The sequence below is a fragment of the Mesorhizobium sp. M6A.T.Cr.TU.014.01.1.1 genome (assembly GCF_004022765.1).
GTDB classification, from domain to species: domain Bacteria; phylum Pseudomonadota; class Alphaproteobacteria; order Rhizobiales; family Rhizobiaceae; genus Mesorhizobium; species Mesorhizobium mediterraneum.
Genome location: NZ_RZPG01000003.1, coordinates 54,782 through 111,288, shown reverse-complemented (window position 1 = coordinate 111,288; position 56,507 = coordinate 54,782). Strand labels below are relative to the sequence as shown.

The window sequence follows — 56,507 nt, the reverse complement described above, 5'->3', positions numbered from 1 at the left end:
GAGGACGAGAAGGCGGTGCCCATGCCGGCCAGCGGCGCGGAAAGCCCCTGCTTCAGCGATTCGAGCACGGCGGCGGCATCGCCGGTGCCGGGATCGAGCGACTCGATGGTTTCGCGGATCGAGCCGATCGTGTTGAGCAGGCCCCAGAAGGTGCCGAGCAGGCCAAGGAACACCAGCAGCCCGACGAGGTAGCGCGAGGTGTCACGGGTCTCGTCAAGGCGGGTGGCGATCGAATCGAGCATGGTGCGCATCGAGCTGGTCGAGAAGGCGATCGTCGACGAGCGGCCGATCATCGCCTTCATCGGCGCCAGCAGCACCGGTTCGGTGGTTTCGGAGCCGGCCCGAAATGAGTTGACCCAGCGCACTTCGCGAAACAGCCGGCCGACCTGCACGAAGGCCAGCAGGATGCCGACGACAAGCACGCCGATGATCAGGCCGTTGAGGCCGGGATTGGTGACGAAGGCGCTCGAGATCTGACGGGTCAGGATGGCGGCGATGAAGGCGACGATCATCAGGAAGATGACCATGGTCAGGAGAAAGACCTGCGGGCTCGACAATTTGTGCGGGTCGTACATCAGAACGTCGGAGCGTTTGCCCATGCCGAAAGATTTGAAAAAAGTCATCCGTGTGCCGTTTCCGATGCCGCCGATCACGTTGAGCGCGACTCTAAACGGAATTATGACGAAATTGAATGGCGTGTGGCAATATTGCCGACCGGATCATTGGCGTTAGAGTCGATTGATGACCAGGCAGTCGACCATGGCTGCCAGATGCAGGCCGGCGCCGGTGACGACAAAGCCGTGCCACAGCGCAGTGTGGAAGCGCAGGCCCTTCCAGGCGAAGAAGATGACGCCGCAGGAATAGACGATCCCGCCGGCAACGATCAGCGCGATCGATGTCGTCGGCAATGTCTGGACGAGCGGCTCGACAAGAACGATGCCGCTCCAGCCGATGGCGAGATAGAAGACGATCGCCAGCCGGTCGAAGCGGCCGGGAAGAAGCACTTTGATGGCGATGCCGATCGCTGCAGCAGCCCAGACCAGGACGATCATCGAGATGGTCAGCGGCGAGCCGTCGAGCTGCGCGAGGAAGGGCGTATAGGTCGCGGCGATCAGCAGGTAGATCGCGGCATGGTCGAAGCGCCGCAATATCCACTTGGCTGGCGACGACACCGGCCACAGATTGTAAGCCATCGACACCGACAGCACGGTGAGCAGCGAAACCACGTAGAAAGCGGCGGCAATGTATTCGCCCGGACCGGTATGGAAGGCGGCCAGCGCCAGCAGCGCCGAGCCGGCGGCAATGGCCAGCACGATGCCGACCGCATGGACGATGCCGTCGGCGATCATTTCGGCGCGCGAATAGTGCCAGCGTCCCATAAAGGGGATTTCGATCTGGGATTCTGGCCCGATGTCCGTCATGAACAATCCTGCATCACCTCTTATCTGGGCGGATGCAGGACAGTATTTCAAGCTTTGGTTGCGGTTTTGCGACTGCGGCGGTTCAGCGCGCCAAGTCCGCTAGAGCCCGATCCGATAGAATCGGGATGGGCTCTATCTTTTTGACCTAGCGCGGCGCCACCGGCTTCCGGACGGTCTTCAACAGCGCCCGCTGAATGATCTCGTTGCCGGCGACGACCGAGCCGCCATCCAGCATGTTCTGCCCGCCGGCGAAGTCGGAGATGAAGCCGCCCGCCTCGCGGATCAGCAGGATGCCGGCGGCAACGTCCCAGGCCGACAGGCCGGTTTCCCAGAACCCGTCCATGCGGCCGGCCGCGACGTAGGCGAGATCGAGCGAGGCGGAGCCGAGGCGTCGCACGCCCGAGACTTCGGCCATCACGTTGCGCAGCTCGACCAGGAAATTGCCGTGCTGGCCGCGGCCGAGATGCGGCACGCCGCAGCCGATCACAGTATCGATCAACTTGGTGCGGCCGGCGACCCGCAGGCGGCGATCATTCATGAAGGCGCCGCCGCCGCGCTCGGCGGTGTAGAGCTCGTCCATCGCCGGATTGTAGACGACACCGGCAACGATCTGGCCCTGGCGCTCCAGCGCGATCGAGATAGCGAACATCGGAATGCCGTGCAGGAAATTGGTGGTGCCGTCGAGCGGGTCGACGATCCAGCGGTGCTGGCCGTCATCGCCTTCGATCAGGCCGCGCTCTTCCATCAGGAAGGCGTAGCCCGGCCGCGCCTTCGACAGCTCGGTGAAGAGGATGTCTTCGGCCTTGCGGTCGGCCTGGCTGACATAGTCGCCTGGGCCCTTCATCGAGACCTGCAGGTTCTGCACTTCGCCGAAATCGCGCGACAGCGAGCGGCCGGCCTTCATGGCGGCCTGGACCATGACATTGAGGATCGCGGAACGCGCCATTGTGCTTCTTCCTGCTGCGCTTCTTCCTGCTGCCGGCGCCTTAGTCGGCGCGGCGCACGTAAGTGATTTCGTTGGTGTCGACGATGATGCGCTCGCCCGAACCGATGAAGGGCGGCACCAGCACGCGGATGCCGTTCTCAAGTATCGCCGGCTTGTAAGACGAGGCCGCGGTCTGGCCCTTCACCACCGGATCGGCCTCGGTGATGGTCAGCGTTACCTGGTCGGGGAGCGAAATGCCGATCGGCCTTTCGTCATAGAGCTGGACCGTCACCATCATGCCGTCCTGCAGGAAGGCGGCGCGGTCGCCGACAAAGTCCTTCTGCAATTCAAGCTGCTCGTAGCTTTCGGTATCCATGAATACCAGCGCTTCGCCCTGCTCGTAGAGGAAGGAAAAGTCCTTCATCTCCAGCCGGATCTGTTCGACGGTTTCGGCGGAGCGGAAACGCTCGTTGAGCTTGGTGCCGTTGATCAGGTTCTTCAGCTCGACCTGGTTATAGGCGCCGCCCTTGCCGGGCTTGACGTGATTGGTCCTGACCGCCACCCAAAGGCCGCCATCATGCTCGATGACGTTGCCGGGACGGATTTCGTTGCCATTGATCTTGGCCATGAGGATGTGATCCGGGATGAGATTTTCGCAATGAAAGCGATTTGGTGCCTCCAAGACCACAAATCTCCGGGAGAGGCAAGGGAGTGGCGGGCGCACAGCCATCCCGTGGCGCTCTACGGCAGGCGGTTGGCCTTCTGCAGTGCCTGCTTCGTCTGGTCGTCGGTCAGGCCCTGCAGAAAATCGTCCATCTGCGGGTCGATGAGCCCGGCACGGCGGGCGACGACGTACCAGGCGCCGGCAAGGATCGGATCCGGATCGGTGCCGATGCCGCCCATGTAAAGCTTGGCGAGGCGGTTCTGGGCGGCGACATTGCCGCCTTCGGCGGCCTGCTTCATCCAGCCGAAGCCGGACTTCAGGTCGCGGGCGCCACCACGTCCTTCGATCATCCAGGCGGCGAGATCGATCTGTGCCGTATCGTAGTTCTGCCGTGCTGCCTGTGCCAGCAGGCCTCGCGCCTGGACATCGTCGCGCGGCTTGCCGCCGACGCCATTGGCATAGACCTGCGCCATCGCATATTGCGCGTCGGCAAGGCCGGTAGCGGCGGCGCGCTGATAGTAGGACACGGCCTTTGCGATGCCGGCATCGCCGGGATCCTGCTGGACCAGCAGCTGCGCGAAATTGAACTGCGCCAGACGATTTCCGGCCTCGGCGGCGGCCTGCATCAGCGCGTAGGCCCCCTTTTCGTCCTTCTTGACGTAGCGGCCGTCGAGCAGCATCAGCGCATACTGGAACTGCGATTCCGGTACGCCCTGCTCGGCGGCAAGCGCGTACCACTTTGCCGCCTCCGCCGCGTTGACCGGCATGCCAAGACCGCGCGACAATATCTCGGCGACTAGCGTCTGCGCCGCCGGATCGCCGTTCTGGGCGCGGGCCAAGGCGAGGTTGTAGGCCGTCTTGTAAAGGCCGCGCTGGAAGGCGCCATAGGCAGAATCCGACGGCTTTGCACCAAAGCGATCCGGATTGATGGCGTCGGCCGACGGCAGCGGGGCCGTGGTGGCAGGCTGCGGCAGCGGCGTGGCGATCGGCTTGTCCGTCTTTGCACCGACGTTGGGCTTGGCTTGCGGCAATGGGACGGTTTCCGCCATGGCGGTCTGCACCGCGAGCGCCACAAGCAAAGCACCGAAAAGGATTGTCCGCGTGGGCACGTCAGTCCTCGAAACGCGGCGCGGCCTCGTCGAGCAGCGTATTGGCGCTGGCGACTGCCATCTTTGGATCGACGCCTTCGGCAAAGATGGCGCTGGACAGCGCCACGAATTCGGCGCCGGTGGCAGCCACCGCTTCCACCGAGGCGATGTCGGACCCGGCCATGACGATACAAGGAATCTGGATCACATCTGCCCACCATTGCCCCAGCGACAGGTTGCGTGGGTGCGGCTCCGGCTTGTTGTCGTAGCCGAAACGGCCGAAGAAGATGTAGTCGGGCCTGAGCTCACCGAGTTCCAGCGCATCGTCGCGGGTCTTGGCGCCGCCGGTGCCGACCATCATTTTTTCCTGAAAACGTTCGATCGTCTCGGCGAGTTCGGCCTTGCCGACCTCGATATGGATGCCGTCGGCCTGAACGCGGCCGGCGATGCGGGTGTCGCCGGCAATGACGACGGCAACGCCTGCCGCTTGCGCCGCCGGCACTATCTGTTCCGCGAAGGCCTGGAAGGAGGCCTCGTCCATGCCGTTCTCGGGCAGGATAAGCGAGGCGACGTCGCCGCCCTCGAACGCCGCAACGATGCGCTCAGCCGACACGCCCGGCGGCGCGATCAGCACGATGCGGCAGCGATTTGGAGGCGTTGCGTCGTTCATTGGTTTTCGATCCCGGTTTTCGCCTATGCCGGGCGAAGATGGTTGCATTGCGGCATAGAGCAAAGTGCCGGCCTTGAACAGGCGGGCGGGGCAGGATCATTGGCGCAGGATTGTCGTCCGGCGACGTTCTTGCCTCACTTGATTGCCTGAGTGCTCCCGGCTGGGTCTTCGATTTCCACAGCGTCCAGCCAAGATTCATGCCGGCGGCGGCGATCAGGATGGCGGCGGCGCCGACGATCTGGGCCGGATGCAGCCGGTGGCCGAAGGCGACGACATCGACCAGGATCGCGACCACGGGGTAGATGAAGGACAGCGACCCCTGCAGATGCGTCGGCAGTTTCTGAATGGCGCCGTACATCAGGATGTACATCAGACCGGTATGGACGACGCCAAGCGTCGCCAGCATGCTCCAGCTCCACGCATCGGCGGGAAGTTGGGGAAAATTGGCGAAGGGTGCCAGCATGACGACGCCGACGCAGACCTGGATCAGGGCGATCAGGTGCGGTGGCGTGCCTTTGAGCTTCTTGGTGACGATGGCGGCGACGGCCCAGAAGAAAGCCGCACCCAGCGCCATCGCGATACCGGTAAAATAATCGGTGCCGACATTACCTGTATTGGGGCCTGCATCGGAGCCGGCATCAGGCGAGCCTTGCACGATCAGCAGCATGCCGGCAAAGGCAATGCCAAGCCAGGCCAGCTTTGTCATGGTCAGCCGCTCTGAGAAGAAGAGCGCGCCAAAGCCGACCAGCATGAAGGGCTGCGTGTTGTAGACAGCCGTGGCGATCGAGATCGAGGCGCGGGAAAACGAGCTGAACAGGAGCAGCCAGTTGACGACGATGGCAGCACCCCCCAGAGCCGCGATCGCCACGATGCGCAGTGACAGCCTGCCGCGCAGCAGCCCCAAGGCAGCGCAGATGATCAGCAGCGTTATCGCGCCGAAGGCACAGCGCCAGAAGACGACGTCCATGATGGGCTGGCCCGACATGACGACGAACCATCCGATCGTGCCCAGGATCGTCATTGCGGCCGTCATTTCGATCGTGCCACGCACCGTGCTGTCCATGAAATACCCCTGAGATCTGTTGAGACTTGATGATCTCACATGGTTCCGGCGCTTTCCATGATTTGCAGAAGGTGTTATCCCTGCTTTGCCTAATTAAGTGAGGCAAATCTCGTTTTCGATTGAGGATCGTAAAATGCTGGACGACCTGGACAAAAAGCTTCTCGACATCCTGATCCGGGATTCACGAACCTCGCTGAAGGAGTTGGCCCAGCAGGTCGGGTTGTCGTCGCCAAGCGTTTCGGAGCGGCTCCGACGTCTCGAGGATCGCGGCGTTATCAGGGCTTTCACCGTCGAGATCGATCCCCAAGCGCTCGGCTACACCTTGCAGGCGATCGTTCGCATCCGGCCCTTGCCGGGCAAGCTGCATATCGTCCAGAAGCTGATCGAGGAGATCCCGGAGTTTGGCGAATGCGACAAGGTGACGGGCGACGATTGCTTTGTTGCCCGGCTGTTCGTGCGCTCGATCGGCGATCTCGACAAGCTCCTCGACCGTATCGCCGACAAGGCCGAAACCAGCACAGCCATCATCAAGGCGCAGCCGATCCGGAGGCGCCCGCCACCGCTCGACATGCCAAACATCTGACAGGCTCCGGTGGCATCGCGTACATATTTTGCGGTCGCGGCGTGACCATTTCTGGTCTATTCCAGAGCCCGACCTTCCCTCCAACTGCTCCCCTCCGATGTCAGGCCTGCTTCTCGATCCGTGGTTCTATGCCGCCGCCATTCCAGCCGTCATCCTGGTCGGTCTGTCCAAGGGCGGCTTTGGCGGTGCGGTCGGCTTCGTCGGCGTGCCGCTGATGGCGCTGGCCATGCCGCCGGTCCAGGCCGCCGCCATCCTGCTGCCCATACTGTGCCTGATGGACATCGTCTCGGTGTGGACATGGTGGCGTGTCTACGACCGCAAGATGCTTGCAGACATGATGCCGGGGGCGGTGATCGGCATCGGCCTCGGTTGGCTGACCGCGGCGCTGGTGACAGCGGAAATGGTGCGGCTGATCGTCGGCGCCGTGGCGATTATCTTCGTGCTTCGCTGGGTCTATCTACAGATGCGGCACGGTGCAAACCACTCAGCCGAGCCCAACCGCGCGGCTGCCGCCTTCTGGGGGACGGTCGCGGGCTTCACCAGCTTCGTCGCCCATGTCGGCGGCCCGCCCTTTCAGGTCTATGCGCTGCCGATCCGGCTCGATCCGAAAGTGCTGTCGGGCACCGCCGCCATCTTCTTTGCCGCCACCAACGCATTGAAGCTCATCCCCTATTTTGCGCTCGGGCAGTTCGACACCACCAACCTGACCGCGTCGGCGGTTCTGGTACCGCTGGCGCCGCTCTCGACCATCGCCGGCGCCTGGCTGGTGCGGCGGATGCGGCCGGAATTGTTCTATCCATTCACCTACGCGACCGTGGCGGTCGTCGCGGTCAAGCTTCTGTGGGACGGGATCACCGGCCTTCTATAGATCGCCGCCCATGGAAGCTGCCGCCGGCAGCTTCACCACAGATTTCAGGCGGCGCTCGGTATCAATCGGCACGTTCCGCCGGGGCGAGAGCAATCCCGGTGGTCAGGACCCAGCGCCATGCCCGCCCAGGATGGTGATATCGTTCAGCGTCGGCTTCAACACCATGTCTCACCGCGCTGTTTTCTGCTATTCTGACCAACGCCGGGGAAGGGTCGGGCGCGATGCGGCATCGTCCAGAAACATTGCCGATGCTAATGCGCCGATGCCGGGGACCCCGGTGGCGGGTCGACCGCCTGAATTCAACCCATTCCCATAACGGGAAAAGGCAAATCGGGGGATACTATGCAAAAGGTAGCACGAAATTTCTTCACGCTGGCCGTCATCTACGCGATGTTCGGGATGGCGCTTGGCCTTGAGATGGCGATCAGCAAAGACCATGCGCAGATGCCGACCCACGCCCACATCATGGTGGCCGGATGGCTGATGTCGGCGGTGTTCGCCTTCTTTTACCATCTGTTTCCGGCAGTCGGGCAAAAGACGCTCGCTACTGTCCATTTCTGGTTGACGGCAATCAGTGGCATCGGCCTGTTGATCGGCCTTTACATCATGCTTGGCGGAAACCCGGCGATCGAGCCACTGGTGGCAACGTCCTCGATGGGCTTTTACGCGGGATTGCTGCTGTTTGCCTACATCGCACTGCCGGTGGTTTGGAAAGCCGAGCGGCTTCCTGAGGCGCAAAAGGCCTGAGCCCAAAGGGTTGAGCCCGGGCCTGAGCATGTGCTGTTACGGCACAGGCGGGCGGCGCTAGATCAAAAAATATCCGCGCCGTTAAGGCTTCATTAAGCTTTACAGGCGTTTACTATGTGCATCCAGTGATCTGGATTCTTACCGAGTGGTTGGAGCCACTTTGTTTGACGCCTCCCTGTTAAACTCCTGAGAGCCGCCTTATCCGCGGCTCTTTTTTTGCCCGCAATCCGGATTGCCCGGGCGTCTGCGCCGCCGTTAACCGTTTGTTAAACATGTGCTTGCCTTCACCCGCTCCGAAGCGCATTTTCAAGCCTCGGTCATATAGGGTGCAGGACGTGACGGCGATGACGCCGATTCGGCCGGCTGTAAGGCAAGTGCAGGGCGTATCGATGAACGAGACTTCGAAGGGAAGCGCGAAAACCATCAAGCTGGCGGAGCGCCGGGTTTTCTCCCAATCCTTCAAGCCGCTCTACCAGGAAGGCATGGGCCTGGTCGAGCAGGCGGCCGAATATCTGGACGGCAAGGGCCGGGCCGAGGCGAAGAAATTGTCCAGGCTGGCGGCGACGCTCTATGCGGCCGAGTCGATGCGACTGACCACAAGGCTGATGCAGGTCGCTTCCTGGCTGCTCTTGCAGCGTGCGGCGAATTCCGGAGAGATGACCCGCGATCAGGTTGCTTCCGAAAAATCTAAGGTGCGTCTCGACACCGCTTCCGCCAACAACGATGCCGCAGGCTGGGTCGAATTGCCCAAGGATTTTCTTGACCTCATCAACCGTTCGCTGCGCCTGCAGGCGCTGGTGCGTCGCATGGACGAGGAAATCTACGGCGGCGCCGTGCCTGACGTGTCGCCATCCGGCCGCCGCGTCAATCCGGTTTCCGACCAGATCACGCTGCTCAACACGGCTTTCGCCCGCGGCTAAGAGACTGTTTGGAAACTCTACAGCGCCGCCCGTCCTTTGGACGCGACGCTGTAGCGCTTTTGATTTTGCGCATGATCCTTTCCGAAATCTTTCCGATTTTCGGGGTCATGCGCGGGCTCACGGACCCAAATGTCCGCTGCGCTCCGGTTCTCGAAACCGCCACCATATGACGCGCCGGAGCGACTTTCGAAACAGTCTCTTAGGGGCTCTCCTGGGGACGTAGCGGACCTGTTTCTGGTTTGTTCACATTTCGCTGGCATCGCTGTCCGCTAGGGGTAGACTTGGCGGATGGGGGAAGCGATTCGCATCATCGGCATCGATCCGGGGCTGAGGCGCACCGGCTGGGGCATCGTCGAGAGCCTCGGCAATTCGCTGCGCTTCGTCGCCTCCGGCACCGTGCGTTCCGACGACAAGGCGGCGCTGGCGACGCGTCTTTGCCAGTTGCATGATGGGCTCGCCGAGATCCTGCATACCGCCATGCCGCACGAGGCGGCGGTCGAGCAGACTTTCGTCAACAAGGATGCGGCAGCGACGCTGAAGCTCGGCCAGGCGCGCGGCATCGCCATGCTTGTGCCGGCGCGGGCAGGCCTGGTCGTTGCCGAATATGCGCCCAACGCCGTCAAGAAGGCGGTGATCGGCGTCGGTCATGGCGACAAGAAGCAGATCCACATGATGGTCAAGGTGCTGATGCCGAAGGCGACTTTCGACACCGACGATGCCGCCGACGCGCTGGCCATTGCCATCTGCCATGCGCATCACCGGCAGAGTGTTGCCTATAGGATGGCGCTCGCCTAGAGCGACGAGCGTCCATTTGGACGCACAAAGCACGTTCTAGCACTTTGAATCTACGCATCGTGCTTTCCGAAAATCGATTCCGATTTCGGAACGATACGATAAGTTTGTTCTTGACTTGTTCTCAGGGTTGGCAGTAAGTAATACCTGAGAGGTATTACCATGCGGGTGACAACCAAAGGACAGGTGACGATCCCGAAAGAGATACGGGATCGCCTGGGCATCGGCCCAGGCTCGGAGGTGGAGTTCTTGCCCACTGACGATGGAGTTCGTGTCGTTGCGGTCAAAAACATTTCCGAAGAGGAGGCTTCCCGTAGCTTCAGCCGGCTGCTCGATCAGATGGCCGGCACGCTGGATCTGGGAGGGATGACGGCAGACGAGTACATCGAGTGGCTGAGGGGTCCACGTGAAGATCTCGACATTGATTGACACAAATGTCCTGATCGACGTTTGGGGTCCTGCCGGACGGGAGACGAAGTGGTCGACGTCGGCGATCACCGCATGCCGGCGCGATGGCGCACTCGTTATCAACACAATCGTCTGGTCCGAACTCGCGCCGCTGATAGCGACGGAAGCCGCACTTCGTAAAGCAGTCGAGACGCTCAAGATGGATCGCGAACTCTTGCCATGGGAAGCGGCGTTCCTTGCCGGCGTCACGCATTCCCGCTATCGCCGCGCAGGGGGGCTCCGCGAACGAACGCTGCCGGATTTCTTTATTGGAGCCCACGCCGTCGTTGCGGGACATCGTCTGCTGACACGCGATGCCGCGCGCTATCGCAGCTACTTCCCGGACCTCGACATCATGTCTCCGGAAACCTATCCATGAGGGCCTTGTATCCATGAGAGCCTTGGCATGATCGGCAAGCTCAAAGGCACGCTCGACGAGATCGACGAGGATTTCTGCATCGTCGATGTGCACGGCGTCGGCTATGTCGCCCACTGCTCGGCGCGCACGCTTGCCGCTTTGCCGGCACCCGGCGAGGCGGTGGTGCTGTTCATCGAGACCTATGTGCGCGAGGACATGCTGCGGCTCTACGGTTTCCAGTCGGTGCTCGAGCGCGAGTGGTTCCGGCTGTTGATGAGCAATGTGCAGGGCGTCGGCGCCAAGGTGGCGCTGGCCATCCTGTCGACGCTGGCGCCGGCCGATCTCGCCAATGCCATCGCATTACGTGATATTGCCATGGTTAGCCGCGCGCCGGGCGTTGGCAAAAAGGTGGCCGAGCGCATCGTCACCGAACTGAAGAATAAGGCGCCGGCCTACGCGGGCACTGCCTCCGGCACCATCGGCCTGAAGCAGGAGCTCGGCGAAGGCGTCGCGCCGGCGCCGATCACCGACGCCGTCTCGGCGCTGGTCAATCTCGGCTATTCGCGCGATACCGCCGCCAATGCGGTGGCGGCAGCGCTGAAAAGCGCCGGTGGGGACGCGGATGCGTCGAAGCTGATCCGCTTCGGGCTGAAGGAACTGGCGCGGTGAGTCTACGCTTGTCCAGCTCCCTGCCCTGTGCAAGGAAGGCGGCATGAGCCTTTCGCCACGCCTCATTGCTCCCGACAAGCGCGGCGAGGATGCCGAGCAGACCTTGCGGCCGCAGACGCTCGGCGAGTTCGTCGGCCAGGCGGCGGTGCGGGCCAATCTCAAAGTGTTCATCGAGGCCGCCAAGGGCCGCAGCGAGGCGCTCGACCACGTGCTGTTCGTCGGCCCGCCCGGCCTCGGCAAGACGACGCTGGCGCAGATCATGGCGCGCGAGCTCGGCGTCAATTTCCGCTCGACCTCCGGTCCGGTCATCGCCAAGGCTGGGGATCTCGCAGCGCTGCTCACCAATCTCGAAGATCGCGACGTGCTGTTCATCGACGAGATCCATCGGCTCAATCCGGCGGTCGAGGAAATCCTCTATCCGGCGATGGAGGATTTCCAGCTCGACCTGATCATCGGCGAAGGGCCGGCGGCGCGCTCGGTCAAGATCGATCTTGCCCGCTTCACCTTGGTCGCCGCAACCACCCGGCTCGGTCTTTTGACCAATCCGCTGCGCGACCGTTTTGGCATTCCGGTTCGTCTCAATTTCTACTCGGTCGAGGAACTGGAGCAGATCGTGCGGCGCGGCGCCCGCATCCTTGCCATGCCGCTCGGCGACGATGGCGCGCTAGAGATCGCGCGGCGGGCGCGCGGCACGCCGCGCATCGCCGGCCGGCTGTTGCGCCGCGTGCGCGATTTTGCCTCCGTCGCCGGCGACGGTCATGTCGATCGCCAGATCGCCGACGAGGCGCTGACGCGGCTCGAGGTCGATGCACTCGGCCTCGACGCGCTCGACCGCCGCTATCTCTCGATGATCGCGCGGAATTTTGGCGGCGGGCCTGTCGGCATCGAGACCATCGCTGCAGGGCTCTCCGAGCCGCGCGATGCCATCGAGGACATCATAGAGCCCTATCTGATCCAGCAGGGTTTTATTCAGCGCACGCCGCGCGGCCGCGTGCTGACCGCCAATGCCTGGCGGCATCTCGGCCTCGACGCGCCGAAGGACCTTGCGCAGCAGCAGATCAGCCTGTTCCAGGAAGAGTAGCGTCCGCGCGGCCCTTCGTTCCTGCGCAAAATCTCCTAATCCCGGTCAGCTTGCCGGCGCATTTGCGGGCTCTAACGCCTCGCGCTGTGGGACCGTCGATCCCACGAACGACGGAGCTGAGCGATGATCACCAGACGTGGCTTCCTGCGCCTCATCGGCGGTTCGTTCTTATCCGCCGTGTCGCTCAGCGCTTATGCGGTTGGCCTGGAGCCGATGTTGCTGACGCATGTAAAGCGCTATTCATTGACGCCGCCAAACTGGCCTGCAGGATTGCGGCTTCGCGTTGTCGCTCTCGCCGATATTCATGCTTGCCGGCCATGGATGACGCCGGAGCGGATCAGGTCGCTTGCCGAACGGGCGAACACCCTGCAGCCGGATCTGATTGTCCTGCTTGGCGACTATGCATCCGGCACGCGCCTGGTGACGGACTGGGTGGATTCCTCTGAATGGGCGCCGGCCTTGTCCGATTTGAAGGCGCCGCTCGGCGTGTGGTCGATCCTCGGCAATCACGACTGGTGGGAGGACCTTTCCGCGCAAAAGGCCGGGTTCGGGCCGACGGTGGCGCGCAGGGCGCTCGAGAGCGCTGGCATCCCGGTCCTGGAAAACGATGCCGTCCGCCTTGAAAAGGACGGGCATGGCTTCTGGGTCGCCGGGCTTGCGGACCAACTTGCGCTGCGGCCGGGCAAAGCCTGGGGCCGCAGCAGATTCAAAGGGCTGGATGACCTGCATGGCACGCTGGCAAAGGTGAGCGACAAGGCTCCCGTTATTCTGCTCGCGCATGAGCCCGACATATTTCCGAAGGTCCCGTCACGGATATCGTTGACCCTTTCGGGCCATACCCATGGCGGACAGGTGCGGCTGCTCGGCTATTCTCCGGTCGTGCCATCCCGCTTCGGCAACCGTTTTGCCTATGGCCATGTCGTGGAGGAGAGCCGCAACCTGATCGTCTCCGGAGGGCTCGGCTTCAGCATCCTGCCGGTGCGTTTTGGGGTGCGCCCAGAGATTCTTTCGATCGAACTGGGTTCAGCTTGAACCGCTTCAATGAAGCGACTTGATCATCTCCATCACATCCGGCTCGGCTTTTTCTCTGTCAAAAGCGTCGACGATGCCGAAGGCGCCGCCATAGCTCCAGGCCGACCAAGAGAAGCCATGAGCTTCGGCGCGCGCGACCATGTCCCTGACATAAGCGGCGCGGTATTTGGCCGGCATCACATAGGCATTGCCGTATTCCTGGAGGATCATGCCGAACTCGCCGAGCGTGATGTTCTGCGGCTTGATGCCGTTGGCCTTTGCCCATGCCTCGACCTTGGTGAACGGCGCATCCATCATCTCGCGCAGCTTCTCATCCGTGTCCATGCTGGCGACCTGCTCGTCGAGATAGGCAAGCAGCCCGCTCTGCCGCGTCCATGGCGCCTCGGCCTTGATCCTTGCTCGGATCGTATCGAGCGTAACATCCAGCTGGGCGCGCGGGACGGCGGTGAGCGGATAGGGCAGGCCGGTCACGTAGGGGATGAAGTCGCCGGCCCAGGTCGCGCCCTGGTGGGTCAGCAGGAACGGCTCATAGGAGTGAAAGGTCCAGATGATGTTATCGTCGGGAATCGCCTTCGGATCGATCTTTGCCAGCGATGCCGCATGGGAATAGCAGGCGCCGGTCAGGATCAGGGTGAGCTTCGTAGCCGACGAGCGCGCCGCCGCGAACAGTTTCTGCTGGCGCTCCGGCCAGAGGCTGGTGCCGTCGGTGTCGCAGTCGACGACCGGCTCATTCATCGGCTCGAAGGCGACTTGGCGCGGATCCTCATCGGCCAGCGTGCGCGCCATCTTGCGCACCATTTCGACATAGGCTTCGAACACTTTCGGGTCGTCCATCACCTCGCCCATGCCGATCTTGCGGCTGCTGCCGCTGGGGATCAGGTGCATGTCGACGATCACTTTCAGTCCGGCGCGATTGATCATGCGCACCGAGTCCCGCACGCTGGCATAGAGCTCGTCGCGCAGCGCCAGCGTCTCGTCCGACAGGAACGGCGACGGATCGACCGGCATGCGCAGGAAATCGAAGCCGGCGCTCTTCAGCGCCTTGAGGTCATCATCGCCAAGGAACTTGCGCCATTCCGGATAGGGCAGGATTGCCTGCCGGTCGCCCCATTTGTCCTCGCTCGGCCAAGTCGTCCATTGGTCGAGATTGAGGCCGCGCTTCACCGAAAAGCTCGCCGCTTGGCCCGGCAGCGCCAGCGCGGTCAGCACAAGCAGCGCCGCCATCAAGGTCTTGATCATCGCCGTCAACAGTGCCATCGGGTTCATGCGCCAAGCTAATGAGTGTCGCCCAAAAGTGTGTAGCGGCTTTGGGACAACGACACGCACGGAAACAACTACCTAAAGCGCGTCGCGCTTTAGGTGCCCGGTCAGGCCCAAAAAGGAAAGCGCGATGGACGATCATGGTGAATCGGCGGCGCTCGGCGCCGGGCTTTCCGGCGCGCTGACGGAATTCGGCCACCGGCTGATGGCGCGGGTCTATTATGCCGACACTGATTTCTCCGGCGTCGTCTATCATGCGCGCTATCTCGAATTCTTCGAGCGTGGCCGTTCCGATTATCTCAGGCTTGCCGGCGTCCATCACACCGAGCTCGCCAACGGCAAGCATGGCGAAAGAATAGTCTGGGTGGTGCGGCGCATGGAGATCGACTTTCGCGGGTCCGCCCGCATGGACGACATCCTGACCATCGAGACGCGCACCGAGGACATTTCGGGCGCCCGCATCTTCATGGCGCAGCAGCTGAAGCGCGGCGGTGAGGTGCTGGTCGAGGCGCGGGTCGAGGCGGCGATCATCGGCGAGAATGGCCGGCCAAGGCGTTTTCCGAAGGAATGGATCGCAGCCTTCATGCCCACAAATCGATAAGTTCAAATCGGCAAATTACCGACGCCGATGCTCCGCTGACGATGGCTGGCGGCTCGCCCAAGGCGCGGCAATGCGCCGCGCTGTACGTCCTAACCCATCCTTAACCATAACGGTTCATGAAGAGAGTGGTGAAGATTGGAGGAATCCAGCGCCTTCCTTTCACCAACATTTGCCCCGAAAAGGCCGCCAACGGTGCATTTTGGGGTTATTCCGGAAGCTTTGCGCGAACGGACCACAAGGGATGCCCATGGGCCAGCCGCCAGCCGTGCCCGGAAAATCTTAAGGACGTAACCATGGAAAATATCGCACTCGCCGAACCGGGCGCGCATTTGTCGATTTGGGCGCTGTTCATGCAAGCCGGCTGGGTGGTCAAGCTGGTCATGATCGGGCTGCTCTGCGCCTCGATCTGGACCTGGGCGATCATCGTCGACAAGCTCGTCGCCTATGGCCGCATGCGGCTCGCGCTCAATCGCTTCGAACAGGTGTTCTGGTCGGGGCAATCGCTGGAAGAGCTTTATCGCACGCTCGCAGATCGCAAGACCACCGGCATGGGCGCCATTTTCGTCGCCGCCATGCGCGAATGGAAGAAGAGCTTCGAGAAGGGCGCGAAATCGCCGCTTGGCCTGCAGAACCGCATCGACAAGGCGATGGACCTAGCGCTGACCCGCGAAATGGAAAAGCTGGAAGGACGGCTTGGCTTTCTCGCCACCACCGGCTCGGCGGCGCCCTTCATCGGCCTGTTCGGTACCGTCATCGGCATCATGACCTCGTTCCAGGCGATCGCCGCATCCAAGAATACCAGCCTGGCGGTGGTCGCACCCGGCATTGCCGAAGCGCTGCTGGCCACCGCCATCGGCCTGCTCGCGGCTATCCCCGCCGTCATCGCCTACAACAAGCTGTCGTCGGACGCGAGCAAGATAGCCGTGCGCATGGAGGGGTTCGCGGACGAGTTCTCCGCCATACTCTCGCGCCAAATCGATGAAAAAGTCGCGCAGAAGACCTGAGGAACAATCATGGGAATGTCTGTAGGCGCGGGTGGTGGTGGACGCGGTGGTCGTGGCCACAGGCGGCGCGGCCGCCATCACGCGATGATATCGGAAATCAACGTCACGCCGATGGTCGACGTGATGCTGGTGCTGCTGATCATCTTCATGGTCGCCGCGCCATTGCTGACGGTTGGCGTGCCGATCGACCTGCCGGACACGCAGGCCAAGGCGATGAACGTCGATACGCAGCCGATCACCGTCTCGATCAATCCGGCCGGCCAGATATACCTCCAGGAGACCGAAATCCCGATCGAGGAGCTGGTGGCGAAACTGCAGGCGATCTCGAAGACTGGCTATGACGAGCGCATCTTCATCCGTGGCGACAAGTCGACAGACTATGGCACGGCCATGAAGGTGATGGCCCGCATCTCGGCCGCGGGCTACAAGAACATCGGCCTGGTTTCGCTGCAGGAACAGGATCAGTAGACGCAAGATGAGGACGGGCCTCACCACATCGGTGATCTTGCATACGGTAGCGTTGGCCTTCGGGCTGTTCACGCTGTCGTCGCCGCCTGCCATGCCCGCGTCCGACGTGGAATCGGTGTCGGTCGACATCGTGCCGATGGAAGCGACCGCGCAGTCTCTGCAAGGCGACAAGAAGGCTGTGATGCACGAGAAGCCGGCGCCGGTGCCGACACAGCGTCCCGACATCGTTCCCGATGCCCAGAAAGTCGGCGAGAACAGCGTCGACACCGACAAGCCGATAACGCCAGAAGCCAAGCCGAACCCGGTCGATCTGGCCGCCGCGCCACCGCCCGCGCCGACGCCGAAAGAGAAGCCGAAGCCGGAGGACGTGCCGAAGCCGAAGGAGCAGCCCAAGCCTGTTCCGGCGACGGAGGTCGCACCGGTCCCGCAGCCGAAGGAAGAGGTGAAGCCGGAGCCGGTCAAGCAGGCGGAGCCTAAGCCGACACCGGCCAAGGAGCCGGCGCCGACGCCGCCGCAGGACAAGACCGCCGCCATCGACCCGCAGCCTGAGGTCAAGCCGGACCTCGTCGCCGAGGCAATAACGAAAGAGCAGCCCACCGAGACGACGCAGCTTCCGGACTCTGCGCCCGCCCCGCAGGCGCGGCCGAAGCCGCAGCCGGCCCAGGCCGAAAGCGCCAAGGCGCCGGAGCGCAAGGACGCCGACAAGCCGGTCAAGGAGGCCTCGTCCAAGCCGAAGTCGGAAGACAAGCAGTTCAACGCCGACGAGATTTCGGCGCTGCTCGACAAGCGGAAACCGTCCGGCGGCGGCGCCAAGCGCTCGACCCAGCAGGCGTCTCTCGGGGGCGACAAGGATCAGGGCCAGAAGCTTTCAAGATCGGAGCAGGGGGCATTGGAGGCCCAGCTTGGCGGCTGCTGGACACTGCCGGCAGGGCTCGAGGGTTCCGAGAATTTCATCGTCGTGGTCCGGTTCAACCTGGATGCCTCCGGCAAGCTGGACGGCCGGCCGTCCGTCGAAAAATCGAGCGGAAACCGCCCGTTCGACGAAAGTGCCGTGCGCGCGGTTCAGAAATGCGATGTGGCCGGCCTGCAGGTTCCCGCAGGCAAACAAGACATCTGGGCCGACGTTCGGGTCACTTTCGATCCGAGAGAGATGCTGGGCCTATAGGCTGGGCGCCCCCAAAATCATTGAAGAGAAGCGAGAAGACATGAAATCCATCCTCAAGCCGCTCCTGATGATCGCAGCGATGGCGCTGGGCATGACTGCCGCCGCCACTTTGCCGGCGCGGGCGCTCGTCGAGCTCAACGTCAACAAAGGCAATGTCGAGCCGCTGCCGATCGCCATCACCGATTTCCAGGGTGGCGATGCGCTGGGCGCGGAGATTTCCGGTATCGTCAGCGCAGACCTGAAACGCTCCGGCCTGTTCGCGCCGATCGACAAGAGCGCCTTCATCGAAAAGATCTCGAACCCGGATGCCACGCCTCGCTTCGAGGACTGGAAGGTGATCAATGCCCAGGCGCTGGTCACCGGCAGCGTCAGCAAGGAGGCCGACGGCCGCGTCCGCGCCCAGTACAGGCTGTGGGACACCTTTGCCGGTCAGCAGATGTCGGGCGAGCAGTTCTTCGCCAACGACGCCAATACAAGGCGCGTCGCCCATATCATTGCCGACGCCATCTATGAGCGGCTGACCGGCGAGAAGGGCTATTTCGACACGCGCGTCGTCTTCATCGACGAATCGGGCGCAAAGAATGCGCGCAAGAAGCGCCTCGCCATCATGGACCAGGACGGCGCCAATGTCCGCTACCTGTCGAACGGCAAGTCGATCGTGCTGACGCCGCGTTTCTCGCCGAACCGGCAGGAAATCACCTACATGTCCTATGAAAGCGGCCAGCCGAAGGTCTATCTGCTGCAGATCGAGACCGGGCAGCGCGAGCTGGTCGGCGACTTTCCCGGCATGACCTTTGCACCGCGCTTCTCGCCCGACGGCCAGAAGGTGATCATGAGCCTGCTGCGCGACGACGGCAATTCCAACATTTTCGCCATGGATTTGAGAAGCCGCTCGACGACCAGGCTCACCAATTCGGCGGCCATTGACACCTCGCCGTCCTATTCGCCTGATGGCAGCAAGGTGGTGTTCACTTCCGACCGCGGCGGCCGCGCGCAGATCTATGTGATGGGCGCCGACGGTTCGGGCCAGACCCGCATCTCCTTCGGCGACGGCGTCTATTCGACGCCGGTGTGGTCGCCGCGCGGCGATCTGATCGCCTTCACCAAGCAGACCGCCGGTGAATTCCAGATCGGCGTCATGCGCATCGACGGTTCGGGTGAGCGCATCCTTTCAACCGGCTTCCAGCAGGAGGGGCCGACCTGGGCGCCCAACGGCCGGGTGCTGATGTTCTTCCGCGATTCAGCCGGCGGTCCGAAACTCGTTTCGGTCGATCTCACCGGCCGCAACGAACAGTCGATCCCGACCGCGAATTTCGCGTCGGATCCAGCCTGGTCGCCGCTGCTCGAGTGAGAGGAATTGGAGAAATGAAGAATTGAAGAATTGAAGAGATGAAGAAAACGGGATTCCTCAACTCTTCAATTCACTCCTTTCCACGTTTCCACGGCTTGGTCGCGTTTTAGCCGCATTTCCGCCTAGGGTCCGCGCACATTGTGGACCCCTTGGGCGGCCCCTGGCAAAACGGCTGCGGACGGCAGCCGAAACCAAATTTTAACCGTGTTTCTTGAACGCCGGTTAACCCAAACGTGGTTACTGGACGATCAACGAAATCACTCGAATTGCGAAGGAGAGGCGGCATGGGCCGTATCGCAGCACTTACCAGAAACCCGGTGATGATCGCGCTGGTGGCGTCGCTCGCCATCGCCGGTTGCGCCTCGAAGAAGACCCCGAACAGCGCCGCCGATCTCGGCCTCAGCGGCGCCGGCGCGGCAACGCCCGGATCGGCCCAGGACTTCACCGTCAACATCGGCGACCGCATCTTCTTCGACACGGATTCGTCCTCGATCCGCGCCGACGCGCAGACGACGCTTTCGCGCCAGGCGCAGTGGCTGAACCAGTATGGGCAGTATGCCATCGTCATCGAAGGCCATGCCGACGAGCGCGGCACGCGCGAATACAATCTGGCGCTCGGTGCCCGCCGTGCCGCCGCCACCCGCGACTTCCTCGTCGCCAGGGGTGTTTCCGGCCAGCGCCTGAAGACCATTTCCTACGGCAAGGAGCGTCCGGTCGCGGTTTGCGACGACATCTCCTGCTGGTCGCAGAACCGCCGCGCCGTCACCACGCTCAGCGGCGCCGGTTCTTGATCGGCAATTCCTGATCGGCAGAAATGCAACACATATGTGCGAAAGGCGGCGACGGCCGCCTTTTTCATGTCCGGCACCCGGATATGAGACTTGAAACAAAATTTGGCCGAAGTCCTGCGTCCTGCTAAGAGCCAAGGCGCCTGACGGTCCCACTCCGATCGGAAGGCATGCAACAGGCAAACAATTTCACGGCGAGAGGCACATGCATTTCAGATCGGTCTTGAGCGGCACGCTTGCGCTGCTGCTCGTATCAAGCGTCGCCGCACTTGCTGCCGGTACCGGGGCAAGCGGCAACGAGCAACAACCGTCGAAAGGCGGTTTTTCCTTCCACCTGCCGACGCTCGGCATTTTCGGTGAAAAGAAAAAGCCGGATCAGGTTCAGTTCGCACAGGATGGCACCGGCACTACCGCACTGCAGGAGCAGCTCCGGCAAATGAACGGCAAGATCGAGGAGCTCAACTTCCAGGTCCTGCAGATGCAGGAGCAGATCCGCAAGCAGCAGGAAGACAACGAGTTCCGCTTCCAGCAGCTGGAAGGCGGTTCGCAAGGCGCGCCGCAACCAGCGGAGCAGAAAAAGTCGGACGCCACCACCAACACCGACAGCAGCGTCGCCGAGGCTCCGGCGACGCATGCGCCGGCCGATACGGGCACACCGCCCGCCGGCGCCCAGGGCGAGGATGTCATCGTCGAATCGCCGACTGGCGAACCCGGCAGGGTGATCCCGGGCACGCCTCCGAAGACGTTCGGCACCATCACCGTCGACAAGAACGGCAATGTGGTCGACGCCGACGGCAACACGCAGGCACATGCACCGGCGCAGAACACCGCCCCAGCCACTAACGATCAAGCCGGCACGCAGGCTGGCAAGTCCGACAATACGGTGGTTGCGGCGCTGCCTGCCACCGACGACCCGGAGGAACTTTACCGCAACTCCTACCAGTTCATCTTGTCGGGCGACTACAGCACTGCCGAACAGGGCTTTCGCGACCACATCGCCCGCTTCCCCAAGGACGCCAAGGCGGCGGACGCGCATTACTGGCTGGGTGAGTCACTGCTCGGCCAGCAGAAATACCGCGACGCGGCCGAGACTTTCCTCACCGCCAGCAAGGACTATCCGAAGGCCAAGAAGGCTCCCGACATGCTGCTGAAGCTCGGCGTGTCGCTGGTTGGATTGAACCAGCGCGACGTGGCCTGCGCCACTTTCGGCGAGATCGGCAAGCGCTATCCCAACGTTTCCGGCGCGCTTAGGGAACGCGTCAAGCAGGAAAGGGCGCTCGCGGCGTGCTAGTTTTTTCTTGCATGTCGTTGCCCCGGACCCACTTTTGGGCGACATGTATTGATGCTCGAAACCGAGCCTGACCTTTCGGTTTTTTCGCGGATCGACTTTACCAACGGCGCTGTTGCGGCCGTGTCCGGCGGCAGCGACTCCACCGCCCTTCTCCTTCTCATCAAAGATCACCTCGACCGCAGCGCGCCCGCAACGAAATTGCTGGCTGTGACGATCGATCACAATCTGCGGCCGGGCTCGGCGGCAGAAGCGCAAGCCGTGGCCAGGCTTTGCGCCGCGCGCGGCATTGCCCACCGCATTCTGGTCTGGTCCGGGCGCAAGCCGTCGACCGGCCTGCCGGCTGCCGCGCGAGAGGCCCGCTACCGGCTGCTGGCCGAGGCAGCGCAGGCGGAGGGCATCGGCCTGATCCTGACCGGCCACACTGCCGACGACCAGGCCGAGACCGTGCTGATGCGGCACGCGCGCCAAGAGGGGCCGCGAGAGGCAGGGCGAGGCCTTGCCGGCATGGCGCCCGCAACCCTTTACGACTGGCGGATCTGGATCGCTCGGCCGCTTCTCGGCACGCGGCGTGCGGCGCTGCGCGAAGTCCTGCGACGCGCGAACGTCGGCTGGGCCGAAGACCCGACCAATGACGACGAGGCTTTCGAGCGCCCGCGCATCCGCGCAGCGCTTGCCGACGACAATGGCGCGCAGCGCGTGGCAGATGCGGTGGCGCTGGCCGCGCGGGCTGCGGTGGAGCGCGAACAGCTTGGCCATCGCGCGGCCGCGTTGATCCGTGGCTTTGCCAGCAGGCCGGCTGATGGCCTTATCCGTCTCGATCCGGGGTTTGCGACGGCCGGCGACGAGCCGGCGGCCGTCTACGCGCTGCGTATCCTGCTGGCGACTGTCGGCGGCGTCGCCTTTCTGCCCGACCAGGCGCGCAGCGAGGCGCTGCTCGACCGGCTGAGGGCCGCGCCATTTTGCGCCACATTGTCGCGGACGGTGGTCGATGCACGGCGTGCCGGCATTTTCCTGCGTCGCGAAACCCGCAACTTGCCGCCCGCTGCTCCTGCCGTGGACGATGCTCTCTGGGACGGCCGCCGGAGGATCACATTGGGCGACGAGCCAGGTGCATTTTTGATCGCGCCGCTCGGCGCGGCTCGTGCCGCAAAACGGGAAATTGCCGAAGACGGCACGCCGCCAAGCCTTGTCCGCGCGGCCCTGGCGGCCGAGCCGGCGTTGTGGCGCTCAAGTGGACCTCTTGGCGAAAGCCTTAGTCCGGTGCAGGACAGCCCGGCCTTGCCACGAATGGCGGCATGCCCGGTCGTCGCACCTTTTGCCCGCTTCCTGCCGTCCTTCGACCTGGCGCCGGCCGGAACTGTCGCCACGCTGATCGGCGCGCCGCTCCTCCCTGCCACGCCTTTCAGCGGCCACACTGCCGGTTGATGATGGGCGAAAGCTTAACCGCGACATGCTGTTCTGCTTGGCAAGGGAGGACGCCATCCCTATGTTAGACCCAAGTTTCCTCTCACGACGCGTGTCCGCCAGCGGACGCCAACGGGACAATTGATGAATCCGAATTATCGCAATCTCGCGCTCTGGGCGATCATAGCGGTCCTGCTCATCGCTCTCTTCAATCTGTTCCAGACGCCGCAGACGCGCGGAGCGGCGAGCGACGTCCCCTATTCGCAGTTCCTGCAGGATGTCGCGGCCGGCCGGGTCAAGACGGTGACCATCGCGGGTGCCCGCATTTCCGGTACCTATACCGACACCTCTACCGGCTTCCAGACCTATTCGCCTGGAGATCCGTCGCTGGTTTCGAGGCTGCAGGACAAGAACGTCACCATCAATGCGCGCCCTGAATCAGACGGTTCCAATTCGCTGTTCGGCTATCTCATCTCCTGGCTGCCGATGATCCTCATCCTTGGTGTCTGGATATTCTTCATGCGCCAGATGCAGTCTGGCTCCGGCCGCGCCATGGGCTTCGGCAAGTCGAAGGCCAAGCTTTTGACCGAAGCGCATGGCCGCGTCACCTTCCAGGATGTCGCCGGCGTCGACGAAGCCAAGCAGGATCTGGAGGAGATCGTCGAATTCCTGCGTGATCCGCAGAAGTTCCAGCGGCTTGGGGGCAAGATTCCGCGCGGCGTGCTGCTCGTCGGCCCTCCCGGAACCGGCAAGACGCTGCTCGCCCGTTCGGTCGCCGGTGAAGCCAACGTGCCGTTCTTCACCATTTCCGGCTCGGATTTCGTCGAGATGTTCGTCGGCGTCGGCGCGAGCCGCGTCCGCGACATGTTCGACCAGGCCAAGAAGAATGCGCCCTGCATCATCTTCATCGACGAAATCGACGCGGTCGGCCGCCATCGCGGCGCCGGCCTCGGCGGCGGCAATGACGAACGCGAGCAGACGCTGAACCAGTTGCTGGTCGAAATGGACGGCTTCGAATCCAACGAAAGCATCATCCTGATCGCCGCCACCAACCGGCCGGACGTGCTCGACCCGGCGCTGCTCAGGCCCGGCCGTTTCGACCGCCAGGTTGTGGTGCCGAACCCCGACATCGTTGGCCGCGAGAAGATCCTGAAGGTGCATGTGCGCAACGTGCCGCTGGCACCCAATGTGGACCTCAAGGTGATCGCACGCGGCACGCCAGGCTTTTCCGGCGCCGACCTGATGAACCTCGTCAACGAATCCGCGCTGATGGCGGCGCGGCGCAACAAGCGCCTTGTCACCATGGCCGAGTTCGAGGACGCCAAGGACAAGATCATGATGGGTGCCGAGCGCCGCTCGTCGGCCATGACCCAGGCCGAGAAGGAACTCACCGCCTATCACGAGGCCGGCCACGCCATCCTGGCGCTGAACGTGCCGTCGGCCGATCCGCTACACAAGGCGACCATCATCCCGCGCGGCCGGGCGCTTGGCATGGTCATGCAGTTGCCGGAAGGCGACCGCTATTCGATGAGCTACAAATACATGATCTCGCGCCTCGCCATCATGATGGGTGGCCGCGTCGCCGAGGAGTTCAAGTTCGGCAAGGAGAACATCACCTCGGGCGCCTCCTCGGACATCGAGCAGGCAACCAAGCTGGCGCGCGCCATGGTCACGCGCTGGGGCTTCTCCGACAAGCTCGGCCACGTCGCCTATGGCGACAACCAGGAGGAAGTGTTCCTCGGCCATTCGGTGGCGCGCACGCAGAACGTCTCGGAAGAGACGGCGCAGATCATCGACGCCGAAGTGCGCCGGCTGATCGACGAGGCCTATTCGACGGCGAAATCCATCCTGACCAAGAAGAAGAAGGAATGGATCGCGCTGGCGCAGGGGCTGTTGGAATACGAGACGCTGTCGGGCGAGGAGATCAAGCAGTTGATCGCCGGCCACAAGCCCGCCCGCGATCTCGGCGACGACACGCCGCCGAGCCGCGGCTCGGCCGTGCCGAAGTCCGGCAGCCGCCGCAAGAAGGGTCCGGAGCCCGAAGGCGGCATGGAGCCTCAGCCGTCAAGCTAAGGGCCACTCAAGAGGTTGATTTCGAAAACGCCGCGGCTTGGACCGCGGCGTTTTGGCCTGCAGAGGCTTGCGCGGTCGGTTGAAGTCCGTCGGTCGCAACATAGCTCTCCAACCGCGTTGGGGACGATCATCGCAGATGTCAGCGCCGCCCCTCATCGCCCTGCCGGGCACTTCTCCCCGTAGTGACGGGGAGAAGTGGCTGGCCGTAGCTTTGTCGCACTTTTTGCAACGTTGGTGATTGGCGAAACCGTCAATGATGGCGTCCTTCGCCCCGTTTACGGGGAGAAGATGCCGGCAGGCAGATGAGGGGCGGCGCAGACGTTCGCAAAAGCTGCGCCAGCCTAGCAAGCGGGCCAGTCGCTCCAATCAACCTGCTTGAACATACCCGGGCAACAAAAAAGGCCCGCGAACCTTGCGGTTCGCGGGCCTTTCGTCTTTCAAATGCTGCTATCTATCAGCTCTTCAGCGCGGCATTGCACAGGCTGTAGAAGCCGCCGCCCTTCTGGATCCACTTGAGGCCGCCCAGCGCGTTGGCGTCCTTGTTGGCGTAGTACTGATCGAGGCAGGTATGCATACGGCCTTTGGCCGGGGTCTCGGTGCTATATTTCTGGGAGATCGCCTTCGGAAACTTCACACCTTGGGGAGCGGTGACGGTCGGTGTTTCCGGGTCGCTGGTGTAGCTCGCCTCATCGGCAGCCGGCACGGTGTCGTCGTCGGATGCACCAGTACCGCACTGGCTCTTGCGGAAGTCGTTCCACTTCATGCCGTTCAGCGTGTTGCCGGTCTTGGCCGCCTGATACTTGGCGCTGCAGTCCGCCATGCTGAGGCCTTTGCCGGCGTCAGCAGTTGCCGCTGCCTTGGTCGTCGCTGCGGCCGGTTCTACCGTAGCGCTGGCGCCGGCGGCACATGCGCTCTTGCGGAAGTCGTTCCACTTCATGCCGTTCAGCGTGCCGGCAGCCTTTGCAGCCTGGTATTTGGTGCTGCATTCTTTCGCCGTCAGGCCCGGTGCCGAGTCATCAGTGGCCGCTGCCGTCGCAGCCGGTGCTGCCGCGGCCGGTGCTGCCGCAGCGGTAGCGCCGGCGGTGCATTCAGTCTTGCGATACTGGTTCCAGGTCAGGCCGTTCAGTGTGCCGGCGGCCTTGTCTGCCTGATACTTGGTGCTGCACTCTTTCGCCGTCAGGCCCGGCGCGACGTCATCGCCAGTGGCTGCTGCCGCCTTGGTCGTCGGCTTGGCGGGTTTTGCCGTGGCGCTGGCGTCGGTGCCGCATTCGGCCTTGCGGAACTGGTTCCAGTTCTGCCCGCCAAGTGTTCCGGCGTCCTTGGCCGCGTTATACTTGGTGCTGCACTCGGCCATGGTCAGCGCATTGGCAGGCGCCGCCAGGAACAAGGTCACGACGGCAAGACCCGTCAAAGTGGCAAGTCGATGGATGAGCATGCATTTTCTCCCTACAGCGGTTCATGATATGTCCCAGCAAATCAATAGCGCTCAACGGCTGGTTGCGCCAGATGCCAAGTAGCGTAAAAAGTGCCGGAAAGTGTATTCTTTCCGATAAGGTGATGAAATCGTTGCCGGGCGCTGTCTCGCAGCCAAGTTTTTCCGGGTGCATTTGCACGGAGAGCGCGTATATAGCGGTTCGCAGTCAGGAGACTGCCTCGCATGACAGCCAGTCGAACCGGCTGGTGCGGCGGATCCTGAATTCACCTCGGTCTGGAGCAGAACGACGCGCGGATTCCGAATTCAAAGCCATACTGACACACATCAAGAATCCAGATGCGGTTTGAGTTGAAGTTCCTGAACGCTGCTGCCGCAATCAGAGCAGGGAACTTGAAAATCAATACAGTGGCGTGACACAAAACACACAAAACAACAATTTTCTAAGGATTGGAGGCATATAATCATGCATTGTGATGATAGGGCTCGGGCCAATTTGTGGCATGACGTGCCGGGAAAGAACCATCGGGAAGCTGACTAGCATGGCAGGAAGTTATTTCGGCACGGACGGCATTCGCGGGCGCGCCAACAGGTTTCCAATGACGGCGGAGATCGCCATGAGGGTCGGCATGGCCGCTGGCCTTTCGTTCCAGCGCGGCAATCATCGCCACCGCGTCGTGCTCGGCAAGGACACCAGACTTTCCGGCTACATGATCGAGAATGCGATGGTGTCGGGCCTCTGCGCCGCCGGCATGGACGTGTTCCTGCTCGGCCCGATTCCGACGCCCGCAGTCGCCATGCTGGTGCGCTCGTTGCGCGCCGACATCGGCGTGATGATCTCGGCCTCGCACAATCCTTACTATGACAACGGCATCAAGCTGTTCGGCCCGGATGGCTACAAGCTCTCCGACGAGATCGAGGAGCGTATCGAGGGGATGCTCGACGAGGATATCGAGCTGGCGCTCGCCGATTCGGACGGGCTCGGCCGCGCCAAGCGCGTCGACGGCGTCCATGACCGCTATATCGAATTCGCCAAACGCACGCTGCCGCGATCGATGTCGCTTTCCGGCCTCCGCATCGTCGTCGATTGCGCCAATGGCGCTGCCTACAAGGTGGCGCCCGAGGCGCTGTGGGAACTCGGCGCCGAGGTCGTCGCCATCAATGTCGAGCCCAACGGCTTCAACATCAACAAGGAGTGCGGCTCGACCCATCCGGCCGGCCTGCAGAAGAAGGTGCACGAAGTGCGCGCCGATATCGGCATCGCGCTCGACGGCGACGCTGACCGCGTCGTCATCGTCGACGAGAATGGCGCGATCGTCGATGGCGATCAGATCATGGCGCTGATCGCCGAGTCCTGGCATCAGAGCGGACGGCTGGCCGGCGGCGGCGTCGTCTCGACGGTGATGTCCAATCTCGGCCTTGAACGCTTCCTCGGCGACATGAACCTGCAGTTGCACCGCACCAAGGTCGGCGACCGCTATGTCGTCGAGCACATGCGTGCGCACGGCCTGAATGTCGGCGGCGAGCAGTCTGGCCACATCGTGCTGTCCGATTTTTCCACGACCGGCGACGGCCTCGTCTCGGCGCTCCAGGTGCTCGCCTGCATCAAGCGGCAGAACCGGCCGGTCAGCGAGCTGTCGAAGAAGTTCGAGCCGGTGCCGCAGCTTCTGAAGAACGTCCACATTTCCGGCGGCAAGCCGCTCGAGGAAGCCCCGGTCAAGGCGGCGATCGAAGATGCACGCCACCGCCTGGGCAAGGCCGGTCGCCTGGTCATCCGGCCATCCGGCACGGAGCCGCTCATCCGCGTCATGGCGGAAGGCGACGACCAGCAACTGGTCGAGGCCGTCGTCAACGACATCGTCGAGATCATCTCGGAAACGCGCAGCGCCGCCTGATCCTGCAGCTTTGCTGGTCTGAAAAGCCCGCCTTCCGGCGGGCTTTTCGTTGAGCCATGGCCGCAAGCTTTCTCGAATTCTAAAGATTCGTGGTTAAGCAACACGGTTAAACGCCTTTTAACTTTTCCAATTCATTATCCACGACTGAAGCCAATCACATTCGGACGCGTTCGCTGTGCCGAGGGTTCTCAGGGGTGACAAGCATGTTCAATACAGCAAAAATGGCGCTATTTGCCGCGCTGTTCGCGGGCGTAGCCGGACCAGTGTTCGCCGCCGACTTCGTCGAGCCGCCCGTGATCGAGCCGGCTCCGCCGCCGGCCGTCTACGAGCAGCCGGCCGAATACGGCGGCTGGTACATTCGCGGCGACATCGACTATCATTGGTCGAAGTTTCGCGGCGCCGACTACATCACCTACGGGCCGGATCCAGGCACCGGCCGCTTTGACAGCGGCAAGCTGGAGAGCGCCTTCTCGGCCGGCGCCGGCGTCGGTTACCAGATGAACCAGCATTTTCGCACCGACCTGACCGCGGACTGGATGAGCAAATCCGATTTCCGCGGCTCGACCAGCGGCTTCTGCGGCATCAACCCCTGCACTTCGACCGACACGTCGTCTTATACGGCGCTGCTGCTCCTGGCCAATGCCTATGTCGATATCGGCACCTGGCACGGCATCACGCCTTATGTCGGCGCCGGCATCGGCGGCGCCTGGGTCAAGTGGGACAAGCTGCACAACACCATTGACGACGATACGTTTGAGCATAGCGGCGGCAAGGGCTGGCGCTTTGCCTATGCGGCGATGGCGGGCGCCTCCTACTGCCTGACCGATCGCGTCAAGCTCGATCTCGGTTACCGCTTCAGCCATATCGAAGGCGGCAAGATGTTCGACTTCGCCAGCGATGTCGGTCCCGGACATGACAAGGGCATCAATGTGCACGAAGTGCGCGGCGGTCTGCGCTATCAGTTCGGCAACTCCGGCTGCGCCCAGCCGGAACCGATCGCCTATGAACCCGAACCGGTCTACACCAAGTAATCGCTTCGACAGCAGGTTTACGGACCGCCCGGCAAAGCCGGGCGGTTTTCTTTTGTGTCGGGAAGCTCATCAAAATCAATTCGCTAACGTCCTGTTATCCTTAACCGCCACTTAACCACTATGGTTAACAATGCTCTCAAACGGCGCTTGCGATTGCGATGGCGCCACCTTCGGGAGCCGGGATGATCATGACAGTCAAATCGCGCATAGCGCTGGCGCTTGCAGCAATCGCTCTGACGCCGCTGTCGCAGGCACTCGGCGCCGACTACGACCCACCGATCTATGTCGATCAGGCACCGGACTACGTTCCGGTCGAAGTCGGTTCGGGATGGTATCTGCGCGGCGATGTCGCTTATTTACCGGAAGAGAGCTTCGAAAATGAGGATTTCGCCTTCACGCCGGCGAGCTTCAGCGACAAAGAAGATCCGATCTTTGCCAGCATCGGCTTCGGTTACCATTTCAACGACTATCTGCGTGCCGACCTCAATCTCGGCTATCTGCCCGGCAACGAGATTGGCGTCGGCTATGACGATTCAGCGATTGCGGCAGAGGCGACCGTGGCATCAGCATCCCTGGAGAACTACGCCTTTTCGGGCATGCTCAATGGCTATGTCGAACTTGGCACCTATGTCGGGATCACGCCCTATCTCGGCGCGGGTATCGGCGTCGTCCAGAGCAAGCGCAAGCTTTCGGCGAGCTATTTCACCGACAATGATGACCCCGCCGATGATTTCGTTCTGCAGGACAACAAGACCCAGTATTCCCTTGCCTATACGCTGAATGCGGGCCTTGCCTATCGAGTGTCCAAGAATGTCTCCGTTGATCTGGGCTATCAGTATTTTTCCGCGCCCGACGCCGAATATGCCACCGCAGAGGATCTGGATTCGTATCCGATCCGCAAAGGGATCAGCAATCATCAGGTCAAGATCGGGTTGCGTTACGACCTCTGGTAGGAGCCGCGCAGGCGACAATCAAGACGGCGGATCTTCGGGTTCGCCGTTCGTGTTCTTAGGCCATGACATTCTCACCACAGGTGACCAGTATCCTGCCAGCGACAAAAACTTTCCCCTTGACGCCTGACGCCTGAACGCATATCGCCGTCCGTGGGCCACCCCTCCCCAACGAGGGGCCACTATCTGGAAGGATAGACCACGATGACGACGCATACGAAGCCCGGACTCCGTCCGGCAAATCCCAATTTTTCCTCAGGTCCCTGTGCAAAACGCCCCGGCTGGTCGGTCGAGGCGCTGATCAATGCCGCGCTCGGACGCTCGCATCGCGCCAAGATCGGCAAGACCAAGCTCGAGCAGGCGATCGAGCTGACGCGGGAGATACTTCAGGTTCCGGCAGACTATCGCATCGGCATCGTGCCGGCGTCGGATACCGGCGCGGTTGAGATGGCGCTGTGGTCGCTGCTCGGTGAACGCGGCGTCGACATGGTCGCCTGGGAGAGTTTCGGTTCCGGCTGGGTCACCGATGTGGTCAAGCAGCTGAAGCTTGCCGACGTGCGCAGGATCGAAGCCGGTTACGGCGCGCTGCCGGACCTGACAAAAATCGATTTCGACCGCGACGTGGTCTTCACCTGGAACGGCACGACATCGGGCGTGCGTGTGCCGAACGGCGATTTCATCCCGGCCGCTCGCCGCGGCCTGACCATCTGCGACGCCACTTCGGCGGCCTTTGCGCAAAGGCTCGATTTCCAGAAGCTCGACGTCGTCACCTTCTCCTGGCAGAAGGTGCTGGGCGGCGAAGGTGCGCACGGCATGCTGATCCTCAGCCCGCGCGCCGTCGAGCGGCTGGAAAGCTACAAGCCGGCCTGGCCGCTGCCGAAGATCTTCCGCCTGACCTCGGGCGGCAAGCTCATCGAAGGCATCTTCAAGGGCGAGACGATCAACACGCCGTCGATGCTGTGCGTGGAGGACTATCTCGACGCGCTGCGTTGGGCGAAGTCGATCGGCGGCCTCGACGCGCTGATTGCCCGTGCCGACGCCAATGCCGCCGTTCTCGACGGCTTCGTCCGCAAATCCTCATGGCTCGGCCATCTGGCCACCGACCCGGCGACGCGGTCGAACACGTCCGTCTGCCTTTCCTTCACCGACCCGGATGTCGCAGCACTCAATGCCGACGGGCAAACGGCGTTCGCCAAGGGCATCGTCTCGGCGCTCGACAAGGAAGGCGTCGCCTACGACATCGGCGCCTATCGCGACGCACCGCCCGGCTTGCGCATCTGGTGCGGGGCGACGGTCGAGACCGCCTCCCTCGAAGCGCTGCTGCCGTGGCTCGACTGGGCCTTTGCCGCGCAAAAGGCGTCGCTCAAGGCAGCGGTCTGATCCCTCCCCCTTGAGGGGAGGGTGGCCCGAAGGGCCGGGTGGGGTCGCCTCCACCCAGCTCAACGACCCCACCATCCAGAAAGAATCGGCCGCGTCCGGCCGCAACGACCCCACCCCGGCGCTTCGCGCCGACCCTCCTCTCAAGGGGGAGGGGCGCCAATCGCAAAGGATCTAGCCCATGCCCCGCGTTCTCGTCTCAGACAAACTCTCCACCACCGCCGTGCAGATCTTCAGGGATCGCGGCATCGAGGTCGACTACCTGCCCGATCTCGGCAAGGACAAGGAAAAGCTCCTTGAAGTGATCGGTCAGTATGACGGCCTCGCCATCCGTTCGGCGACGAAAGTCACCGAGAAGCTGATCAACGCCGCCACCAGATTGAAGGTGGTCGGCCGCGCCGGCATCGGCGTCGACAATGTCGACATCCCGGCGGCAAGCCGCAAGGGCATCATCGTGATGAACACGCCCTTCGGCAATTCGATCACCACCGCCGAGCATGCCGTCGCCATGATCTTTGCGCTGGCCCGCCAGATACCGGAAGCCAATGCCTCGACCCATGCCGGCAAATGGGAAAAGAACCGCTTCATGGGCATCGAGATCACCAGCAAGACGCTGGGCATCATCGGCTGCGGCAATATCGGCTCGATCGTCGCCACACGCGGCGTCGGCCTGAAGATGCACGTCATCGCCTTCGATCCGTTCCTGTCGGACAGCCGCGCCGAGGAACTCGGCGTCGAGAAGGTCGAGCTCGACGAGTTGTTCGCCCGCGCCGACTTCATCACGCTGCACACACCGCTTACCGACAAAACGCGTAACATCATCGACGCCGCGGCGATCGCCAAAATGAAGACCGGTGTGCGCATCATCAATTGCGCGCGTGGCGGGCTGGTCGTCGAGGCCGATCTGATCGCGGCGCTGAAGAGCGGCAAGGTGGCAGGTGCTGGCATCGACGTGTTCGAGGTCGAACCGGCGGAGTATAATGAACTGTTCGGCCTGGAGAATGTCGTGGCGACGCCGCATCTCGGCGCGTCGACCACCGAAGCGCAGGAGAATGTCGCCCTGCATGTCGCCGAGCAGATGTCCGACTATCTGATCAAGGGCGCCGTTTCCAACGCCATCAACATGCCGTCGATCACCGCCGAGGAAGCGCCGCGCCTGAAACCTTTCGTCAAGCTTGCCGAAGTGCTCGGCGCCTTTGTCGGACAGGTCACCGAGGATCCGATCAAAGAGGTCGAGATCCTGTTCGACGGGTCGACCGCGACGATGAACACGCGAGCACTGATCAGCGCCGCCCTTGCCGGGCTGATCCGGCCGCAGGTCTCCGATGTCAACATGGTGTCGGCGCCGATCATGGTGAAGGAGCGCGGCATCATCGTCGCCGAGGTCAAGCGCGACAAATCCGGCGTGTTCGACGGCTATATCAAGCTCACGGTCAAGACCGAGCATAGGACGCGCTCGATCGCCGGCACTTGCTTCTCGGATGGCAAACCGCGCTTCATCCAGATCAAGGGCATCAACCTTGACGCCGAAGTCGGCCAGCACATGCTCTACACGACCAATGCCGATGCGCCCGGCATCATCGGCCTGCTCGGCACGGTCTGCGGCGAGAACGGCGTCAACATCGCCAACTTCCAGCTCGGCCGCAACCGGCCTGGCGGCGATGCCATCGCGCTGCTCTATCTCGATGCGCCGTTCCCGGAAAACGTGCTGGAACAGGTGCGGGCGCACAAGTCGATCGACTCCGCCAAGCGGCTGCATTTCGATGTGGGCGGCGCCTGAATCATGTGCGCCCCGTGTGCTTCCAAAAGCACACGGGGCGTTTCGACAATGACGTCAGAGCGTTTGGATAATCCTTTGACGGCCGTTATTTGCAGGCGAAGCCGGGCGCGATCTTGCATTTGCCGGGACGGGGCCGGTGCGGCTTATGCGGCCGGTGCGGCCGATGCGGACGGTAATGCGGCGGGCGAACGATAATGTGCTGCCGCACGACGATCGGTCGGGAAACATAGACGCGGTCCAGATAGTTTGCGCTGGCCCAGCCCCGTATCCCGGCGGCACGAATTGCGCACCAGCTGCCCTGGCAATCGATCACCGTCACCCTGTGGCCGGCCGGCAATGTTGCGATCCTTGCATAGCCGGGGCCAGGGCCGCTTCGCACATTCAAGGTCCCGGTTGTATAGGCGGTGGCTGCGGAGGCCGAAATGGGAAAGGCTGCCAAGCCAACAAAAGCAAGGACAAGCGCCGTGAGCATTCGAAAATTCATGATCGTCTCCATTTCACCGAGATCAGCTAAACTGGTGCTGGGAAGATGAGTTGCGAAAGATGAAAAAGTCAATCTCCAGGGAATGGCGCCATATATTGGAATGTCCGTATCCTTAATACAGCCGTACTGGTATCTCTGGTTCTTAATACATTAGTTGTTTTGGATATTCGTCCAGCCACTGTTGCGAGTTTTGGTTCGCCATGAGGCTGCGACAGGCCCTGGATTGCACCATCCTCATCCGACGCCGAACATTTGCCGGCTAAATCGCCATCTTCCTTCCGCTGTATTCGGCAAGGCTAATGCCGCCGAGCACCAGCATGAGGGCCAGTCCCTGATAGAGCTGGAATGTCTCACCGACTATCAGCACCGAAAGCAGCGTGCCGAAGATCGGCACCAGATTGATGAACAGGCCGGCCCGGTTGGCGCCGATCAGCTCGTTGCCCCTGATATAGAAGATCTGCGAGATGACCGAGGCACCGATCGCGGTGTAGAACGCTACCGCCCAGCCGCGCGCATCGGGAACGATGACCTTGCCTGCCGCCACCTCCCACAGGAAGAAAGGCAGCGAAGTGGCTAGTGCTGCAATCGACAGCGCCAGCATCAGGCTCTGCCAGCGTATGGCCGGCTTCAGCCGCAGCCCGACCGAGTAGAAGCTGTAGCAAAGCACCGCGATCAGCATGATGGCGTCGCCGAAATTGAGATCCAGCCTGAGGAGCTGGCGCAGATCGCCATGGCTGGCGGTCAGGGCGACGCCGATGATCGTCAGCACGACGCCGGCGATCTGCACCCGGTTCACACGCAGGCGAAACAGCACGAAATTGGCGAGGATGATCACGATCGGTATCGCCGCCTGCTCGATCGAGACGTTGATCGCCGTGGTGTAGTTGAGCGCCGTGTAGAAGATGGCGTTGAAGAAGGTGAAGCCGCAAGCGCCGAGCCCGCCGAGCAGCAACCAATGCTTGCGCACCACCGGCCAGTCCTCGCGCAACGTTCGCCAGCCGATCGGCAGCATGATCAGAACGGCCAGAACCCAGCGCAGGAAGACCAGCGTCATCGGCGAAATGTGGTCGACCGCCAGCTTGCCGGCCACGGAGTTGCCGCCCCACAGCAAGGTGGTGAACAGCAGGAACAGATAGGCGGTTCGATGCATCGCGAAATTTCCAGCCGGGGCGGGCGGGCGAAGGGTCTTTTGCCGACCTATTGTGATGGTTCGCCCAAGTAAATGATGTCAAAGGCGAAAATTGTTGTGCCTGGGGGCGCCTTCGGCGGTAAAGAATGGTCGCGCTCGCCGGGTCTTGACGTTATAGAGCGACGTGCGTCCACTTGGTCGCACACAGTACGCGTCTCGAGGCTTTGAATGTTCGCATCGTGCTCGCCGAAATCGATTCCGATTTTCGGGCCGATGCGATAGAAGCCTGTCGTTTCGAAACCATTTCAAGCCGCTCCGAGCGGCGCCTCAAGGGAAAAGAAACATGGCCAACGTGGTGGTCGTCGGCTCGCAATGGGGCGACGAGGGCAAAGGCAAGATCGTTGACTGGCTGTCGGAGCGCGCCGACGTCGTCGTGCGCTTCCAGGGCGGCCACAATGCCGGCCATACACTGGTTGTCGACGGCAAGGTCTACAAGCTGTCGCTGCTGCCGTCCGGCGTGGTGCGGCAAGGCAAGCTGTCCATCATCGGCAATGGCGTCGTCTTCGATCCGCACGCCTTCGTCGCGGAAGTGGCGAAATTGAAGGCGCAAGGCGTCGAGGTGACACCTGAGCGCCTGAAAATAGCCGAAAACACCGCGCTTATCCTGTCCTTGCACCGGGAACTGGACGGATTCCGCGAAGACGCCGCCACCAATTCCGGAACGAAGATCGGCACGACCCGTCGCGGCATCGGCCCTGCTTATGAGGATAAGGTGGGCCGGCGCGCGGTCAGGGTGATGGATTTGGCGGATTTGGAAACGCTGCCCTTGAAGGTCGACAGGCTGCTGACGCACCACAATGCGCTGCGCCGCGGGCTCGGCCACGCAGAAGTCACGCATGACGCGATCATGAATGAGCTGATTTCGGTCGCCGACGAGATACTGCCCTATATGGACCGTGTCTGGAAGATCCTCGACGACAAGCGCCGCGCCGGCGAACGCATCCTGTTCGAGGGCGCGCAAGGCACGCTGCTCGACATCGACCACGGCACCTATCCGTTCGTCACTTCGTCCAACACGGTCGCCGGCCAGGCCTCAGCCGGATCTGGCGTCGGCCCGGGTGCCATCGGCTATGTCCTCGGCATCACCAAGGCCTATACGACGCGTGTCGGCGAGGGTCCGTTCCCGACCGAACAGAAGAACGAGATCGGCGAGTTCCTGGGCACGCGCGGCCACGAGTTCGGCGTCGTCACTGGCCGCAAGCGCCGCTGCGGCTGGTTCGATGCCGTGCTGGTTCGCCAAGCCGTCGCCGTCAACGGCATCAAGGGCATCGCTCTGACCAAGCTCGACGTGCTCGACGGTCTGGACGAGATCAAGGTCTGCACCGGCTACCGCCTCGACGGCGAGGCGATCGATTATCTTCCAGCCAGCCAGGGCGCGCAGGCGCGAGTCGAACCGGTCTACGAGACGCTGGAGGGCTGGAAAGGCACCACCGCCGGCGCCAGAAGCTGGAACGATCTGCCGGCCCAGGCAGTCAAATATGTCCGTCATATCGAGGAACTGATCGGCGCGCCGGTCGCACTCCTTTCCACCAGCCCTGAACGGGACGACACAATACTTGTGACCGATCCGTTTCAAGACTAGATTCTCAGCCGCTCCGGGCATCGCGGCCGATTTGCGGGAGCCGGCCCAGAAACGAAATGCAGGTCGACTGAAGCATGGCAGATTTTGTTGGTGCTCTGAAAAAGACGCTTGATGGTCTTGGCAATCCGACGCCGGAGATACGCGCGAGAGTCTATGAGAAGGCTCGCTCGACCATCGCGGACAAGCTGGCCAAGAACACACCGCCGCTGGCGCCTTCGGTCGTTGCCCAGCATAAGCGCACTCTGGAGGATGCCATCGCCAGCGTCGAGCGGGGCTATGCCAAGCCTGCGCCCGCATCCGATCCGCTGGCGGAGCTGGAAGACATCTTCTCCTCCATCGACCGCAACAAGAACCAACCCAGCCACGTCCGACAGCCGGCAAAGACCGAGCCGGCATGGCAGCCGGCGCCTGCCGCCAAGGCTGCACCGACTTGGCAAAAGCCGCCATCCGTTGCTTCTCCTCCAGAGCGCACCGATCCGGTGCCTTCGGAAATGGATTTTCCACCGGCGGAGGAAAAGGGCGACGCCTTTAGGGGCGATGTCTTTTCCGACGAGGAGCCGGCGGCGGACACCTTTCAGCGCTTGCGTCCTGCCGAACGCAAGCGCAGCTATGGTGGGCTGATCGCCGCTGTCGTCGCTCTGCTTGTCGTTGCCGGCGGCGGCTACGGCATCTGGCTGAACAAGGACGCGTTCAGCAATATGCTGGGTCTCAACAGCACCGAGGTCGCAACGATCGAACCGTTGGTGAAGCCTGCCCCGGCCGAGCCGACTACCGATGCCGCGGCAAGGCCTCCGGCCGCAGCGGCTCCAGCTGATGCCGAGGGCGCAAAGTTCACCCAGCGCCTGACGCCCGAGGGCAGTGAGGTCGATCCCGGCCCCGCTGCTTCAGGACAAAGCGGCATCGGAGAGGGCGAATCCGTCGCGGCATTGACCACGCCGCCTCCGGCCACACCTGCACCTGCAGCGCCGGCCGGCGATGCGCCAGCCACGAATGCGCCCGCCACGCCAGGTGCAGCCCCTGCAACAACGCCGCCTGCCGATGGAGCAGCGCCGGCGCCGGCGGCGCCTACCGACAGCGCAGCCGCCCCGGCAGCGCCGGCCCCGAGTGCCGCGCCGACAGCCGCGCCTGCGGAAACCGCGCTGGCGGTCGGCCAGAAGGCGATCTTCTACGAGGAGCGCACCAGCACCGCCCAAGGCTCGGCCGAGCCCGGCAGCATCGTCTGGTCGCTGGTGCAGGAATCGCCCGGCGGCAACCTGCCGCCCGAGCCGGCAATCCGCGCCGAGGCGAGCATTCCCGGCAAGGACGTGCAGTTGCGCATGACCATCCGCCGCAACACCGACCAGACCCTGCCGGCCAGCCACATCATCGAGATGATCTTCCTAACGCCCGACGGCTTCGACGGCGGCGGCGTCGATAACATCCTGCGCGTCGCCATGAAGGGCTCTGAACAGGATGCCGGCAGTCCGCTGATCGGCATCCCGGCCAAGATCGCCGACGGCTTCTTCCTAGTCGCTCTCAACGACACCAAGGCGGACGAAGATGCCAATCTGACCCTGCTCCGGGGCCAGAACTGGATCGACGTGCCGGTCGTCTACAAGACCGGACGGCGGGCGCTGCTCACCATGGAAAAGGGCATTCCCGGCGAGAAGGTGTTCGATGAGGCGCTGAAGGCCTGGCAGACAAAGACGGCGGGCTGAGCGGCCTCACCAGCCTAACGCTCCCCTTTGGCTCAGAAGCCCTGGAACAGCATGTCGAGTGCTGCCACGATGTCGTCGTGGTGCCTGGTGATATTCAGTCGACTTTCACCCAATTCCTTGGCCGGAACCGTGGCGATCAGATGGGTCGCCATTATCAATTTTCGTCCATTGATCTCGAGGATGGGGTGGAGCTTTCGCATCGGCGGCGGCGTCATTGCTATCGGCAGAAGCGGGATCACCACCCGTGTTTTAAAATCGTCGAGCAGGTCGGATTGAACGTCCAGCAAATAGCTGCCTTCGACCCGGCCCGCGAAGACATCATAGCGTGCCATCAGAACTGCCGATGTTCTTCCAGCGGAATACCGTGCTTTTCGACGTATTCGTTCCACGCCTCGATCGTGGCTCGGTTCTCAAGCTTCCATAGTCGCGCCTTTTCGGCAGCGACAGCCTCTGCGATGCCGGCCTCCGCGGCGCGTGAGACGTTCACGTCAAGCCCCTTGGCTTCCTTCATGAGTTTTGAGTCGATCGACAGGTTTGCCGGCTGGCGAACCGCGTTCAAGGCTAGCTTGCGCATTGTGACCTCCGCAGTGTGCGCATAATGTATGCGCATTTGCCGCCGTAGCAACGACGAAACGGCGTCTGATCGTGCGCCCAGCCCTCCGCTATGGCTTCGGCGTTCGTCGCTCCAATCTACAAATAATTGTCGATCGGCCCGCGGCCGAACGCTCCTCATCCCTCCATTTCTTCCCTTAACATTTCAAGTTCCAGCCATTCCTCCTCAAGCGCGGCCAGCGTGGCGCTTTCCTTGTCGAGGGCGGCGATGGTCTTCTGGAACGAGGCCGGATCGCGCTCGTAATAGGCCGGGTCGGCGATGTTGTCCTCCAGCCGTGAGATCGAGGCGGTCACCGCCTCGATCTTCTTGGGCAGCGATTCCAGCGCGAATTTCTGCTTGAACGACAGTTTCTTTGCCGGGCCCTTCGGCGCAGCTGCTTCGGTCCTGGCTGCCGCCGTCGCTTCGCTGGTCTCGGCCTTCGTCCGCGCCTTGCGGTCGTCCAGCCTGGTGCCGCCGCGCTGCGCCAGCATGTCGGAATAGCCGCCGGCATATTCGATCCAGCGGCCGCCGCCGTCCGGCGCGATCAGGCTGGTCACGGTGCGGTCGAGGAAATCGCGGTCGTGGCTGACCAGGATGACGGTGCCGGCAAAACCGGCGACCAGCTCCTGCAGCAGTTCCAGCGTCTCCATGTCGAGATCGTTGGTCGGCTCGTCGAGCACCAGAAGGTTTGCCGGCCGTGCCAGCACGCGGGCCAGCAACAGCCGCGCTCGCTCGCCGCCCGAAAGCTCACGCACCGGCGTGCGCGCCTGTTCCGGTTTGAACAGGAAATCCTTCATGTAGGAGACGACGTGGCGCTGCTCGCCATTGATGACAAGGTTCTCGCCGCGTCCGTCGGTGAGGTATTGCGCCAGTGTCTCTTGCGGATCGACCGCCTCGCGCTTCTGGTCGAGTGTGGCGATCTCCAGATTGGTGCCGAGCCGCACCGTGCCTGAGTCCGGTTTCAATTCGCCGGTCAGCATCTTCAAGAGCGTCGTCTTGCCGGCGCCGTTCGGCCCGACCAAGCCGACGCGGTCGCCGCGCTGAATACGGGTCGAGAAGCCCTTGACCACGGTGAGGTCGCCAAAGCTCTTCTCGATGTTCTTGGCCTCGATCACCAGCTTGCCGGATTCGGCGGCGTCGCTGGCCACCATGGTCGCCGCGCCCTCGGCGCCGCGATGGCCACGAAAGCGCTGGCGCATGGTCTGCAACTCGCCGAGCCGGCGCATGTTGCGCTTGCGTCGCGCCGTCACGCCATAACGCAGCCAGTGCTCCTCGCGCACGATCTGGCGGCCGAGCTTGTGCTGCTCGCGCTCTTCTTCTTCCAGCACCGTGTCGCGCCATTCCTCGAAATGGCCAAAACCCTTGTCGAGACGGCGGGTCTGGCCGCGGTCGAGCCAGACGGTGGCGCGTGACACGCGCTCGAGGAAGCGGCGGTCGTGCGAGATGACAATCAGCGCCGAAGAGGTGCGGGCAAGCTCCTCCTCCAGCCACTCGATGACCGACAGGTCGAGATGGTTGGTCGGCTCATCGAGGAGGAGAATGTCGGGCTCCGGCGCCATGACGCGGGCAAGGGCAGCGCGCCGCGCCTCGCCGCCGGACAGGTCGTTCGGTCGTTCCTCGCCGGACAGGCCGAGATGCTCCATCAGATAGGTGGCGCGGTAGGGGTCATCGGCGGGTCCAAGCCCCGCCTCGACATAGGCGCGGACGCTGGCGAAACCATCCATGTCTGGCATTTGCGGCAGGTAGCGCACTGTCGCCGAAGGCTGGCGGAACATCTCGCCGTCCTGCGGCTCGATCAATCCCGCAGCGATCTTGAGCAACGTCGACTTGCCCGAGCCGTTGCGGCCGACCAAAGCGATCTTGTCGCCCGCCGACGCTGTCAGTTCCGCCCCGTCGAGCAGCGGCGTGCCACCAAAAGTCAGCTTTATCCCGTCGAGATTGAGAAGTGGCGGCGCCATGTCAGCTTTCAGGTAGGGGAAAAGGATGGGCGAGCAACAGCGCGCGGCCGCTGCCCAGCGCGATTTCGAGCCGGCCCTTGACCTCGTTGGAAATGGTCAGCGATGAGCCGAACGCGACCTCGACGTGGTTCAGCGGCCATTTGGCGCCGGTAACGGTCAAGCCGGAAAGGTCGGAGAAGCCGAGGATCGAAAACAGCGTGCTGTCGGCGTAGTCGAAGCCGGTCTTTCCGGGAAGCAAGGGGATGCCTTCCTGGGCGCCGCTGGTCAAAAGCACCTCTATGCCTGCCTCGGCCAGCCGGATGCTGAGCGCGAGGTGCAGGAAGGCGTGGTCGGTGCGCTTGCCGCCGAACGCGCCGGCGAGCACGAGCCCGGTCGCGCCGCGTTCGAGCGCAGCGGCGATAGCCAGCTCGCCGTCGGTCTTGTCCTTTTCTGCCGGAAACACCTGGCGGGGCACGGCGGCCAGATCGTCCGGCAAGTCCGCCGGCACCGAATCGAAGTCGCCGACCCAGAGTTCCGGCGTCAGCTCCAGCGTCCGGGCATGGCCGATGCCAGCGTCGGCGGCGATGACACGGGAGCCTTCGACCTGGCGGTCGACCAGCGGCGTGCGGATAAGATCGCCGCCAAGCAGGATGGTGAATTTGCTCATATGCGTGGCCCTTACCAGCCCTGCTTGCGAAACGGAAGGCCGCGCTCCAGATGCCCTGCAAACTTCAGCTTGCGCAGCACTTCGGCCGGGCCTATGTGTCGAAACGCTCTAACGGGGTGCTGGACGTGATCTTCGCGGACCAGCTGAGAGGCAACCATGCCAACCCGCTGAACCTGATCCGGTTTGTACCGGCGGAGGGATTAGACGTTTCGGACAGCCCGACGCCTCAATTCCTTTCAATGTGAACGAAGGAGGCGCCGATGCGCACGTTTTCATACTCTCTTGTTTCGGCAATGCTGCTTGCCGCGTCCGTTCTCGGCACCGGGCCAGCATCCGCGCAGGAGAAACTCACCGTCTATACCTATGAGAGCTTCACCGCCGACTGGGGTCCAGGCCCCGCGGTCAAGAAGGCCTTCGAGGCGGAATGCGGCTGCACTCTCGATTTCGTTGCGGTCGCCGACGGCGTCGCGCTGCTCAATCGCGTCAGATTGGAAGGGGCCGCGACCAAGGCCGACATCGTGCTCGGCCTCGATACCAATCTGACGGTGGAAGCCAAGGCTACCGGCCTGTTTTCGCCGCATGGCCCGGTATCGGACGTCAAGGTGCCGGGCGGCTGGAGCGACGATATTTTTGTGCCGTTCGACTATGGCTATTTCGCCGTCGTCTACGACACCGAAAAGCTGAAGACCCCGCCGAAGAGCCTGAAGGAATTGGTCGAGGGCGATGCCGATGAGAAGATCGTCATCCAGGATCCGCGCACCTCGACGCCCGGTCTCGGCCTGCTGTTGTGGGTGAGATCGGTCTATGGCGACAAGGCGCCGGAAGCCTGGGCCAAGCTCAGGGCAAAGGTGCTCACCGTGACGCCGGGCTGGAGCGAGGCCTATGGCCTGTTCACCAAGGGCGAGGCGCCGATGGTGCTGTCCTACACCACGTCGCCGGCCTATCACATGGTCGCCGAAAACACCGAACGCTATCAGGCGGCGTCCTTCGAGGAGGGCGAGTACCTGCAGATCGAGGTTGCCGGCATCACCACGACTGGTGCGAAGAACCCGCTGGCGGAAAAGTTCCTGGCCTTCATGACCGGTCCGAAATTCCAGAACGTCATTCCCGAGACCAACTGGATGTTTCCTGCCGGCAAGACCGACAAGCCGCTCAACCCAGCCTTCGACAAGCTCGTCAAGCCGACCAAGGCCTTGCTGTTCAGCCCCGAAGAGGTCGCCGCCAACCGCAAGGCCTGGGTCGACGAATGGCTGGCGGTGATGAGCAAGTAGCTTCTGATTGACGATGATCACTCTACGGCGCCCCCCTCTGTCCTGCCGGACATCTCCCCCACGAGGGGGGAGATCGGCCATCATGCCGGCTTTCGCCAATCTCCGACATTGCCGGAATGAGCGGAGCGCTGAACCTGCCAATCTCCCCCCTCGTGGGGGAGATGTCCGGCAGGACAGAGGGGGGCGCGAAGGAACGCAATCCTCGCTAAGAATCTCGAATCTGGTGGTCTAGCGTGCAACGCGCGCCATCATCGGATTCCCGCGTCACAGCTGGCATTCTCGCGCTTGCGGCAATAGCACTTTTGATCGGTGGAGCGTTCGCCGGGCTCATCGTCGAAGGCGCCCGCGACCCGTCCGGCGCCGCGTCGGCCTTCGACCCCTATCTCTTCCGCGTTGTCCGTTTCACCTTATGGCAAGCGCTTCTGTCGACACTGCTGTCCGTCCTGCCGGCGCTGCTCGTTGCGCGGGCGCTGTCGCGGCATCCGTGGTTCTTTGGCCGCGGCCTGATCCTGCAGCTCTTCGCCGTGCCGCTGGCGCTGCCGGCCATCGTCGCCGCGCTCGGCATTCTGGCCCTCTATGGCCGTGCCGGCTATTTCGCCGGCCTGCTCAGCGCGATTGGCGGTCAGGGTTGGCCGGGCATATACGGCCTGTCCGGCATTCTCGTCGCCCATGTCTTCTTCAATCTGCCGCTGGCCACGCGGCTGTTCCTTGAAGCGCTGGGGACAGTGCCGGCCGACCAGTGGCGGCTGGCGAACCAGCTCGGCATGGGCGCCAGACCGGCCTTCCGGCTGATCGAATGGCCGACGCTGCGGGCGGCGCTGCCGGGCGTCGCCGGGCTTGTCTTTATGCTGTGCATCACATCCTTCACCATCGTGCTCACGCTGGGCGGCGGGCCGCGCGCGACGACACTGGAGGTCGCTATCTACCAGGCGCTGCGTTTCGATTTCGATCCTGCCCGCGCGGTGACGCTGACACTGCTGCAGATCGCGCTGACCTTCGTCGTGGTGCTGGTGTTGATGCGGCTCGGCGCCAACACCGTCGGCGATGCCAACCTGTCGGTGGCACCGCGCCGGTATCTTTCGGCAAGCGTCGGCGAGACCGTGCTGAACGCAGCATTGATCGTTCTGGCATTGCTGTTCGTCGCCGGGCCGATGGCGGCCACGGTGAAGTCGGGCCTTGGCGCCGATCTTGGCCGGCTGGCGGGCGAGAGCGCTGTGCGGCAAGCGACGCTGACCAGCGCAGTGCTCGCCTTGCTGGCGGCGCTGCTTTCGGTGGCGCTGTCGCTGTCGCTCGTCATGGGACGACGGGCACTGGCCCTGAAGCGTCGCGTCGGCGCCAAGACGCTGCTCGAGCATGCCACCGATACCGGCGCCGGCTTCGTGCTCGTCGTGCCGCCCATCGTCATCGGCGCCGGCTGGTTTCTGCTCCTGCGTACCGTCAGCGACGTCTTCGCGATCGCCCCTGTCATGGTCGTCACCGTCAACGCGGTGATGGCGATGCCGTTTGCCATCCGCGCTATTCGCCCCGGCTATGATGCGGCGAGCGAACGCCACGAACGGCTCTGTTTGCTGCTTGGCATTTCGGGCTGGAACCGGTTCCGGCTGATCGACTGGCCGTCGCTGCGGCGGCCGCTCGCCACGGGTTTCGCCTTTGCCATGGCATTGTCGCTCGGCGATCTCGGCGTCATCGCCCTGTTCGGTAGCGACTCCCTGCAGACACTGCCCTATCTCTTGCTGGCGCGCATGGGCAGCTACCGCACGATGGATGCCGCCGGCCTAGCGCTGCTGCTCGGCCTGGTCTGTCTCGCGCTTGTGCTGGCCGCGGATCGGCTGGGGCGGGGAGAAAAGACATGACGCTCAGCAGCGCTGAAAACGGCACGGCTGTGCGGCTGGAAAAGGTCTCGTTCAGCTATGGCGAAGCGCCGTTTTTATTCGATGTCGCGTTCGCCGCCTCGAAGATCACTGCGATCATGGGGCCGAGCGGCTCGGGAAAATCGACGCTCCTCAATCTGGTGGCCGGCTTTGAGACGCCACGATCGGGCCGCGTGCTGATCAGCGGCGCCGATGTCGGCGCCAAACCGCCTTCGGCGCGGCCCGTGTCAATGGTGTTCCAGGAGAACAATCTCTTCGCCCATCTTTCGGTCGAACGAAATGTCGGCCTTGGCCGCTCGCCGTCGCTCAGGCTGGCTGAGGCCGACCACGTGGCAATCGCGGGGGCACTCAAGCGCGTCGGCCTTGCCGGCAAGGAACGGCGTCTGCCGCGCGAACTCTCCGGCGGCGAGCGGCAGCGTGTCGCACTCGCCCGCGTCCTCGTGCGCGATCGGCCGGTTCTTTTGCTCGATGAGCCGTTCGCCTCGCTCGGGCCGGCCTTGCGTGACGACATGCTCGACCTGGTAGCCGGCGTCCATGCGGAGCGGCGCATGACGGTGCTGTTCGTCACCCATCAGCCGGAGGACGCCCACCGTATCGGCCAGGACATGGTGTTCCTGGACAATGGCACGGTTGCCGCGACGGGGACTGTCGCCGATTTTTTCACCAAGGCTGGACCGGAAGCATTCCGGCGTTATATCGGTGCAGGTCCGTTTGGCCAAGGATCACGAGATGTTGCCCGGAAGCGGACATAATTTACGGCCAAACCGGCTTCAGGCGATGTGGCGTTTGCTTGCCTTGGTCAAAGTAGTGTGGCTAGGTCCTCCGATACTGGTCCGGCATAGACTGTGATTTGCCACTACAGTGCCGCGTGTGCTCGTGCGCGCGAAGGATGCTGTGGCAGTTTGATTTTGCGCATGATCCTTTTCTGAAAATCGATGCCCGATTTTCGGGGTCATGTGCCGAGACCCGAAAGGAAGCTGTTCTGCCGACCGGCACCGACAGAGTGAGAAGGAAACCGCTGGCGCGCTTCCTCGCGCTGGCCGGCTTTGCCATGGCGCTGGCAAGCTGCCAGATGTTCACGCCTCCGGACGTTCAGGAATCCGGCTTCCAGCCTTCCAGCAAACCGATCACGGTCGACAATGTCGCCGCTAACAGCAAGCTCGCCGAAATGGCGAAGGCGCAGCATCCGCGTATCCTCGCCACCTATGGCGGTGAATATTCCGATCCCAAGCTCGAGCGCATGGTCGCCAAGGTCGTCGGCCGCCTGACCGTGGTGTCGGCCAACCCGACCCAGACCTACCGCATCACCATCCTCAATTCGCCCAACGTCAACGCTTTCGCATTGCCGGGCGGCTATCTCTACATCACGCGCGGCCTGTTGGCGCTGGCCAACGATTCGGCCGAGCTCGCCGCGGTGATCGCGCATGAGATGGGCCACGTCACTGCCAACCATGGCTTGCAGCGCCAGCAACTCGAGGCCGAGGAGGGGTTTGCAACCAAGGTCGTCTCGGATGTGCTCGGCGACAGCCCGACCGCCAAAGCGGCACTGATCCGCGGTAAGCTGCGGCTAGCCCAGTTCTCGCGCAATCAGGAGCTGGAGGCCGACGGCATCGGCATCAAGTCGATCGGCGAGGCGGGCTTCGATCCCTTTGCCGCCGGCCGCTTCCTGCAGTCCATGTCGGCCTACACCGATTTCCGCTCGATCAGCGGCGCCACCGACGCCAGCCTCGACTTCCTGGCGACGCACCCCAACACGCCGCAGCGCATCGATCTGGCGCAGCGCCATGCCCGCCAGTTCGGCGCGCCTGGCGTCGGGACGCGCGACCGTGACCCCTTCCTCGCCGGTATAGACGGCCTGCTCTATGGCGACACGCCGGAGGAAGGCTATGTGCGTGGCGAAACCTTCCTGCATCCGGGGCTCGGCGTGTCGTTTTCGGTGCCCGGCGGCTTCATCATCGACAACTCGGCTGCGGCGGTGACGGCAACCGGACCCGGCGACATAGCGATCCGCTTCGACGGCGTTTCGATCGACAAGAGCCGCCCGCTGACCGACTACATCCGCAGCGGTTGGGTGGCTGGTCTCGACGAAAGCAGCGTGCGCCAGGAAACGATCAACGGCAACGAGGCGGCGACGGCGCATGCCAGCGCCGAGGGCTGGCAGTTCGACATCGCGGTGATCCGCGCCGGCGGTCAGGTCTACCGACTGTTGACGGCAGCCCCCTCCGCCAGCACCTCGCTGGACGCCGTGGCGCGCTCGGTCAGCGGCTCGTTCCGTATCTTGAGCGCGGCCGAGAAAGCGGCGCTGAAGCCGCTGCATATCCGCGTCGTCACGGTGCAGCCCGGACAGACCATGGGCTCGCTCGCCGCGCAGATGGTCGGCGTCGACCGCAAGCTCGACCTGTTCAGGGTGCTCAATGCGATGTCGCCCGGTGCTGCCGTTTCGGCCGGTGATAAAGTCAAGATCATCACCGACAGATGAGGTTCAGGCGGCTGTCGCCAGAAACTCGGGGTTTTGCTTCACCAGCGCTATCTTGAGCTTTTCCATGGCGCGTGCCTCGATCTGGCGGACGCGCTCCTTGGAGATGCCGAGCGCCTCGCCGAGCGCTTCGAGCGTCGCGCCCTCGTCGCTCAGCCGGCGCTCCTCGATGATCCTGAGCTCGCGGGCGTTGAGCGCGCCGAGCGCCGTTTTCAGCCAGACAGAGCGGCGTTCGACATCGATCGTGTCACCCACGACCTCGTCCGGCAGAGGATCGTCAGAAACCAGGAAATCCATCCGCTCGGTGGCGCCCGCATCGTCGGCGAGCGGCTGGTTGAGTGAGCTGTCCGGTGCCGAAAGGCGGGAATCCATCATCGCCACGTCGGCCTCGGAGACGCCGAGCGCCACCGACACCTCGCGATAGAGCGAGGTATTCGAGATCGGCTCGGCGCCGTTTGCCAAGCGGGCGCGCAGGCGCCGCAGATTAAAGAACAACGCCTTTTGCGCCGAACTGGTGCCGCCACGCACGATCGACCAGTTGCGCAGGATGTAGTCCTGCATCGAGGCGCGGATCCACCATGTCGCATAGGTCGAAAACCGTACCTCGCGCTCCGGTTCGAAGCGGGCCGCTGCCTCCAGCAGGCCAACATGGCCTTCCTGGACCAGGTCGCCGAGCGGCAGGCCATAGTGGCGGAACTTCGAGGCCATGGAAATGACCAGCCGCATATGTGCCATGGCGATTTGGTGCAGCGCCTGCTGGTCGTTGTCTTCCTTCCAGCGCAGCGCGAGAAGATGCTCCTCGTCGCGCTCGAGATAGGGGGCTTTCATCGCCGCGCGGACCATGGTTCGCCCTGCCGTATCTTCCATCATGCCACGCTCCCTGTTCCGGGCGTTGTGGTGCGACCCTGAGCTGGCATCGTGGTTGAATTGGCGACGCCGCGCCCTACAACAGCCAAGAACGTGCCACGCGGGTGAATGGTTCCGCCGCTGAGGTCGCGTGGATTGCACTGTCCGAAAGCTCGTTGCGGCGGTCGCTACGCGGTCGGTTGGCGTGACTCGATGTGGGCTTGAGAATTGGATTTCGAAATCATATCATTTTTGAAATCTTATTCCTTATTTTGCGAGCCTGCATCTGTCAGTTTCCGGCGCTCACAAATGCGCCGGACACCGGCCAAGGACGGGATCACAGAAAAATGAAATGGCTCAAATCGCTTATCGTCGCCGCAACATTGCAGGTTCTGGCCGTCACATCAGGCCATGCCGGCGCTAATCTCGATCAGATCAAGCAGGCCGGTGTCTTCAAGGTCGGCACGGAAGGCACCTATGCCCCCTTCACCTATCATGATGCCTCGGGTGCGTTGGTCGGCTTCGACGTCGAGATCGCCCAGGCGATCGCCAAGCGCCTCGGCGTCAAGGCCGAATTCCTCGAAGGCAAATGGGACGGGCTGATCGCCGGCCTAGACGCCAAGCGTTATGACGCAGTCATCAACCAGGTCGGCATCACCGAGGCGCGCAAGGCCAAGTATGATTTCTCCGATCCCTACATCGCTTCCAAGGCGGTGCTGATCGTGCGCGGCGACAATACCGACATCAAGAGCTTTGCCGACCTTAGGGGTAAGAAGGCAGCGCAGTCGCTGACCTCGAATTTCGGCAAGCTCGCCGAAACGAACGGCGCCGAGCTCGTCGGCACCGACGGTTTCGACCAGTCGATCCAGCTGCTTCTTACCGGCCGCGCCGACGCCACCATCAACGACAGCCTGTCCTTCCTCGATTTCAAGAAGCACAAGCCCGACGCCGATGTGAAGATCGCCGCGCAGGAAGAAAACGCCGACTATTCCGGCGTCATCGTGCGCAAGGGCGATCCGGAACTGGTCGCCGCCATCAATCAGGCGTTGGCCGACATCAAGGCCGACGGGACCTACCAGAAAATCGCCGACACCTATTTCGGCCAGGACGTTTCGAAGTAAGCGCATTTCACGGAGCGGGCCGGGTTTTCCGGCCCGCATGGCAAGTATCGCGGCGAGCCGTCTTTGACGGCCGCCGCTTTTCGCGTGATATGACGATCGTATGGTCGCGCCTCGATGCTGCCGGGCCGGTTTTTGGGCGGCAATCTCGCAAGGAGGGTTTTCGTGCCGCACTGGCTGCAATTGATGCTGGACTCGTTGCCCACGCTGCTATGGGCCGCGCTGATCTTCACCGTCCCGCTGACGCTGCTGTCGTTCGCATTCGGCCTCTTCGTCGGACTGGTCGCGGCGCTGGTCCGGCTGTTCGGCCCGAAGCCGCTGGTCGCGGTGGTTCGCTTCTACGTCTGGATCTTCCGTGGCACGCCACTTCTGGTGCAGCTCTTCCTGATCTTCTACGGACTGCCTTCGGTCGGCATCCTGCTCGACGCTTTTTCAGCCGCGTTGATCGGCTTCACGCTCAACATCGGCGCCTATACGTCGGAAATCATCCGCGCCGTCATAGGCTCGGTGCCGAAGGGGCAGTGGGAGGCGGCCTATTCGATCGGCATGACCTGGAGCCAGGCGATGCGGCGCACCATACTGCCGCAAGCCGGCCGCGTCGCGGTGCCGCCGCTATCCAACACCTTCATCTCGCTGGTCAAGGATACATCGCTGGCCGCCGCCATCACCGTGCCGGAGATGTTCCAGGCGGCGCAGCGCATCGTCGCCACCACCTATGAGCCGCTGATCCTCTATATCGAGGCGGCGGCTCTCTATCTGGCGCTGAGCTCCGTGCTGTCGGCATTGCAGACGCGCTTGGAAAAGCGGCTCAACCGCTATGGCGGCTTCCTGGAGGCGCGCTCATGATCGGCCTCACCGACATCGAGAAGCGCTTTGGCGACAACCTCGTGCTGAAGGGCGTGACCGTCACCATCGAGGAAGGCAGCGTCACCGCCCTTGTCGGTCCCTCGGGCGGCGGGAAAAGCACGCTGCTGCGCTGCATCAACCTGCTCGAGATCCCGACTTCGGGCACGGTGCGCATCGGCGACGACGCGCTCGAATTCCAACCGGGCGGCAAAGTTCCCGGCAGGGCCATCCAGCGCCTGCGGTTGCAGACGGGCATGGTGTTCCAGAATTTCCAGCTGTTTCCGCACCGCACGGCGATCGAAAATGTCATGGAGGGGCTGGTGACGGTGCTGAAATGGCCGACGGCGAGGGCGCGCGAGCGGGCGCTCGCCCTGCTCGAAAAGGTCGGCATGGCGCACAAGGCCGATGCCTGGCCGGCGACCCTGTCAGGCGGCCAGCAGCAACGCGTGGCGATTGCCCGGGCGCTGGCGCCGTCGCCGAAGGTGCTGCTGTGCGACGAGCCGACCTCAGCGCTCGACCCGGAATTGGCGCAGGAAGTGGTCGACGTGCTCAGCCAGCTCGCCCGCGAGGGCACCACCATGGTGATGGCGACGCATGATCTGCGCCTCGCCTCCAAGATCGCGCAGGAGGTGGTGTTCCTCGACGCCGGCGCCATCGTCGAGAAAGGCCCCGCCGCTGTTCTGTTCAGCAATCCGGAGCGCCAGCGAACCAAGCGGTTCATCGCGACGCTGAGGCAGGAGGCGGAGAAGGAAGGCGGCGGCGAAGATTAATGCATGCTGCCCCAAAAGGGCGTAGCGGTTTTGGCATAACGACATGCAAAAAACAAAAAACCCGGCGCGAGGCCGGGTTTTTCTGAATTCTAAGGCGAAAGCGCTCAGGCAGCTTCTTCCTGCTCGGCTTCTTCGTTGTCGGCCTTGGCGCCGCGCTTCGGACCCTTGTTGAGGTTCACCTCGATGAGGCGCACCGCTTCGGTTTCCGACATGCGGTTGACGGCCGCGATCTCTCGCGCCATGCGGTCGAGTGCCGCCTCATAAAGCTGGCGCTCGGAATAGGACTGCTCCGGCTGGTTGTCGGCGCGGTAGAGGTCGCGCACCACTTCCGAGATCGAGATCAGGTCGCCGGAATTGATCTTCGCGTCATATTCCTGGGCGCGGCGCGACCACATGGTGCGCTTGACGCGGGCGCGGCCCTGCACAACTTTCAGCGCGCGATCGACATAATCTTCTTCCGACAGCTTGCGCATGCCGATGGAGGTCGCCTTCGCAACCGGCACCTTCAGGCGCATCTTGTCCTTCTGGAAGTCGATGACGAACAGTTCCAGCTTGTGGCCCGCAACTTCCTGCTCGTCGATCGAGACGATCTGGCCGACGCCATGCGCCGGATAGACGATGTACTCGCCGGTCTTAAAACCGTGACGCGCTGCGCTGGACTTCTTCTGCGGGGTGATAGTTGCCATTACGCCATGAACTCCTTGGTGTGGTACCGGCATTCTGCCGGCCGAACTCGCGCGATCGGGTAACCGATCGTTAGCCGCGCAACGATGAACCCACCGGAAAAGCCGAGGCCGGCAAACCGCATAATTGCGATCGCCTGCCCCAGATCACTCTGGTCCGGATTGAGAAATTCACCTTTCAGTGATTTGGGGCGTTTGCGCCATAAATCGACGTTGTGTCACCGGCATGTTTGGTTGATGTAGCACAAAAAGTCGGAAGAATCAAGGTTTTGCTGCACGCGCGAAGGCCATGCGCCATCGCCGCCTGTCAAGGCGGTTAATGTGCCGTGCCTATTACGCGGCGTTATGCTGGCTGACTCAGCGGTCTTGTCAGTCGCCTTCGCCGGGCTCGGCGGAGAAATATTTCTCGAACTTGCCGGCCTCGCCATCGAAGGATTTGGCGTCGGCCGGCGGCTCCTTCTTGGCGGTGATGTTGGGCCATTTATCAGCATATTCGGTGTTGATCTGCAGCCATTTGTCGAGACCCGGCTCGGTATCCGGCTTGATCGCGTCGGCCGGGCATTCGGGTTCGCAGACGCCACAGTCGATGCACTCGTCGGGATGGATGACGAGCATGTTCTCGCCTTCGTAGAAACAGTCGACCGGACAGACCTCGATGCAGTCCATGTATTTGCATTTTATGCAATTGTCGGTCACGACATAGGTCATCAGTCGGCTCCGGGACGTCCCGTTTTTGTTGGGCTTTTTTGGTCAGGTAACGCCTTTACCCGCTGCTTGCAAGGGCAGCCATTGCCGCGCGACACCGATGTTCCGGAATGGAATTCCAGAGGGGCGATGCGGCTAAGCCCGGTTATGCGTCAGTCGTCGTCGAACAACCGGTCGGTATCCCGGCGTTCCTTCTTGGTCGGGCGGCCGCTGCCGGCATCGCGCAGCGCGGGAATCGCATCCGGAACGGCCTCGCCTTTTGGCACCGGCGGTGGCGACATATCCTCGTAAAGCAGGCGCGCTTCCTCGGCCGGGCCGCGCCGGCTCCCCGTGCCGAGCACCTTCCAGATGAAGATGCGTCGCTCAAGAGTGATGGTCAGGACGTCGCCGACCCGAACCATATCGGAGGCCTGCGCTGCTTTGTCGCGATTGATGCGGACGCGTCCGGCCACCACCAGCTTCGCGGCAAGCGATCGCGATTTCACCGCACGCGAAAAGAACAGCCATTTGTCGATGCGCTGGCGGGCATCAGTGACCATCGGAGCGAGCGGGGCTTACTTCTTCAGCTGGTCGCGCAACGCGGCGAGCTTGGCGAATGGAGAATCCGGGTCGAAGCGCACAGGACGCTCCTCGCGAGGCTTAGGCTGGAACGCGGGCTTTCCACCTGGCGCGCCACCCTTGCCGTCCTGCCTGCCGCCCTTCCAGTCAGGCCGGCTTTCGCGACGATCGGAACGCTCGCCCTGCGGCTTGCCGTCGCGCCGCTCTCCCGCCTCGCCCTGGGGCTTGGGCTTGAATTTGCTGCGGTCGAAGCGCGGCTTGCCGGCGCCGTCGCGGCGTCCTTCATGGGTGGGCCGGCTGCCTGGAGCGCCGGCCGGTTGTCCGCCGGTGGCATCTGCGGGCGCGTCGCCACGGCCGTCGCGCGCGGCTTGCCCGTTGCGCGGGCGATTGTCCCGTGAATTGTCACGGGGCCGGTTGTCATGGTGGCGGTGGCGCGGGCGCTGGTCGAAGCGGCCCTGCCGCCACAACAGAATGGGTTTTGGTTCCTCGGCCTCTGGAACAGCCTCGCCAGTGGCGGCTTCCGCCGCCGCGGCAGGCTCGGCCGAAACTGCTTCCGTTGCAGGCGAGGTTTCGGAAGCCGGCTCTGCCGGTGCGACCTCAACCTCGGCGGCTTCGGGTTCTGCCTCTGGCTGAGCCGCTGATACCGCAGGCACTTCAGCTGCGGTTTCCGCTGCAGGCAGCTCCTCTTCCGTGACCTCAGCCGGAGTTTCCAGCTGAGGTTCCGCGACAGGCTCCGCTTCGGTTGCGGGTTCCGCGGGAACTTCGGCTGTGGCCTCTGCCGCGGTAGCCGCTTCCGATTCCGAACTCTCGGCCGGCGCCTCGGCGGCTGTGTCCGCAATCGCGGCTTCCACTGCCTTGGCCTGCTCGGCTTGTTCTTGCGCCGCCTGCTTAGCCGCGGCGGCTTCACGCGCGGCATTGTCCTGTGCCTCGAGCCGCGCCTTCACCTCGGCCACCGGCTTCGGCTCGGCGCGATAGCCGAGACCTTTCAAAATCTCTTCCATGTCGTCGGCAGTGGCGCCGAGGATCGACATCATCGGCGGCGTCACCATGAAGGACTGACCGTCATAGGCGCCCTCGGGCCGCTGACCGAGGCCCGGCTTCCAGTTGGTTGCCGGCCGAATCAGATCGGCCAGCCGTTCAAGGATGTCGACGCGCACCGCGCGACGGCCGAGATTGCGGTAGCCGGCCAGCTTGTAGAAGGTCTTGTCGAAGGTGGGATCGATGACCACCGAGGTGCGGCCGGAGGCCAGCGCGTGAACCACGTCGCCAAAGCCGGGCTTGTCCTTGCCGTCGTTCCTCAGGGCCCATAACAGCGTCACCAGTCCGGCCGGGGCCGGCTTGATCAGCGCAGGCACGAAGACGTGGTAGGCGCCGAAGCGCACGCCGAGCCGGCGAAGGGCGGCGCGGCCTTCCTGGTCGAGCGACTTCATCTCCTCGGCGATGTCGCGGCGGTTGATGAGGCCGAAATGCTCGACGAGCTGGAAGGCGATGCCGCGGCCGATGCCGGTGATCTGCTCGGCGTTCTTGAGGTCGACCAGCGGCTTCAGCAAGGACTCGATCTGAAAATTGACGAAGCGCTCGGCGCGCGCCGCGACCTTGTCGCGGGCTGGACCGGTGAGCTGCTCGTCGGCCAGCAGCACAAGGCGCGGCTTCAGCGGCTCGTCGCCTGCGACCAGCGTGCCGATCGGCGCGCCGATCCAGCGCAGCGTGCCGTCGGAGCCGAGCGCGATGTCGCCGTTGGCCGAGGCGCCGAAGCGCTCGGCCCGCGCCTCGAATTCGGCTGCAAGCGCCTTTTGGGCTGCCGTGCGCACCGCCTTGGCGTCCTCGCCGCCGGCGCTCTGGTCGGCGGTGAAGCGGAACCCCTGCAGCTCGCCGACATGGTGGCCTTCGACGAGGACGGTTCCGGTTGGGCTAATTTCGGCTTCAGGCATGGTATTTTCTCTAAGGCGCCGCATGAGGACGGAAGTCCTGCGGTCTACGAAGCGTTTCGTCAACCGCTCATGCAGCGCATCCGACAATCTGTCTTCGATTTCGCGCGTCTTTTCCTGCCAGTGTGCCTGATCGGCCAGCCAGCCGGGCCGGTTGGAGACGAAAGTCCAGGTGCGGATCTGGGCAATCCGGTGCGACAGCGTGTCGATGTCGCCCTCGGTGGTGTCGGCACGGCGGACCTGCTCTGCCATGTAATTCTCGTCGACATGGCCATGCCTGGCAAGGTCCGTGTAGATCGAGGCGATCAGGTCGGCATGCTGGGCCGGCGCGATCTTCCTGTAGTCGGGGAGGGCACAGGCCTCCCACAGCAGCGCCACGCGCCTGGCGTCGGTGGCAAGCGCCCGGATGTCCTCGTCGCGGGACAAATGCTCGAGCGCCTGTGCATCCACTGCCGGCAGCGCACGGGTCAGGCCTTCGACCGGTGCGTTGGTCTCGATGGAGCGCTTCAGCGCATCGAGGCTGGCGAAGTCGAAATGCGCGGTGCGCCATTGCAGCACCTTCACCGGGTCGAACTCATGCCCTTCGATCTTCTTGACCAGATCTTCGTCGAGCGGATCGACCTGGCCGGTGACGCCGAAGGTGCCGTCGCGCAAGTGCCGGCCAGCGCGGCCGGCGATCTGGCCGAGCTCGGCCGCCGTCAGGTTGCGATACTGGTAGCCATCGAATTTACGGTTCTGGGCGAAGGCGACATGATCGAGATCGAGGTTTAGGCCCATGCCGATCGCATCGGTGGCGATCAGGTAATCGACATCACCTGACTGGAACAGCGCCACCTGCGCGTTGCGAGTGCGCGGCGATAGCGCGCCGAGCACGACGGCCGCACCGCCCTGCTGGCGGCGGATCAGTTCGGCGATGGCGTAGACCTCGTCGGCGGAAAAGGCGACGATCGCCGTGCGCCGCGGCAGGCGGGTCAGCTTCTTCGAGCCGGCATAGGCGAGATGCGACAGCCGTGGCCGAGTCACCACCGACACGCCCTTCAGCAGACGCTGGAGGATGCCGTGCATGGTGGCCGCGCCCAGCAGCAGCGTCTCCTGACGGCCGCGCAGATGCAGGATGCGGTCGGTGAAGATGTGGCCGCGCTCGAGATCGCCGGCCAGCTGGACCTCGTCGATGGCGACGAAGGCGGCGTCGGTCTGGCGCGGCATAGCTTCCACCGTGCAGACCGAATATCTGGCGCCGTCGGGCTGGATCATCTCCTCGCCGGTGATGAGCGCCACCTTGTGAGCGCCGACCTTCTCGCAGACGCGTGTATAAACCTCGCGAGCGAGCAGCCTGAGCGGCAGGCCGATAATGCCGCTTTCATGCGCCACCATGCGCTCGATGGCGAGATGGGTCTTACCGGTATTGGTCGGCCCGAGCACGGCAGTCACGTCGCGGCCCGACAGGATCAGCGGCTCAGTGTGTTTCGACTGGATGTTCATCGACCTGGAAATAAGGCTCTCTGCCTCGCGTTGTCGGGAGCGCGCCCCATGGTGGCGCGTGTGACAAGCGACACATAGGGATTTCGGGCGCGAAGCGAAAGCGGAATGTTCCAACGGCAGCTCGAAGGCTCCCGTCTGGTGTTGTCAACCGGTCCTGATTTAACAGTTGGAACGAGTCTGGAACGAATCAGCTACGAATCGCTGACTCTTGCTGATTCAGGTTTTGTTCACGGCTATATCTGGGTTTTTTGCCGGCGAGTCTCACCACATGCTGAATCGCTGAACTGGCCCGATTCATGCAGGGCGGACGTCGTCGTTAACATTTGCCGGTGAACGATCGGCGCAGGCCGGCAGGCGTCACCCAACATTATGAAATTATTGATCTTTCCTAACGCGCCTTAACGGTTCGAGGGGTGTTTTCAGCCTTTGTCGTTAACCTTCCGGTCAAAGCCGGAACGAAACGGCGACGAATCAGCGCTGGCGGAAGTTTCCCCGTTTGTTCACCCCAACATGTTGTGTTGTGAACAGGTTTTCCACCGAGAATCCACAGGCGGGAACAGGGGTTTGCACAGGCTGCGCGACCCCCGCTAACCTTTTCGGGCCGCTT

General features: G+C 63.1%; 52 protein-coding genes, 1 pseudogene and 1 riboswitch (1 of these 54 cut by a window edge). Of the genes and pseudogenes, 33 read left to right on the top strand and 20 right to left on the bottom strand.

The features are described 5' to 3' along the window. The 7 genes and pseudogenes from EN885_RS05415 to EN885_RS05385 form a co-directional block, all read right to left on the bottom strand. Positions 1-623, bottom strand: the 5' portion of a protein-coding gene (locus EN885_RS05415; protein WP_095487693.1) for a MotA/TolQ/ExbB proton channel family protein. 403 nt of this gene lie to the left of the window's left edge; 623 of the gene's 1,026 nt are visible here — the first part of the coding sequence; the start codon lies at positions 621-623; its stop codon lies beyond the left edge, outside the window. Between the two features lie 105 nt (positions 624-728). Continuing rightward, positions 729-1,421, bottom strand: a complete 693-nt coding sequence (locus tag EN885_RS05410; RefSeq protein ID WP_126104529.1) for a hemolysin III family protein — start codon at positions 1,419-1,421, stop codon at positions 729-731. Between the two features lie 145 nt (positions 1,422-1,566). Beyond that, a complete protein-coding gene (locus EN885_RS05405; RefSeq protein WP_095487429.1) occupies positions 1,567-2,367 on the bottom strand; it encodes an inositol monophosphatase family protein in 801 nt (266 codons plus the stop codon). Between the two features lie 40 nt (positions 2,368-2,407). Further along, a complete protein-coding gene (gene efp, locus EN885_RS05400) occupies positions 2,408-2,974 on the bottom strand; it encodes an elongation factor P (RefSeq protein ID WP_095487427.1) in 567 nt (188 codons plus the stop codon). A gap of 113 nt (positions 2,975-3,087) precedes the next feature. Further along, positions 3,088-4,059, bottom strand: a complete 972-nt coding sequence (locus EN885_RS05395) for a tetratricopeptide repeat protein (protein WP_126107322.1) — start codon at positions 4,057-4,059, stop codon at positions 3,088-3,090. Positions 4,060-4,120: 61 nt separating this feature from the next. Then, a complete protein-coding gene (locus EN885_RS05390) occupies positions 4,121-4,768 on the bottom strand; it encodes a thiamine phosphate synthase (protein WP_126104530.1) in 648 nt (215 codons plus the stop codon). 172 nt (positions 4,769-4,940) lie between these two features. Then, a pseudogene (locus tag EN885_RS05385) lies at positions 4,941-5,831 on the bottom strand (DMT family transporter); the annotation flags it as partial. Positions 5,832-5,964: 133 nt separating this feature from the next. Here EN885_RS05385 and EN885_RS05380 point away from each other — a divergent pair. From EN885_RS05380 to EN885_RS05335, 10 genes are all read left to right on the top strand, one after another. Continuing rightward, positions 5,965-6,414 carry an Lrp/AsnC family transcriptional regulator gene (locus tag EN885_RS05380; RefSeq protein ID WP_095487421.1) on the top strand — a complete coding sequence of 150 codons (450 nt, stop codon included), beginning with the start codon at positions 5,965-5,967 and terminating at the stop codon, positions 6,412-6,414. 97 nt (positions 6,415-6,511) lie between these two features. Next, a complete protein-coding gene (locus EN885_RS05375) occupies positions 6,512-7,282 on the top strand; it encodes a sulfite exporter TauE/SafE family protein (RefSeq protein WP_128241748.1) in 771 nt (256 codons plus the stop codon). A gap of 342 nt (positions 7,283-7,624) precedes the next feature. Further along, positions 7,625-8,029, top strand: coding sequence for a hypothetical protein (locus EN885_RS05370; RefSeq protein WP_126104533.1), 405 nt, complete (start codon positions 7,625-7,627; stop codon positions 8,027-8,029). A 389-nt stretch (positions 8,030-8,418) separates the two neighbouring features. Beyond that, entirely contained in the window at positions 8,419-8,949 is a 531-nt protein-coding gene (locus EN885_RS05365; RefSeq protein WP_095487415.1) for a DUF1465 family protein, read from the top strand. 288 nt (positions 8,950-9,237) lie between these two features. Further along, on the top strand, positions 9,238-9,744 hold the full coding sequence (gene ruvC, locus EN885_RS05360; protein ID WP_128241747.1) for a crossover junction endodeoxyribonuclease RuvC: 507 nt from the start codon (positions 9,238-9,240) through the stop codon (positions 9,742-9,744). Positions 9,745-9,903: 159 nt separating this feature from the next. Continuing rightward, positions 9,904-10,170, top strand: coding sequence for an AbrB/MazE/SpoVT family DNA-binding domain-containing protein (locus EN885_RS05355; protein WP_128241746.1), 267 nt, complete (start codon positions 9,904-9,906; stop codon positions 10,168-10,170). Then, positions 10,148-10,567 carry a type II toxin-antitoxin system VapC family toxin gene (locus EN885_RS05350; protein WP_128241745.1) on the top strand — a complete coding sequence of 140 codons (420 nt, stop codon included), beginning with the start codon at positions 10,148-10,150 and terminating at the stop codon, positions 10,565-10,567. Before EN885_RS05355 ends, EN885_RS05350 begins: the two co-directional genes overlap by 23 nt. A gap of 27 nt (positions 10,568-10,594) precedes the next feature. Beyond that, positions 10,595-11,215: a Holliday junction branch migration protein RuvA gene (gene ruvA, locus EN885_RS05345; protein ID WP_127288382.1), complete on the top strand. Its 621-nt coding sequence runs from the start codon at positions 10,595-10,597 to the stop codon at positions 11,213-11,215. Between the two features lie 43 nt (positions 11,216-11,258). Then, complete coding sequence (ruvB, locus tag EN885_RS05340) at positions 11,259-12,296, top strand: Holliday junction branch migration DNA helicase RuvB (protein WP_095487405.1); 1,038 nt, start codon at positions 11,259-11,261, stop codon at positions 12,294-12,296. Between the two features lie 123 nt (positions 12,297-12,419). Continuing rightward, positions 12,420-13,328, top strand: coding sequence for a metallophosphoesterase (locus EN885_RS05335; RefSeq protein WP_128241744.1), 909 nt, complete (start codon positions 12,420-12,422; stop codon positions 13,326-13,328). 6 nt (positions 13,329-13,334) lie between these two features. On the opposite strand, the gene EN885_RS05330 is transcribed toward EN885_RS05335, so the two are convergent. Further along, complete coding sequence (locus EN885_RS05330; RefSeq protein ID WP_128241743.1) at positions 13,335-14,585, bottom strand: cellulase family glycosylhydrolase; 1,251 nt, start codon at positions 14,583-14,585, stop codon at positions 13,335-13,337. A 133-nt stretch (positions 14,586-14,718) separates the two neighbouring features. Here EN885_RS05330 and ybgC point away from each other — a divergent pair, with 133 nt between their 5' ends. The 9 genes from ybgC to ftsH all read left to right on the top strand — a co-directional run bounded on the left by ybgC (position 14,719) and on the right by ftsH (position 24,733). Then, positions 14,719-15,189 carry a tol-pal system-associated acyl-CoA thioesterase gene (gene ybgC / locus EN885_RS05325; protein WP_126104538.1) on the top strand — a complete coding sequence of 157 codons (471 nt, stop codon included), beginning with the start codon at positions 14,719-14,721 and terminating at the stop codon, positions 15,187-15,189. A 293-nt stretch (positions 15,190-15,482) separates the two neighbouring features. Then, positions 15,483-16,193 (top strand): protein TolQ, encoded by a 711-nt coding sequence (gene tolQ / locus EN885_RS05320; RefSeq protein ID WP_095487401.1) that lies wholly within the window; start codon positions 15,483-15,485, stop codon positions 16,191-16,193. 9 nt (positions 16,194-16,202) lie between these two features. Then, a complete protein-coding gene (gene tolR / locus EN885_RS05315) occupies positions 16,203-16,661 on the top strand; it encodes a protein TolR (RefSeq protein WP_095487399.1) in 459 nt (152 codons plus the stop codon). Between the two features lie 7 nt (positions 16,662-16,668). Continuing rightward, the gene (locus tag EN885_RS05310; RefSeq protein ID WP_128241742.1) at positions 16,669-17,826 is read left to right on the top strand and encodes an energy transducer TonB; all 1,158 of its coding nucleotides are present in this window, start codon (positions 16,669-16,671) and stop codon (positions 17,824-17,826) included. Between the two features lie 40 nt (positions 17,827-17,866). Further along, on the top strand, positions 17,867-19,177 hold the full coding sequence (gene tolB / locus EN885_RS05305; RefSeq protein WP_095487395.1) for a Tol-Pal system beta propeller repeat protein TolB: 1,311 nt from the start codon (positions 17,867-17,869) through the stop codon (positions 19,175-19,177). Positions 19,178-19,461: 284 nt separating this feature from the next. Next, complete coding sequence (pal, locus tag EN885_RS05300; RefSeq protein WP_095487393.1) at positions 19,462-19,968, top strand: peptidoglycan-associated lipoprotein Pal; 507 nt, start codon at positions 19,462-19,464, stop codon at positions 19,966-19,968. A gap of 202 nt (positions 19,969-20,170) precedes the next feature. Continuing rightward, complete coding sequence (ybgF, locus tag EN885_RS05295; RefSeq protein WP_128241741.1) at positions 20,171-21,256, top strand: tol-pal system protein YbgF; 1,086 nt, start codon at positions 20,171-20,173, stop codon at positions 21,254-21,256. 51 nt (positions 21,257-21,307) lie between these two features. Next, positions 21,308-22,681 (top strand): tRNA lysidine(34) synthetase TilS, encoded by a 1,374-nt coding sequence (tilS, locus tag EN885_RS05290; RefSeq protein ID WP_128241740.1) that lies wholly within the window; start codon positions 21,308-21,310, stop codon positions 22,679-22,681. 123 nt (positions 22,682-22,804) lie between these two features. Continuing rightward, positions 22,805-24,733, top strand: a complete 1,929-nt coding sequence (ftsH, locus tag EN885_RS05285) for an ATP-dependent zinc metalloprotease FtsH (RefSeq protein ID WP_065011263.1) — start codon at positions 22,805-22,807, stop codon at positions 24,731-24,733. A gap of 454 nt (positions 24,734-25,187) precedes the next feature. On the opposite strand, the gene EN885_RS05280 is transcribed toward ftsH, so the two are convergent. After that, positions 25,188-26,168 carry a hypothetical protein gene (locus tag EN885_RS05280; protein WP_128241739.1) on the bottom strand — a complete coding sequence of 327 codons (981 nt, stop codon included), beginning with the start codon at positions 26,166-26,168 and terminating at the stop codon, positions 25,188-25,190. A 539-nt stretch (positions 26,169-26,707) separates the two neighbouring features. Between EN885_RS05280 and glmM the strand changes: the two genes are divergently transcribed. From glmM to serA, 5 genes are all read left to right on the top strand, one after another. After that, the gene (gene glmM, locus EN885_RS05275) at positions 26,708-28,060 is read left to right on the top strand and encodes a phosphoglucosamine mutase (RefSeq protein WP_095487386.1); all 1,353 of its coding nucleotides are present in this window, start codon (positions 26,708-26,710) and stop codon (positions 28,058-28,060) included. A gap of 203 nt (positions 28,061-28,263) precedes the next feature. Beyond that, positions 28,264-29,091, top strand: a complete 828-nt coding sequence (locus EN885_RS05270) for an outer membrane protein (protein WP_128241738.1) — start codon at positions 28,264-28,266, stop codon at positions 29,089-29,091. Positions 29,092-29,279: 188 nt separating this feature from the next. Next, positions 29,280-30,044 (top strand): outer membrane protein, encoded by a 765-nt coding sequence (locus tag EN885_RS05265; protein ID WP_128241737.1) that lies wholly within the window; start codon positions 29,280-29,282, stop codon positions 30,042-30,044. Positions 30,045-30,245: 201 nt separating this feature from the next. Then, on the top strand, positions 30,246-31,421 hold the full coding sequence (locus EN885_RS05260; RefSeq protein WP_128241736.1) for a phosphoserine transaminase: 1,176 nt from the start codon (positions 30,246-30,248) through the stop codon (positions 31,419-31,421). Between the two features lie 178 nt (positions 31,422-31,599). After that, complete coding sequence (gene serA / locus EN885_RS05255; RefSeq protein WP_128241735.1) at positions 31,600-33,198, top strand: phosphoglycerate dehydrogenase; 1,599 nt, start codon at positions 31,600-31,602, stop codon at positions 33,196-33,198. An 85-nt stretch (positions 33,199-33,283) separates the two neighbouring features. Here serA and EN885_RS05250 read toward each other — a convergent pair whose 3' ends face one another. Both EN885_RS05250 and EN885_RS05245 read right to left on the bottom strand, forming a co-directional pair. Continuing rightward, a complete protein-coding gene (locus EN885_RS05250) occupies positions 33,284-33,694 on the bottom strand; it encodes an SH3 domain-containing protein (RefSeq protein WP_245493007.1) in 411 nt (136 codons plus the stop codon). A 247-nt stretch (positions 33,695-33,941) separates the two neighbouring features. After that, complete coding sequence (locus EN885_RS05245) at positions 33,942-34,832, bottom strand: DMT family transporter (protein ID WP_128241734.1); 891 nt, start codon at positions 34,830-34,832, stop codon at positions 33,942-33,944. A gap of 322 nt (positions 34,833-35,154) precedes the next feature. On the opposite strand from EN885_RS05245, the gene EN885_RS05240 reads away from it, so the two are divergent. Next, complete coding sequence (locus EN885_RS05240; protein WP_095487377.1) at positions 35,155-36,453, top strand: adenylosuccinate synthase; 1,299 nt, start codon at positions 35,155-35,157, stop codon at positions 36,451-36,453. Between the two features lie 74 nt (positions 36,454-36,527). After that, entirely contained in the window at positions 36,528-38,150 is a 1,623-nt protein-coding gene (locus EN885_RS05235) for a hypothetical protein (RefSeq protein ID WP_128241733.1), read from the top strand. 32 nt (positions 38,151-38,182) lie between these two features. On the opposite strand, the gene EN885_RS05230 is transcribed toward EN885_RS05235, so the two are convergent. The 4 genes from EN885_RS05230 to EN885_RS05215 all read right to left on the bottom strand — a co-directional run bounded on the left by EN885_RS05230 (position 38,183) and on the right by EN885_RS05215 (position 41,346). Beyond that, positions 38,183-38,482 (bottom strand): CcdB family protein, encoded by a 300-nt coding sequence (locus tag EN885_RS05230; RefSeq protein ID WP_127288394.1) that lies wholly within the window; start codon positions 38,480-38,482, stop codon positions 38,183-38,185. After that, entirely contained in the window at positions 38,482-38,724 is a 243-nt protein-coding gene (locus EN885_RS05225) for a type II toxin-antitoxin system CcdA family antitoxin (protein ID WP_095487682.1), read from the bottom strand. Before EN885_RS05225 ends, EN885_RS05230 begins: the two co-directional genes overlap by 1 nt. Before the next feature lie 155 nt (positions 38,725-38,879). Continuing rightward, positions 38,880-40,700, bottom strand: coding sequence for an ABC-F family ATP-binding cassette domain-containing protein (locus EN885_RS05220; protein WP_128241732.1), 1,821 nt, complete (start codon positions 40,698-40,700; stop codon positions 38,880-38,882). A 1-nt stretch (position 40,701) separates the two neighbouring features. Next, positions 40,702-41,346 carry a thiamine diphosphokinase gene (locus tag EN885_RS05215; RefSeq protein WP_126104554.1) on the bottom strand — a complete coding sequence of 215 codons (645 nt, stop codon included), beginning with the start codon at positions 41,344-41,346 and terminating at the stop codon, positions 40,702-40,704. A gap of 102 nt (positions 41,347-41,448) precedes the next feature. Continuing rightward, positions 41,449-41,563: riboswitch (TPP riboswitch) on the top strand. 43 nt (positions 41,564-41,606) lie between these two features. Between EN885_RS05215 and thiB the strand changes: the two genes are divergently transcribed. The 4 genes from thiB to EN885_RS05190 all read left to right on the top strand — a co-directional run bounded on the left by thiB (position 41,607) and on the right by EN885_RS05190 (position 46,967). After that, positions 41,607-42,617, top strand: a complete 1,011-nt coding sequence (gene thiB, locus EN885_RS05210) for a thiamine ABC transporter substrate binding subunit (protein ID WP_126104555.1) — start codon at positions 41,607-41,609, stop codon at positions 42,615-42,617. Between the two features lie 233 nt (positions 42,618-42,850). Beyond that, the gene (gene thiP / locus EN885_RS05200) at positions 42,851-44,470 is read left to right on the top strand and encodes a thiamine/thiamine pyrophosphate ABC transporter permease (RefSeq protein WP_128241731.1); all 1,620 of its coding nucleotides are present in this window, start codon (positions 42,851-42,853) and stop codon (positions 44,468-44,470) included. Then, positions 44,467-45,240 carry a thiamine ABC transporter ATP-binding protein gene (thiQ, locus tag EN885_RS05195; protein ID WP_128241730.1) on the top strand — a complete coding sequence of 258 codons (774 nt, stop codon included), beginning with the start codon at positions 44,467-44,469 and terminating at the stop codon, positions 45,238-45,240. The genes thiP and thiQ overlap by 4 nt, the downstream gene beginning before the upstream one ends. A gap of 299 nt (positions 45,241-45,539) precedes the next feature. Continuing rightward, positions 45,540-46,967 carry a M48 family metalloprotease gene (locus tag EN885_RS05190; RefSeq protein ID WP_164547277.1) on the top strand — a complete coding sequence of 476 codons (1,428 nt, stop codon included), beginning with the start codon at positions 45,540-45,542 and terminating at the stop codon, positions 46,965-46,967. A 3-nt stretch (positions 46,968-46,970) separates the two neighbouring features. Here EN885_RS05190 and EN885_RS05185 read toward each other — a convergent pair whose 3' ends face one another. Further along, positions 46,971-47,834 carry an RNA polymerase factor sigma-32 gene (locus EN885_RS05185; RefSeq protein ID WP_095487366.1) on the bottom strand — a complete coding sequence of 288 codons (864 nt, stop codon included), beginning with the start codon at positions 47,832-47,834 and terminating at the stop codon, positions 46,971-46,973. Between the two features lie 323 nt (positions 47,835-48,157). Here EN885_RS05185 and EN885_RS05180 point away from each other — a divergent pair, with 323 nt between their 5' ends. The 3 genes from EN885_RS05180 to EN885_RS05170 all read left to right on the top strand — a co-directional run bounded on the left by EN885_RS05180 (position 48,158) and on the right by EN885_RS05170 (position 50,544). After that, on the top strand, positions 48,158-48,931 hold the full coding sequence (locus EN885_RS05180; RefSeq protein ID WP_095487677.1) for an amino acid ABC transporter substrate-binding protein: 774 nt from the start codon (positions 48,158-48,160) through the stop codon (positions 48,929-48,931). Positions 48,932-49,093: 162 nt separating this feature from the next. Further along, positions 49,094-49,774 carry an amino acid ABC transporter permease gene (locus EN885_RS05175; RefSeq protein ID WP_029348816.1) on the top strand — a complete coding sequence of 227 codons (681 nt, stop codon included), beginning with the start codon at positions 49,094-49,096 and terminating at the stop codon, positions 49,772-49,774. After that, positions 49,771-50,544, top strand: a complete 774-nt coding sequence (locus tag EN885_RS05170) for an amino acid ABC transporter ATP-binding protein (protein ID WP_095487364.1) — start codon at positions 49,771-49,773, stop codon at positions 50,542-50,544. The genes EN885_RS05175 and EN885_RS05170 overlap by 4 nt, the downstream gene beginning before the upstream one ends. A 104-nt stretch (positions 50,545-50,648) precedes the next feature. On the opposite strand, the gene EN885_RS05165 is transcribed toward EN885_RS05170, so the two are convergent. From EN885_RS05165 to EN885_RS05150, 4 genes are all read right to left on the bottom strand, one after another. After that, a complete protein-coding gene (locus tag EN885_RS05165) occupies positions 50,649-51,230 on the bottom strand; it encodes a CarD family transcriptional regulator (protein ID WP_027152934.1) in 582 nt (193 codons plus the stop codon). 366 nt (positions 51,231-51,596) lie between these two features. Beyond that, positions 51,597-51,935 (bottom strand): ferredoxin FdxA, encoded by a 339-nt coding sequence (fdxA, locus tag EN885_RS05160; protein WP_095487362.1) that lies wholly within the window; start codon positions 51,933-51,935, stop codon positions 51,597-51,599. A gap of 149 nt (positions 51,936-52,084) precedes the next feature. Beyond that, positions 52,085-52,471: an RNA-binding S4 domain-containing protein gene (locus EN885_RS05155; protein WP_095487360.1), complete on the bottom strand. Its 387-nt coding sequence runs from the start codon at positions 52,469-52,471 to the stop codon at positions 52,085-52,087. 15 nt (positions 52,472-52,486) lie between these two features. Further along, the gene (locus EN885_RS05150; protein ID WP_128241729.1) at positions 52,487-55,900 is read right to left on the bottom strand and encodes a helicase-related protein; all 3,414 of its coding nucleotides are present in this window, start codon (positions 55,898-55,900) and stop codon (positions 52,487-52,489) included. Positions 55,901-56,507 lie beyond the last annotated feature (607 nt).

What these genes read in the sequence shown, in the direction of transcription:
- tilS (WP_128241740.1), top strand. Translation starts at nt 21,308, where the DNA reads ATGCTCGAAACCGAGCCTGACCTTTCGGTTTTTTCGCGGATCGACTTT.
- pal (WP_095487393.1), top strand. Translation starts at nt 19,462, where the DNA reads ATGGGCCGTATCGCAGCACTTACCAGAAACCCGGTGATGATCGCGCTG.
- EN885_RS05235 (WP_128241733.1), top strand. Translation starts at nt 36,528, where the DNA reads ATGGCAGATTTTGTTGGTGCTCTGAAAAAGACGCTTGATGGTCTTGGC.
- thiQ (WP_128241730.1), top strand. Translation starts at nt 44,467, where the DNA reads ATGACGCTCAGCAGCGCTGAAAACGGCACGGCTGTGCGGCTGGAAAAG.
- EN885_RS05225 (WP_095487682.1), bottom strand. Translation starts at nt 38,724, where the DNA reads ATGCGCAAGCTAGCCTTGAACGCGGTTCGCCAGCCGGCAAACCTGTCG.
- efp (WP_095487427.1), bottom strand. Translation starts at nt 2,974, where the DNA reads ATGGCCAAGATCAATGGCAACGAAATCCGTCCCGGCAACGTCATCGAG.
- ruvA (WP_127288382.1), top strand. Translation starts at nt 10,595, where the DNA reads ATGATCGGCAAGCTCAAAGGCACGCTCGACGAGATCGACGAGGATTTC.
- EN885_RS05390 (WP_126104530.1), bottom strand. Translation starts at nt 4,768, where the DNA reads ATGAACGACGCAACGCCTCCAAATCGCTGCCGCATCGTGCTGATCGCG.
- EN885_RS05190 (WP_164547277.1), top strand. Translation starts at nt 45,540, where the DNA reads ATGGCGCTGGCAAGCTGCCAGATGTTCACGCCTCCGGACGTTCAGGAA.
- thiB (WP_126104555.1), top strand. Translation starts at nt 41,607, where the DNA reads ATGCGCACGTTTTCATACTCTCTTGTTTCGGCAATGCTGCTTGCCGCG.
- EN885_RS05220 (WP_128241732.1), bottom strand. Translation starts at nt 40,700, where the DNA reads ATGGCGCCGCCACTTCTCAATCTCGACGGGATAAAGCTGACTTTTGGT.
- EN885_RS05280 (WP_128241739.1), bottom strand. Translation starts at nt 26,168, where the DNA reads ATGCTCATCCATCGACTTGCCACTTTGACGGGTCTTGCCGTCGTGACC.
- EN885_RS05405 (WP_095487429.1), bottom strand. Translation starts at nt 2,367, where the DNA reads ATGGCGCGTTCCGCGATCCTCAATGTCATGGTCCAGGCCGCCATGAAG.
- ftsH (WP_065011263.1), top strand. Translation starts at nt 22,805, where the DNA reads ATGAATCCGAATTATCGCAATCTCGCGCTCTGGGCGATCATAGCGGTC.
- EN885_RS05180 (WP_095487677.1), top strand. Translation starts at nt 48,158, where the DNA reads ATGAAATGGCTCAAATCGCTTATCGTCGCCGCAACATTGCAGGTTCTG.
- EN885_RS05170 (WP_095487364.1), top strand. Translation starts at nt 49,771, where the DNA reads ATGATCGGCCTCACCGACATCGAGAAGCGCTTTGGCGACAACCTCGTG.
- EN885_RS05215 (WP_126104554.1), bottom strand. Translation starts at nt 41,346, where the DNA reads ATGAGCAAATTCACCATCCTGCTTGGCGGCGATCTTATCCGCACGCCG.
- EN885_RS05370 (WP_126104533.1), top strand. Translation starts at nt 7,625, where the DNA reads ATGCAAAAGGTAGCACGAAATTTCTTCACGCTGGCCGTCATCTACGCG.
- EN885_RS05245 (WP_128241734.1), bottom strand. Translation starts at nt 34,832, where the DNA reads ATGCATCGAACCGCCTATCTGTTCCTGCTGTTCACCACCTTGCTGTGG.
- EN885_RS05250 (WP_245493007.1), bottom strand. Translation starts at nt 33,694, where the DNA reads ATGGAGACGATCATGAATTTTCGAATGCTCACGGCGCTTGTCCTTGCT.
- EN885_RS05150 (WP_128241729.1), bottom strand. Translation starts at nt 55,900, where the DNA reads ATGAACATCCAGTCGAAACACACTGAGCCGCTGATCCTGTCGGGCCGC.
- EN885_RS05365 (WP_095487415.1), top strand. Translation starts at nt 8,419, where the DNA reads ATGAACGAGACTTCGAAGGGAAGCGCGAAAACCATCAAGCTGGCGGAG.
- EN885_RS05375 (WP_128241748.1), top strand. Translation starts at nt 6,512, where the DNA reads ATGTCAGGCCTGCTTCTCGATCCGTGGTTCTATGCCGCCGCCATTCCA.
- EN885_RS05380 (WP_095487421.1), top strand. Translation starts at nt 5,965, where the DNA reads ATGCTGGACGACCTGGACAAAAAGCTTCTCGACATCCTGATCCGGGAT.
- EN885_RS05240 (WP_095487377.1), top strand. Translation starts at nt 35,155, where the DNA reads ATGGCCAACGTGGTGGTCGTCGGCTCGCAATGGGGCGACGAGGGCAAA.
- EN885_RS05165 (WP_027152934.1), bottom strand. Translation starts at nt 51,230, where the DNA reads ATGGCAACTATCACCCCGCAGAAGAAGTCCAGCGCAGCGCGTCACGGT.
- EN885_RS05395 (WP_126107322.1), bottom strand. Translation starts at nt 4,059, where the DNA reads ATGGCGGAAACCGTCCCATTGCCGCAAGCCAAGCCCAACGTCGGTGCA.
- ruvB (WP_095487405.1), top strand. Translation starts at nt 11,259, where the DNA reads ATGAGCCTTTCGCCACGCCTCATTGCTCCCGACAAGCGCGGCGAGGAT.
- EN885_RS05355 (WP_128241746.1), top strand. Translation starts at nt 9,904, where the DNA reads ATGCGGGTGACAACCAAAGGACAGGTGACGATCCCGAAAGAGATACGG.
- EN885_RS05230 (WP_127288394.1), bottom strand. Translation starts at nt 38,482, where the DNA reads ATGGCACGCTATGATGTCTTCGCGGGCCGGGTCGAAGGCAGCTATTTG.
- EN885_RS05335 (WP_128241744.1), top strand. Translation starts at nt 12,420, where the DNA reads ATGATCACCAGACGTGGCTTCCTGCGCCTCATCGGCGGTTCGTTCTTA.
- EN885_RS05270 (WP_128241738.1), top strand. Translation starts at nt 28,264, where the DNA reads ATGTTCAATACAGCAAAAATGGCGCTATTTGCCGCGCTGTTCGCGGGC.
- ybgC (WP_126104538.1), top strand. Translation starts at nt 14,719, where the DNA reads ATGGACGATCATGGTGAATCGGCGGCGCTCGGCGCCGGGCTTTCCGGC.
- EN885_RS05330 (WP_128241743.1), bottom strand. Translation starts at nt 14,585, where the DNA reads ATGGCACTGTTGACGGCGATGATCAAGACCTTGATGGCGGCGCTGCTT.
- EN885_RS05310 (WP_128241742.1), top strand. Translation starts at nt 16,669, where the DNA reads ATGAGGACGGGCCTCACCACATCGGTGATCTTGCATACGGTAGCGTTG.
- tolB (WP_095487395.1), top strand. Translation starts at nt 17,867, where the DNA reads ATGAAATCCATCCTCAAGCCGCTCCTGATGATCGCAGCGATGGCGCTG.
- EN885_RS05155 (WP_095487360.1), bottom strand. Translation starts at nt 52,471, where the DNA reads ATGGTCACTGATGCCCGCCAGCGCATCGACAAATGGCTGTTCTTTTCG.
- EN885_RS05265 (WP_128241737.1), top strand. Translation starts at nt 29,280, where the DNA reads ATGACAGTCAAATCGCGCATAGCGCTGGCGCTTGCAGCAATCGCTCTG.
- serA (WP_128241735.1), top strand. Translation starts at nt 31,600, where the DNA reads ATGCCCCGCGTTCTCGTCTCAGACAAACTCTCCACCACCGCCGTGCAG.
- ybgF (WP_128241741.1), top strand. Translation starts at nt 20,171, where the DNA reads ATGCATTTCAGATCGGTCTTGAGCGGCACGCTTGCGCTGCTGCTCGTA.
- EN885_RS05185 (WP_095487366.1), bottom strand. Translation starts at nt 47,834, where the DNA reads ATGATGGAAGATACGGCAGGGCGAACCATGGTCCGCGCGGCGATGAAA.
- ruvC (WP_128241747.1), top strand. Translation starts at nt 9,238, where the DNA reads ATGGGGGAAGCGATTCGCATCATCGGCATCGATCCGGGGCTGAGGCGC.
- glmM (WP_095487386.1), top strand. Translation starts at nt 26,708, where the DNA reads ATGGCAGGAAGTTATTTCGGCACGGACGGCATTCGCGGGCGCGCCAAC.
- EN885_RS05260 (WP_128241736.1), top strand. Translation starts at nt 30,246, where the DNA reads ATGACGACGCATACGAAGCCCGGACTCCGTCCGGCAAATCCCAATTTT.
- tolQ (WP_095487401.1), top strand. Translation starts at nt 15,483, where the DNA reads ATGGAAAATATCGCACTCGCCGAACCGGGCGCGCATTTGTCGATTTGG.
- EN885_RS05410 (WP_126104529.1), bottom strand. Translation starts at nt 1,421, where the DNA reads ATGACGGACATCGGGCCAGAATCCCAGATCGAAATCCCCTTTATGGGA.
- fdxA (WP_095487362.1), bottom strand. Translation starts at nt 51,935, where the DNA reads ATGACCTATGTCGTGACCGACAATTGCATAAAATGCAAATACATGGAC.
- tolR (WP_095487399.1), top strand. Translation starts at nt 16,203, where the DNA reads ATGGGAATGTCTGTAGGCGCGGGTGGTGGTGGACGCGGTGGTCGTGGC.